The organism is Pseudomonas sp. NPDC087639 (genome assembly GCF_044743385.1).
GTDB lineage: Bacteria > Pseudomonadota > Gammaproteobacteria > Pseudomonadales > Pseudomonadaceae > Aquipseudomonas.
On the sequence record NZ_JBIUWI010000003.1, the window covers coordinates 1 to 57,671 of the forward strand.

Genomic DNA, 57,671 nt, shown 5'->3' on the forward strand with positions numbered 1-57,671 from the left:
GTGAAACGATGCATCGCCGATGGTAGTGTGGGGTTTCCCCATGTGAGAGTAGGTCATCGTCAAGATTAAATTCCGAAACCCCAATTGCGAAAGCAGTTGGGGTTTTGTTTTAGTAGAAGTACCGATTTTTGCTGGCTCGTTACCGTGTTGACGCGCCAGATACAGAATTTCTTGACGACCATAGAGCGTTGGAACCACCTGATCCCATCCCGAACTCAGCAGTGAAACGATGCATCGCCGATGGTAGTGTGGGGTTTCCCCATGTGAGAGTAGGTCATCGTCAAGATTGAATTCCGAGACCCCTGTCTGCTAGCGCAGACAGGGGTTTTCTCGTTTACAGGCTTGCTAAAAGTAGACGATCAAACAGCTTTGCGAGCCTTGCTGATACGGCACACCAGATGTAGACGCCAATCCCTGATAGTCCTCAATCAAAACATCCAAGTTTGCGAACATTACTTGTCCGCTGATACCAATGATCGAATACGAGCATGAAAATCTGCTCCCAGATATGACAAAGCCAGCCCCTGAACTTCAAGGGCTGGCTTTTTTATGCACAACGCATTCGCTTGGAACTGATAGCAGGCTGTTGCTGCGACTTTGCGCTTCGCGCATGTAGCAAAAATTCAGACTCGCGTAGGGCGCCACTCAGGACTCGATGGTCAGACTGCCCTTAAAGCTTACAGAATGTGCAACTGGCGCCCAGGCATCAGTCAAAAACACCACGCGGCGAACGCTCTAGCACGCCGTTCGGCGGGAATCTTCCGCAAATGCCATCCATTTTCCGCACAGCCCTAAGATTTCTCCGACTCGTGCCGACAGACTGGTGAGACATGCGTGCACCAAATCAGAGCAGCCAGAAGAATGCTGCCTGCGCTGTACATGGAATGTTGCATCCCGGAACGCATCCCCACTTTTGCATAAGAAGTCCCATGAAATGAATCTCAAGTTCAGCCATAAAATCCTGTTGGCCGCCTCGGGCGTCGTGGTCCTGGCTTTCGCTTTATTCACGCTCTACAACGACTATCTGCAGCGAAACACCATTCGCCAGAACCTCCAATCCTCCGTGCAGCAGGCCGGTGATCTGACCGCCAGCAGTGTGCAAAACTGGATGAGCGGGCGGATTCTGGTGTTGGAAAACCTTGCGCAGAACGTTGCCCATCAGGGCAAGGACGCCGATTTCCCGGGCCTGGTTGATCAACCGGCCTTCACCTCGAACTTCCAGTTCACCTACGTCGGCCAGGCCAACGGTGTATTCACCCAGCGCCCTGACGCGAAGATGCCGGACGGCTATGACCCACGTCAGCGTCCTTGGTACAAGCAGGCGGTAATCGCCGACAAAACCATGCTGACGCCGCCGTACATGGCGGCGGTCGGTGGCCTGGTGGTGACCATCGCCATGCCGGTGAAGAAGAACGGCGAACTGCTCGGTGTGGTCGGTGGTGACCTGAGCCTGGAAACCCTGGTAAAGATCATCAACTCGGTGGACTTCGGTGGCCTCGGCCATGCGTTCCTGGTTAGTGCCGATGGTCAGGTGATCGTCAGCCCGGACAAAGATCAGGTGATGAAGAACCTGAAGGACATCTATCCGAACTCCAGCGTACGCATCGAGAAGGGCAACCAGAACGTGCTGCTCAACGGCCAGGAACGCATCCTGTCGTTCACCCCGGTCAGCGATTTGCCGAATGCTCAGTGGTACATCGGTCTGTCGATCGATCGCGATAAAGCCTACGCCGCACTCAGCCAATTCCGTACTTCGGCGCTGATTGCCATGTTCGTTGCGGTGGGCGCAATTGCGCTGCTGTTGAGCCTGTTGATCAACGTGTTGATGCGTCCGCTGACCACCATGGGCCGCGCGATGCAGGACATCGCTCAGGGCGAGGGCGATCTGACTCGTCGTCTGGTCGTAGAAAGCAAAGACGAATTCGGCGAACTGGGCAGCTCGTTCAACCAATTCGTTGAACGGATTCACGCGTCGATTTCTGAAGTGTCTTCGGCAACCCGTCAGGTTCATGACCTGTCGCAACGGGTGATGGCGTCGTCCAACGCTTCCATCGTCGGTTCGGACGAACAGAGTGCGCGCACCAACAGCGTGGCCGCGGCGATCAACGAACTGGGCGCCGCCACTCAGGAAATCGCCCGCAACGCCGCCGATGCTTCGCAGCACGCCAGCGGCGCGAGCGAGCAGGCCGATGACGGTCGCCAAGTGGTTGAGCAAACCATACTGGCAATGACCGAGTTGTCGCAGAAGATCAGCCTGTCGTGCACGCAGATCGAAACCCTGAATGCCAGCACCGACAACATCGGACACATCCTCGATGTGATCAAAGGCATCTCGCAGCAGACCAACCTGTTGGCGCTCAACGCCGCCATCGAAGCGGCACGTGCCGGTGAAGCCGGGCGTGGCTTTGCGGTGGTGGCGGACGAGGTGCGTAACCTTGCCCATCGCACCCAGGAGTCGGCGGAAGAGATCCACAAGATGATCACTTCGTTGCAGGTCGGTTCGCGTGAAGCGGTGACCACCATGAACGCCAGTCAGGCGTCCAGCGAGCAGAGCGTTGAAGTGGCCAACCAGGCCGGTTTGCGCCTGGTCAGCGTGACCCAGCGCATCGGCGAAATCGACGGTATGAACCAGTCGGTAGCGGCCGCCACTGAAGAGCAGACCGCGGTGGTGGAAACCCTCAACGTCGACGTTAACCAGATCAACCTGTTGAACCAGCAGAGTGTGGCCAACCTCAACGAAACGTTGAAGGATTGTGATGCGTTGTCGCAGCAGGCCAACCGCCTGAAGCAGTTGGTCGACAGTTTCAAAATCTGACCTGAAGTCAGACCGCGTTATCGTTCATCGCGGGCAAGCCCGCTCCCACAGGATTCTTGGCGAACACGAAATGTGTGAACGACTTGGACTCTGTGGGAGCTGGCTTGCCAGCGATAGCGGTAGCGGTAGCTCAGTCACCGCCAAACCAAAGCCTTAAACAAACAGCTTCAAAACATTCCCCATCGCATCATCCGCAAACCCCTGCACAAAATCCTTGAACCCCGGCAGCGCCTCGGCCCCACCGCTGGCAGGCTCGGCAATGATCGTCCAGGTCGCCCGCGACTTCCCCGCACCCAACGACTCCACATTCATCGCCGCCCACAGATTGGCCACACCCAAGGTGTTGTAGATCGTTGTCCAGGTCATGCTCCGCGCCTGCTCATCGCGGGAGTTGAGTTGCTCGACCACCACGTTGCCGTCCTTGAAGCATTTCTTGCGCAGCGAGGACACGCCCTCGCCGGTCAATTCAATGTGCGACAGCGCCGGGATGAATTGATCGAAACCGCCGAAGTTGCCGACCACTGCCCAGACTTGCGCGGCGTCTGTCGGCACTTCTACCGAAGACACAACGTGGCAGCCGTGAGGGTTCTTGATCAGGGTGTCGGGTTGCAGAGTGCTCATGGTGTTGCTCCTTTTTGATGAACTAGATGAAATTGATTTCTTTCAGGTAATCGCAGCCACGACGCAGCAGCGCCGGGGATTTTTCCGGGTAGTGCGCGCCCATCTGCTGGACGCCGGCCTCGGCATTGGCGTGGCCGATCAGGGAGATGTCGCCGATGTCTTCCTCGAAGCCGTTGAGGTAGAAACCGAGCACGCCGAACAGCGCGTTGTCGGCATCGACTCGCCCCAGTTGCTGCTGCCAGTCGGCGACGCTGACCAGCGAGAACTCGCTGCCGGTATCGCGAAACGAGGCGACGTAGGCGTCCCAGCTCAACGGCTCGGGGTTGTGCAGGTTGAACACCGAGCGCTGCGCCGAATAACGGCTGGCGTGGAAGGCGATGAATCGCGCAAGGAAGTCCACCGGCATCAGGTCGAAGTTCAGCGCGAAGGCCGGCACCTGCCCGAGCTGGATCGAGCCTTTGAGCATCAGCATCAAGCGGTTTTTATGTGGCTGGCAGACGCCACTGAGGCTGTTGAAACTGATGTTGCCGGGGCGGTACAGATTGACTCGTACCCCAAGCGTTCGCGCCCGTTCAAGGATGCGTTCACCGACCCATTTCGACAGGTTGTAGCCGTTGCGAATGTAGATCGGCGGCGTAGGCGCGGCGGGCAGTTCCAGCACCCGGCCCGCGTCATCGACCGTGCTTGAAGCCGATAGCGTCGAGACGAAATTGAAGACCTTTTTGCTGCTCCCTTCGCAGAGGCGCAGCAGTTCGAAAATCGGCTCGACGTTGTCCGCCGCCAGTGACTCGTAATCGAGCACGTGATTGACGTTGGCAGCGTTGTGCACCAGTGCGCCGAACTGTTGATCCAGCCGCTGATAATCCACGTCGCTCAGGCCCAATTGCGGACGCGCAATATCCGCCGCGTAAACCCGCACCCGACTCAGGTCCAGATGCTCGAGGCGGTTCTCGCGCAATGCCTGAGCAAAGCGCTGCGCCGCTGTTTGTTCGGCACCGTCGCGCACCAGGCAGGCCACTTCGCTGGCGCCCCAACCGAGCAGCGCCTCGACGATATGCACACCGACAAAACTGTTGGCACCGGTGACGATCACCTTGTGCACATCGCCCATACGGCTTATCGGCAGCGGTTCGATATCCAGCGCCCGCTCAGCATCGGCCATGGCCTGGGCGCTGAGCACGGCGCTGTCATCGGTGCCGCGCACCAGCGTGGCGAGTTTGATGAGAGTCGGCAGTTCGATGAAGCGATTGATCGAGATGCTGCGGCCGAACTCTTCACGCAAGCGCAGCAACATCCGCGACAACAGAATCGAATGGCCACCGAGATTGAAGAAACTCTCGTCGGTGGAAATGTCGCTGGTCGGCAATTCCAGCAACTCGGCCCAGATCTCCAGCAGCAGTGCTTCGTCTTCATTGGCCGGCAGGCATTTCGGGCCGCTGTCCTGCACGTTCACCGGCAGTTCCAGCAGCGCTTTGCGGTCGACCTTGCCATTGCTGGCGAACGGCATGTTCGGCAGTTCGGTCCACGCCACCGGCTGCATGTAGTCCGGCAGAAATTGCTGCGCGTGGGCCTTCAGGGCATCGCGAGCGTCGTCTGATTGAGGCTGGGCGAGGAACGCCAGAATCCGCCGCTGACTGTCGATCACCACAGCGATTTGTCGGTACAACTGGCTCTCGCGCAGACAGCGCTCGATCTCTTCCGGCTCGACCCGGAAACCGCGGATCTTCACCTGATTGTCGCGCCGGCCGCACAGCTCGATGCCGTGCTCGCCCCACTTGGCCATGTCGCCGCTGCGGTAAGCGCGCAACTGCTGGCCGTCCGGTAGCTCCAAGGTCAGATAGCGCTCGGCGGTCTGCTGCGGATTGTTCAGGTAACCGAGGCAGACACCGGGGCCGACGATGAAAAGTTCGCCCACGGTCTGCTCGATCACCGGTTGCAGATCATCATCGAGAATCAGCACCTGGCTGTTGGCGATCGGCGCGCCGAGGGTGCGGTTGCTGTCGCCGGGTTTGAGTTGCCGGGCGGTGATCAGCACCGTGGCTTCGGTGGGACCGTAGAGGTTGTGCAGTTTGCCCTGACGCGTGAGTTGCTCGATGACGAATGGCTCGCAGACATCACCGCCGGTCATCACCTGTTGCACGCCTTGCAGTTGCTCCAGCGGCAGGATGCTCAACAGTGCTGGCGGCAGGAAGGCGTGGGTCAATTGTCGGCGGCGGATCAGTGCGACCAGTTGCAGCGGATCGCGCCGTTGCGTGTCATCGGGCACCACCAGTTCGGCGCCCATGAGCAGGGTCGGGAAGATGTCGATCAGCGACGAGTCGAAACTCAGCGAAGAGAACTGCAAAACCCGACTCTCGGCCTGCATTTGCGTGTAGTCGGCGTACCACGCAGTAAAGTGCGCGAGGTTCGCTTGACTGAGCAGCACACCCTTCGGGTGTCCGGTGGTGCCCGAGGTGTAGAGCGCCATGCACGGCGCATCGAGTTCGGGGCGCTGGCGCATCAACGGTTGCGAGAGGTCGGCGTGGAGGCTGTCGATACGGCTGACATTCAGCCCCGGCATCCTCTCGCTCAGCGGATGTTCACCGTCATGCAGCAACAGCAAGGCGCCGGCGTTCTCCAGGATGTATTGCTGGCGCTGCAAGGGATGGCTCGGCTCCAGTGGCAAGTACACCGCGCCGCTGCCGAGAATCGCCAGAATCGAGGCGAACAGCGCAGGGCTTTTCGGCAGGCAGATGCCGACCACCCACGGTTGTGGATGCTGGTCGAGCAGGGGCTGCAAACGCTGTTGAATCGCCCGGCTATGGGCGTGTAACTGGCGATAGCTGATCGTCTGTTCGGCGAGGTGCAGCGCTGGTCGCTCGGGGTGATTGATCAGGCTCTGTTGCAAGCGCTCGATCAGCGGGATTTGTGCCTGTTGCAGCAGCGCCGGATTCGCCGTGGCGTTGAGGCGATGGACGTAGGCCAGGCTGTCGAGGAACAGCAGGTTTTCCATCCGTTCGAAATCCGGCGCAGTCACCGTTGCGGCCTGTTGGAAGTAGTCCGTGTCGCGGGAGTAGCGGCTGACCAGCAATGAAACCTCGTCCACCAGCTGCGTCAGCACCCTTTGTCGCAGTGCCTGACCGTTGCCGGACGGCTCATCGCCAATGGGCACTCGGCTGATCAGCGACGAGCCGAGGAAACACAGCAGATCGAGTGTCGGCAAACCTGCAACGCTCTGCGCACCGATACCTAAACGCAGATGCAGGTGTGGGATTGCGCAGAAATCGCCGGCGGCAATGAAGCCATCGTCGATGATCAAATCCATCGTCGATTTCGCCGCGCCACTGCGCGTCAATGTATGCCCGTGTTGTTCAAGTTCCTGCGCCAGGTCGGTCATGGCCTGGCTGGCGCCCATCAGCAAAATGTCGAGACGTTTCATGTCGGCCTCCTCAAACCAGGTAGTCGCGCAGGGCGTGCTGCACGCATGGCGTGTCGAGCAGCGAGCTGTTGTGGAAGAACTTGACGATGTTGCCCACCAACGGGTGATGGCGATTGATCGGGAAGGCCAGGCCGGCGATTTCGTCCCGGAGCGAACGCCGTGTGGCCTCGTTGACCGGGAGGGCATCGATCAGTCGCAGGTCGAAGGCTTTCTGGATGTCGTTGGTCAGGTAATGGCCGATGAACACCGGCAGGATCTGCGCGATGGTGGCGCGATCTGCGTCGCTGGCGGTGTGCCAATAGATGCGCACCATCCGCGCCCAGAAACTGGAGTGGCGGCCCTCGTCGAGCAGGTGGTCGGCCATCAGGCCCTTGATCGATGGCTTGACCGTATCGTCCCGGGCGAACGCTGCGACGTCGCCGGTCACGGTGTTCTCGGCGATGGCCACGCAGATCAGCTCCACCGCGCTGCGCAGGTGTTGCGGCGCCAGTGCCACGGCGGCGGGGATCGCCCGGCTCAACTCGATTTCATCGGGCAATTCGATCGGCGCGATGCCGGTCATGGCCACCGTTTGCTGCATGAAATCCATCGCCACCAGGGCGTGGTAATCCTCATCGACCACGACGGTCATCGCGTCATAACGGCAAGCGAAAGGAAACGCGACGGCGAAGCGGTTCTTGGCGATGCTGCGCGCGGTTTTGTCGACGATTTCGGTCTCGAAAATCACCACATCGTTGATGAACTTGTACAGCGTCTGCACCAGAGCGAAATCACGTTGCTGCGGGCACTCGCGCAGAAAGGTTTCGCTGAGCACCAGCGGTTGTCGACTGAGCGGATAGATCAGGCGCTCGTCGTTTTCCAGCACGCGGCGCGGGCGAGTGCGAATAGTCGCGCGACTTTCCCAGGCATCGGCGAACGATTGATAGTCGGCGGCGTTCATTGGGCCACCTCCGTCAAGGGTTCGCGCATGCTCACGCGCAGGCCGTCCCACAGGGCGATGCGGCTTTCGACGGCGGCGATGGCGCTGGCGTAGACCTCGGCTTCGCGCTGCGGGTCGCCATCGACCAGTCGCTCAAGCAAATGCTCTGCCGCCGGGCCGTGATCCTCGGAGTCGACCTCGATGTGCCGCTCCAGGTAGTAGCGAAAGGTCGGCGCCTGTTCGATGCCGATGCCCCAGTCGTCCAGAATTCGCTGGAACATGGTCGGGATCACACTTTCGCGGCCATGCAGAAACGCAGCGGCCACGCTGTGCCCCGGTGCATGCAGGGCAATGCGCAGAGTGTCGCGGACAAACTGCGCGGCGGCGGGATCGACCTCGACGCTTTGCAGTGCCACGTCATAGCTCACGCCTTCCTGTTGCAGCGCGACGAAGCGTTCCACGGCCGAGGTGCTCGCACCGACTTCGCGCATCGCATCCAGGTACAGCTCGAAATGGCTGTAATGACCGTGGCTCAAACGGTTGTCGGATTCCTCACCGAGGACAATCTCGTTGATCAGGCGGGCGGCATGCGGATCACGCGGCGGCAACCAGGGCAGACGAGTACAGGTCAGTTCCTGTTGCAAGCGTTTGGTCAGCGACATGAAATCCCAGACGGCAAACACATGGGTTTCCATGAAACGGCGCAAAACCGCCAAGGAATCGATTTCAGCGAAGATCGGGTGAATGCTGAGTTCGGATTTTTTCAGGGCGAGTTGTTCTTTAGTTGGCATCTTGGTTGGCCTCACAGTTGTTGGAATAGTGGGAGTCGCTCATTCAATTGCGCAATAACGGATAACAACGGCGTGTATGTTTTTTGGTCGAGCTAAAGCCTCATTCGAGTCGATGAAAATTTTGCTATTAGTGCCGTGAAAGTGCTGTTGGCTTGATGCCTTGGCCGGTATGGCCTTGATCGAGTGTCTTTATGAACCAAGCGTGGTACGCCGGGTCGGAGAAAAGCTAATACATCGCAAAACAACTTAACAAGTATATTTTCAATTATTTTTAGTTGTGTGTTTTTCAAGTATGAGAATCACCGATAAAACTATTTGAATAAGTTTTATTGGGGCGAAGTTGCTCCTTTCAGTCAATAAAGACCAAAATCGAATAAACAGAGTGAATGCCTCACTCGAAGCAGCTTTTTAATAATGAGAATGAAGTTATTTGAGGGGATGAAAGTTGGCCCGGAACGACGCCGATTCTTTCCTTTTCCCGTGACAAGGCTCCTTCCGTAGGTTCCTGTTGCGGGGACTGCGCCGACGGTGCGGTGCGTCGCCCGTTCTTTATTGGTTTGGCCGTTCAAGAGTGAGGGTAAATGGCCGCCACGGCTATTACCGATTCATCACCGAGAAGGGTGCAAATATCGGGCTGATTGGCGCAGGGAGGTTAGAGCGAAGATGTGGATATGCCAGTGGATTCGTGGCCGGGGAACGGGGGATTTGTAAGTGGGTTATTCGCCGGGCGGACGCAGTGGTCTGATCCCGGCGTGGAAGTTTCAGCGCGCGGCTTTGCGGCTTTGGGCGGCAGGGCTGGCGAGATAGCGGGTGATGACCTCAACGCCGCGGTTGAGGTGTTGTTCGAGCAATGTGATCGAGTGTTCGACATCACGCTCGATGACCGCTTGCAGCATCGCGCGGTGGTCCTCTTGGGACAGCTTGCCCAGGCCCATGGCTTCGAGATTGAAGCGCAGGAAACGCTCCTCCTCGTTGAGACCCTCTTCGACCAGCCGCAGCAGACGCTGGTTGGGTGCCTTTTTGTACAGCGCCATGTGGAACAAGCGGTTTAGCCGGCCGATTTCCGTGTAATCGTGTTGGGCCTCGAGCTCTTCGATATAACTCGCTGCCTGTGCGTGATCGGCAGCGGTCAGTCGCGGAATGGACTGACGCATGGCTTCGGACTCTAGCAGGATCCGCAACTCGTAGGTTTCCGTGGCATCGCCCTGGATCAGCGGCGCAACCACGGCGCCTTTGTGCGTGGTGACGCTTAACAATTCCTGCGCTTCGAGCTGGCGCAAGGCTTCGCGCACGGGCATGCGACTGACCCCGAACAGATCGGCCAGATCCTGCTGGCGCAACGCTGTGCCGCATGGCAAACGCCCATCAAGGATGGCGGCGCGCAAGGTTTCTTCGATGACGGACCGAGCCAAGTGTGCGGGAATCGGCCCGTCGACTTTGATGCTGTGCAGCGGTTTGGGCTTCTGTGTCACGACTACGCACCCTGTATGTCGGCTTGATTTGGATCCAAAGGACACTAGTGATTGCTCTACAGGTTGTCAAACCGTGTAACGGTTCAGTGCCTTCATCAGTTTAGCGCGGTCGCGATGATCTCATGGTGCCATTGTTTTTTACCGGGCTAAGCTTCACCATCAAACGCTTTCCTTCCTTCCTGCCTCTGGAAACCTGCTGTGGCGGTATGTTTCGCGATCCCCCGGACTCTGCGCTGGCTAGGCTGCGCACTGTTGCTGGCCGGCGTCATGCTGGGCGGTCTGCATGCCGATTGGGATTTTTCCGCGATCAGTCGCAAAGCTACAGCACTTTATGGACCACTGGGCGCCGGGCAGCAGCGAATCGATGCGTGGCAAAATCTGCTGGCCACGCAGAAACAGGTCGGCGAGATGGAAAAGCTCAAAGTGGTTAACCTGTTTTTCAACAAGCAGGTGCGTTACGTCGAGGATATCGACCTGTGGCACGAGGTCGACTATTGGGAAACCCCTATCGAAGCCTTGTGGAAAGGTGCCGGCGACTGCGAAGACTATGCGATCGCCAAGTATTTCAGCCTGCGCCATCTCGGGGTATCCAGTGACAAGCTGCGCATCACCTACGTCAAGGCCCTGCGCCAGAACCGCGCGCACATGGTGCTGACGTACTATGCCACTCCCGATGCCATGCCATTGGTGCTCGACAGTCTGATCGATCCGATCCAGCCGGCGGCCCAGCGAACCGATTTGCTGCCGGTCTACTCTTTCAATGCAGAAGGTCTGTATCTGCCGGGTGCCAAAGGCAACAAAAAGGTCGGAGACACTAAACGCCTGTCGCGCTGGCAGGATGTGTTGAAAAAAATGCAGGCCGAAGGTTTTCCGGTCGAGTCGATTAACTAGGAGCACGCGCTCAGATGTCTTTGTTCAAACAGCTGTTGATCGCTATCTGTCTGTTCCTGGTGGTCGCCTTCACCGGCAGCTTCATGGTCAGTCTGGAGAGCTCTCGCACCCAGTACGTCAATCAGTTGCGCTCCCACGCCCAGGACGCCGCCACGGCGCTGGCGTTGTCGCTGACGCCGAATATCGACGACCCGGCGATGGTCGAGCTGCTGGTCAGTTCGATTTTTGACAGTGGTTATTACGCGAGCATCCGCGTGGTCGATCTGAAGACCGACCAGACCATCGTCGAGCGCAGTGGCATTCCGGCGGTCACTAATGTGCCGGACTGGTTCGTCAACCTGATCGGTCTGGAACCGGCTGGTGGCGATGCGCTGGTCAGCCGTGGCTGGGAACAGGCGGCGCGGGTCGAGGTGGTCAGCCATCCGATGTTTGCCGTGGCCAAATTGTGGCAGAGCGCTTTGGGCAGTCTTGGCTGGTTGCTGATCTGCGGCGCGCTGAGTGCCGTCCTCGGTGCGTTGCTGCTGCGCCGGCAGTTGAAGCCGCTGGATTACATGGTCAAGCAGTCCCACGCCATCGCCCGTCGCGAATTCCTCAGCCTGCCGGAGCTGCCGCGCACGCCGGAGTTGCGGCGTGTGGTGCTGGCCATGAATCAGATGGTCGAGAAGCTCAAGGCGCTGTTTCAGGAGCAGGCCGAGCGCAGTGAAAAACTGCGCGCCGAATCCTATCAGGACAACCTCACCGGTTTGGCCAACCGGCGCTATTTCGAAATGCAGCTGAACAATCGGGTGAGCAATCCGGAGCAGGCCAGTTCCGGTTACCTGCTGCTGTTGCGGGTCAAGGATCTGGCCGGGCTCAACCAGCGGCTTGGCGGTCAGCGCACCGACGAACTGCTGAAAGCGGTCGGCGAGCAACTGTCCCGCGAATGCGCCAAATACCCGGAAACCCAGAACCTCGTTACCCGTATTCGCGGCGGTGAATTCGCCGTGCTGGCGCCCGGGCTGGTGCGCGAGGAAGCGCTGCAACTGGCGCAGAACCTCGACAGTGCGCTGAGCAGTCTGCACGCCACGGGCGCGACAGATGTGCCGGCGGTGGCCTCTATCGGCCTGGCGCCATTCGTTCACGGCGACTCGCCGCAAGCGGTGCTGACGCTCGGCGATCAGGCGCTGGCGCAAGCTGAAGGGCAGGGCGAGCAGAATTGGGCGTGCATTGATCAAAGCCTCACGGCGGATGTCGGCGACGATCACCACGCCTGGCATCGCTTGCTCGATCAGGCGTTGAGTCAGCAGCGTTTTGAACTGTATTTCCAGCCGGTGGTGGCCGCTCAGGACACGCAACTGGTGCTGCATTACAAGGTGTTGTCGCGCTTGCTCGATGATCAGGGCCAGACCATTCCCGCCGGGCGTTTCCTGCCGTGGCTGGAACGCTTTGGCTGGACCGCGCGACTGGATCGCTTGATGCTCGAACGCGTGCTGGAGCAGATGAAAGAGCATGAAGATTCGCTGGCGCTGAACCTGTCCTCGGCAACCCTTGCCGATCCGCAGGCACTGAATAAAGTGTTCGAGATCCTGCGTGCGCATTCCAATCTCGGCGAACGCCTGACCCTGGAAATCGGCGAAGAGCAATTGCCGGAACAAGCGGTGCTGGAGCAGTTGACCCGGCGTCTGCGTGAACTTGGTTTCTCGCTGAGCCTGCAGCGCTTCGGCGGGCGCTTCAGCATGATCGGCAACCTGGCGCGGCTGGGGCTGGCGTACTTGAAGATCGATGGCAGCTACATCCGTGCGATTGATCAGGAGAGCGACAAGCGTCTGTTCATCGAAGCGATCCAGCGTGCGGCGCACAGCATTGATCTGCCGTTGATTGCCGAACGGGTCGAAACGGAAGGGGAGTTGTCGGTGATTCGCGAGATGGGCCTGTATGGGGTTCAGGGACAGTTGTTCGGTGAGCCCAAGCCCTGGAAGTAATCTTTTAGTGCGGTGGTGTCAGTGATGCCGCCTTCGCGAGCAGGCTCGCTCCCACATTTGAAATGCATTCCAATGTGGGAGCGAGCCTGCTCGCGAAAGGGTCAGTCCAGTCACCCAAGGTCCCGGGTCAGATCAAGCCGCCTTCATCTTCATCAATGAGCTGGCTCAACCCACCCAACGCTTCCCGCGCCTGGGTCCGATCCATCAATTTGGCCTGCGCCGCTGGTGGCAGGTCGGTGACGCGGATCACGCCTTTCTGGGTCAGCACCTGAATCAGGTCGTCGAGTACCCGAATCATTTCAAAGTCGCTCTGCTTGAGCTGTTTGAGGCTGTTTTCCACGGCTTCGTTGGCGTACCACGCCTGGATTTCATGGTGATCGGCCGGCAGCGTTTCCGTGGCCTCGGCGTACGCCGCGGCTTCCACGCGAATCAACTGGCCTTGCGCATCGCGTTGCACGTAAAACATTGAGCATCCCTCGGAAATGAACCAGCGTCATGCTGTCAGCAGCATAGCCAACTGCGCGCAAGTATGCGGTGCGGCGATGAAATCGTCACCGCTTCGCCGGGCGCAAACGTGACGGCCGCCCCATAAGGGCGGCCGTTGTTCACGGATCAGCTGTTGTTGTGGTCGACCTTGATGGTTGGGTCGCTGCCGGCAATCAGGTTGTGAATGTTGGCGCTCGACCAGTTGTTGCCTTCCAGTTTGATCGTCACGTCCGGTGTTGCAGCAGCGGCGTCGGCCGAGTTGAACTTGCCGCCCGAGCTGACTTGCAGCGACGACACGCCATCGACCGTGGTGATCTTCAGGAAGTTGTCGATGGTGCTGCCGGTTTCGCCCTGCAACAGATCACGCAGGTCGATACGGTCACCTTCGGCAGCCTTGAAGTCCTTGATCACATCAGTGCCGGTGTCGCCCGATTTCCAGACAAAGGTGTCACCACCCGAACCACCGATCAGGATGTCGTTGCCCTGGCCGCCGATCAATGTGTCGTTGCCGGTGCCGCCGAGCAGGATGTCATTGCCTTTGCCGCCGTCGAGCAGGTCGTTGCCGCCCGAGCCGAACAGGATGTCATTGCCCGCGCCGCCCAGCAGGGTGTCGTTGCCGTCATGCGCACCGGACACATCGAACGCCTGATAGTGCTCGGTGACGTACTGGTGCACGTTGCTGGTGGTGACTTTGCTGACGTCGACGCCGGTTTCCTTGGCCACGAACGCCTGCATCGCCTGATAACCCTCACCGGCAATGCCGTTGAAGCTCACCAGATCGCCAAACAGGATGTCGTTGCCGTCGCCACCGCTGACGGTGTCGTTGCCCGGCATCGTCGCTTCGGTGTGGCCGATGATCGAATTGGCCAGATCTTTCGGATCGATGTTGGTCTGCGGCGTCTTGTCCGAATCGTACGGTTTCAGGTCGTTGAGGCTGACGCCGCTGTTGAGGCCGATGGCTTCAACGTTCGACAGACCGCTGAGCAATGCGAAGCTGCTCGTCGAGTTGTCGGTGGTGGCCGTGGTGGTGCTGCTGCCGGTACCCGAGAGGTTGGAGAACTCATAGGTACCGTCGCCCTGAGCGTGCAGCGTGCCGAAGGTCTGGTACGACCAGTTGCTGCCCGACTTGCTCCAGACCGTCACGGAACCCGTCGCACTGATATCGATCTGGTGCGTGCTGTCTGGATACAGACTGACGGCTGTGCCCAACTTGTAGTTGCTGGTGGTGATCAGGCTGTCGAGGGTTTTGTTGCCGTACAGGTACGGGTTGGTCGACTCGCTGCTCTGGTAGTAGGTCGGCTGACCATCGGTAATGAAGTACGTGAGGTTCTTCGCACCGGTGTTGGCCACCGCTTCAGCGCTCTGGAAGAAGTTGGCCGTGGTCTTGAACACGTCCTCGTAGTTTGTGCCACCGCCGGACGTCATCGAGTCCAGCACTGCCTTGAGTTTGGTCAGGGCGTTGGGGTCGTTGAGGTTCACCGACACCGACTGTTTGACCTGGGTATCGAAGTCCACCAGGAAGATGTTCACCGTGCCCGAGTTGCTGCCGCCCAGGCTTTGCTTGAGGGTGTTGAACACCGAAGTCAGCGAGTCCTTCGCGGCGTTGAGCGACGAAGTGCTCATGCTGCCCGAGCTGTCGACCATGAACGCGATGTTGTAGTTGGTGCCCGGCACCACGGTCAGACCACCGATGTCAGCCACGACGATGTCGTTGCCGTCAGTCCCGGTGACGGTGTCGTCACCTGAAGTCGCGGTCACGGCGTTGTAGACCGCCGGCACCACGGTGACCGGAATGGTCGCTGTGCTGCTCGCCGAACCGCCCACCGCTTCGGTGGAAGTCGAGGTGACGGTCAGGTTGAACTGGCCGTTGTAGTAGGTCGGCGGGGTCACGGTCAGGCTGCCGAGGTTCCAGCCGGTGACGTTGGCCTCGCCATTGCTCGCGGTGACGGTGAAGCTGTGGCCTGCGCCGTCGCTCAGCACCGAACCGACCGGCGCGCCGCTGATCTTCACGCTCAGGGTTTCCGAGCCGTCGGTGTCGGTCAGCGCGGTGGAGACTGCCGACAGTTTCACCGTGGTGCCTTCGGCGCCAGTGTTGAGCTTGTAGCCGTCGTAATAGCCTTCGCCGTTAGTGCCGTGCAGATCGGAGACAGTCACACCGGCATTCACCAGATCCTTCACGCCGGTATAGATCGGCACGCCGGCGCTGCTCAGGTCGACTGCTGCGCCGCCGTTGATCGACAGGTTGACGTCGTAGCTGCCCGGGCCGCTCTGGTTGTGGTGGTAGATGTCCAGGGTGTAGTAGCCGCTGGTGGTCGGAGTGAACGAACCATTGAGGTTACCGCCCGCGCCCCACGTGATCGAGGCCACGTTCTTGCCGCCGATGGTGACCAGCAAGCTGTCATCGCCGACACCGCTGAAGGTGTAGGTCTTGCCGGCTTCCAGATAGATCAGGCCCGACGTTTTCGAGGCGGTACCGGCGGTCACGCTGCCGTCCGACTGCACGTTGTTCACGGTGCCGCTGGAGTTCGGTGTGCCGGCGCCGTCGATCACGTTTTTCAGCGTGGTCGAATCCGCGCCGTTGCCGTTGGTGCCCAGACCCGACAGACCGGTCCAGACTTCCTTGATCAGCCCGGTGGACTTCACGCTGTTGTCGGCCACGCTCACGGTCGGGGCATCCGCCACTGGCGTGATGTCGATCTTCACGGTGCCGGTGTTGCCCAGCAGTTGGCCGTCGGTTGGCTGGAACTTGATCTGCGCGTAGTCAGCCTGGTTGTTGCCCAGGCCGGTGCCGCCGTAACCGTTCACGCCTGACTCGTTGGCATCCGGCATGAAGCGCAGTTTGCCGGCGTCGATGTCAGCCTTGCTGAAGGTCTGGTTGTTGGCGACGTCTTTCCAGGTCGAACCGTCCAGGTACTGCAGTTTGCCTTCGCCCGGCAGCTGGGTGATTTTCACCCCGAGGCTGCTGGCCGGGCTGTCGACGTCGGTCACACCAAAGGTCGACCAGCCGAGGATCAGCGGGGTGTCTTCGGTGCCGGTGACGTTGACTGGCGCTGCGACTGGCGCGTCGTTGACTGCCACCACGTTGACCGTGGTGGTCGCGGTGTTGGAGTAGTTACCACCGTCAGTTACGGTCACGGTGATGATCCGCGGCACAGTGCTCGGGTCTTCACTGCTGTTGGTGAAGCTGATGTTCTTGATGGCCTGCATGTAGTCGGCCAGTGTCGCGTTGCCCGACAGGGTCAGGGTCACCGTGCCGTTGGTGCTGTTGGCATTGATGGTGATGCCATTGACGCTGTTGCCCAGGTTCAGCGCATCGCCGTCCTGACGATTGGTCAGCACCACAGTCGCGCCAGTCAGCATGGTGCTGTCCGGGTCGGTGATTCTGATATCGGTGTCGGCAATCGACACACCCGCGCCCGGAGTGTTTTCGGTGAAGGTCACCTTGTAGTCGGCACCGGTTGCACCGCTGGAGTTGTTGGCGTCCAGATCGATGACCGGTGGCGCATCGTTGTCGATGATCGAGGTGCTGACGCTGCCATTGGTGCCGCTGACTGCGAGGTTCTCGAAGTTGCCACCGGTGGCTGAGTCGATCTTGACCACGAAGTTCTCGGTACCTTCGGTGATCTTGTCATTGATGGTCGCGACGTTGAACTGCGCACTGCTGGCGCCTGCGGGGATCTTCACGGTGTACACGCCAGTGAAGTCCGAACCGTCGGCAGCGGTACCGCTGTAGACGATTTTCAGGGTCACTTCGGTTTGCGCCGGGTGGTTCAGGCTGACGGTGTAGCTGGCGGTCTGGCCTTCGGTCACCGAAGTGCTGCCGGTGATGCTGACCGTGGTGGTGTCGACGGTGTCGGTGACGCTGGTCACGGCTGGTGTGTTGCTGGTTACCAGGTTTTCAAAGCCGCCGCCGCTGGTGCCGGTGATGCTCGCCTGCACGGTGCCGGCGTCTTTGTAGACGTCGTCAGCCGGAGCCGGGACGGTCACGGTGCCCGTGGTTTTGCCCGCTTCGATGGTGATCACCGAGCCGTTCGACAGCGTCACGGTCACTGGCGAACCAGCAGCGTTGGTCAGGGTCGCGGTGTAGGTGATCTGTCCACCTTCGGCCACGGTGCCCGTGGAGCTCAGCGTCAGGTTGGTGGTGTCGACGGTATCGGTCACGGTGGTGCTGACCGGAGTTTTATCGGCGACGAGATTCTCGTAGTTACCGCCAGTCACGTTGGTGATCGAGTTGGTCAGCGGCGCGTGGCCGGTCAGCGCATCGTTCGGTGCGGTGGTGGTCACGGTGCCAGTGGTTTTGCCTACTTCGATAGTGATGTTCTGACCGTTGGCCAGGGTCACGGTGACTGGCGAGCCGGTGACTGGAGCGCCCACAGTGGCGGTGTAAGTGACAGTGCCACCCTCGGCCGTTGTACCGGTCGCGGTCAGTCTGACGGTGGTGGTGTCGATGGTATCGGTGACGCTGGTCACGGCTGGTGTCGTGCTCGGCACGAGGTTTTCGAAGTTGCCGCCGGTGGCGGTGCTGATCGTTGCCTGAACGGTGCCGGCGTCTTTGTAGACGTCATCCGTTGGAGCAGGGACGTTCACGGTGCCAGTGGTTTTACCGGCGTCGATGGTGATCACAGCGCCGTTCGACAGGGTGACGGTCACTGGCGAGCCAGCAGCGTTGGTCAGCGTCGCTGTATAAACAATCGAACCACCCTCGGCCACCGAGCCAGTCGCGCTCAGCGACAGATTGGTGGTGTCGACTGTGTCGGTGACGGTAGTCGAAACCGGAGTCTTGTCGGCAACAAGATTCTCGTAGTTGCCGCCGCTGACATTGGTGATCGAGTTGGTCAGTGGAGTGTGGCCAGTCAACGCATCGTTCGGTGCGGTGGTGGTCACGGTGCCAGTGGTCTTGCCGATGTCGATAGTGATCTGCTGACCATTGGCCAGGGTCACGACGACAGGCGAGCCAGTCACTGGCGCGCCCACGGTCGCGGTGTAGACGACGTTACCGCCTTCTGCCGCAGTGGCGGTTGCGCTCAGTTTCACTGACGTGGTGTCGATGGTGTCGGTGACGCTGGTCACCGCAGGCGTCGTGCTCGGGACCAGGTTTTCGAAGTTGCCACCGGTGGCGGTGCTGATCGTTGCCTGAACGGTGCCGGCGTCTTTGTAGACGTCATCCGTTGGAGCAGGGACGGTCACGGTGCCAGTGGTTTTACCGGCGTCGATGGTGATCACAGCGCCGTTCGACAGGGTGACGGTCACTGGCGAGCCAGCAGCATTGGTCAGCGTCGCTGTATAAACAATCGAACCACCCTCGGCCACCGAGCCAGTCGCGCTCAGCGACAGATTGGTGGTGTCGACGGTGTCAGTCACGGTGGTGCTGACCGGAGTCTTGTCGGCGACGAGATTCTCGTAATTGCCGCCGGTCACGTTGGTGATCGAGTTGGTCAGTGGCGTGTGACCGGTCAACGCATCGTTCGGTGCAGTCGTGGTGATTGTGCCAGTGGTTTTGCCCACTTCGATGGTGATGTTCTGACCATTGGCCAGAGTCACGACGACAGGCGAACCTGTTACTGGCGCACCGACGGTTGCGGTGTAGACGACGTTGCCGCCCTCTGCCGCAGTAGCCGTTGCCGTCAGTTTCACGGTGGTGGTGTCGATGGTATCGGTAACGCTGGTCACCGCAGGCGTCGTGCTCGGCACCAGGTTTTCGAAGTTGCCACCCGTGGCGGTGGTGATCGTGGCCTGAACGGTGCCAGCGTCTTTGTAGACGTCGTCGGTTGGCGCTGGAACGGTCACGGTGCCGGTGGTTTTACCCGCTTCGATAGTGATCACCGAGCCGTTGCTCAGGGTCACGGTCACTGGCGAGCCAGCGGCGTTGGTCAGAGTCGCGGTGTAGGTGATCTGGCCACCCTCTGCAACCGAGTTTGTAGCACTCAGAGACAGGTTGGTGGTGTCGACGGTGTCGGTGACGGTGGTCGAAACCGGCGTTTTGTCGGCCACGAGGTTTTCGTAGTTGCCGCCAGTCACGTTGGTGATCGCGTTGGTCAGTGGAGCATGACCGGTCAACGCATCGTTTGGTGCGGTGGTGGTCGCGGTGCCAGTGGTCTGGCCGACACCAATGGTGATGGTCTGACCGTTGGCCAGCGTTACCACAACTGGCGAGCCAGTCACTGGAGCACCGACCGTGGCGGTGTAGACGACGTTGCCGCCCTCTGCCGCAGTAGCCGTTGCCGTCAGTTTCACGGTGGTGGTGTCGATGGTATCGGTAACGCTGGTCACGGCTGGCGTCGTGCTCGGCACGAGGTTTTCGAAGTTGCCACCCGTGGCGGTGCTGATCGTTGCCTGTACGGTACCGGCGTCTTTGTAAACGTCGTCAGCTGGTGCCGGAACGGTCACGGTGCCAGTGGTTTTACCGGCGTCGATGGTGATCACAGCGCCGTTGGACAGGGTCACGGTGACTGGCGAGCCAGCGGCGTTGGTCAAGGTTGCGGTGTAAACAATCGAACCGCCCTCGACTACGGTACCGGTCGCGCTCAGCGAGAGATTGGTGGTGTCGACAGTGTCGGTGACATTGGTCGAAACCGGGGTCTTGTCGGCCACCAGGTTCTCGAAGTTGCCACCTGTTACGTCAGTGATCGAGTTGGTCAGCGGAGCGTGGCCAGTCAATGCGTCGTTTGGAGCCGTGGTGGTCGCAGTACCGGTGGTCTGGCCAACGCCAATGGTGATCGTCTGACCGTTGGCCAGGGTTACGACGACCGGCGAGCCAGTGACTGGCGCGCCGACAGTCGCGGTGTAGGTGACGTTGCCACCCTCAGCAGTCGACTCTGTCGCTGTCAGTTTGACGGTGGTGGTGTCGATGGTGTCGGTGACGTTGGTCACTGCCGGTACGGTACTCGGCACCAGGTTTTCGAAGTTGCCACCGGTCGCGGTCGAAATGGTTGCTTCGACTTTGCCGGCGTCTTTGTAAACGTCGTCGGCTGGCGCAGGAACAGTCACCGTGCCGGTGGTTTTACCGGCCTCAATGGTGATCACTGCGCCGTTGGACAGGGTCACGGTGACTGGCGAGCCGGCCGCGTTGGTCAGGGTTGCGGTGTAAACAATCGAACCACCCTCGGCTACGGTACCAGTTGCGCTGAGCGACAGGTTGGTGGTTTCGACGGTATCGGTGACCGTGGTCGAAATCGGGGTCTTGTCGGCCACCAGATTCTCGTAATTGCCGCCGGTTACACCGGTGATCGAGTTGGTCAGCGGCGCCTGACCGGTCAGTGCATCGTTCGGTGCAGTGGTGGTCACGGTGCCGGTGGTTTTACCCACTTCGATGGTGATGTTCTGGCCATTTGCCAAGGTCACAACAACCGGCGAACCGGTGACTGGCGCGCCAACCGTCGCGGTGTAAGTGACAGTACCGCCTTCAGCCACTGACGTATCGGCCGTCAGTTTGACCGTCGACGTATCGATGGTGTCGGAGACGTTGGTGACGGCTGGAACAGTGCTCGGCACCAGGTTCTCGAAGTTGCCGCCCGTGGCGTTGGTGATAGTTGCCTGTACGGTACCGGCGTCTTTGTAGACGTCATCGGCAGGCGCAGGAACGGTCACTGTGCCAGTGGTTTTACCCGCTTCGATGGTGATCACGGCGCCGTTCGACAGCGTCACGGTCACTGGCGAACCAGCGGCGTTGGTCAGGGTCGCGGTGTAAGTGATCTGGCCACCCTCGGCCACGGAGCCGGTCGCACTCAGCGACAGGTTAGTCGTGTCGACGGTGTCGGTGACAGTGGTCGAAACCGGTGTTTTGTCGGCAACGAGGTTTTCGTAGTTGCCGCCAGTCACGCCGGTAATCGAGTTGGTGATCGGCGCTTGGCCAGTCAGCGCGTCGTTCGGCGCGGTGAAGGTCACGGTGCCTGTGGTTTTACCCACTTCGATGGTGATGTTCTGACCATTGGCCAGGGTAACGACAACCGGAGAGCCCGTTACCGGCGCGCCAACAGTCGCGGTGTAGGTGACAGCGCCACCCTCAGCCGCCGACTCGGTCGCAGTCAGTTTGACGGTGGTGGTGTCGATGGTGTCGGTGACGTTGGTGACGGCTGGAACAGTGCTCGGCACCAAATTCTCGAAGTTGCCACCGGTTGCCGTGGAAATGGTCGCCTCGACCTTGCCGGCGTCTTTGTAGACGTCATCGGTTGGCGCAGGAACTGTCACGGTGCCAGTGGTTTTACCGGCCTCGATGGTGATCACGGCGCCATTGGAAAGCGTCACGGTTACCGGCGTGCCTGCCGGGTTGGTCAGCGTTGCGGTGTAAACGATCGAACCGCCTTCAGCCACCGAGTCGGTCGCGGTCAGGTTCAGGTTGGTGGTGTCGGTGGTGTCCGACACGGTGGTGTCGGCGGACTTGCCGTCGACCGCCAGTTTTTCGTAGTTGCCGCCAGTAGCGCCGTCGATGGTCACGCTCAGGGAGCTGCCGCCCGCCAATGGGCTGTTCGGCGCGACGAAGTTCACGGTGCCAGTGGTTTCGCCGACCGCGATGGTGATGGTCTGGCCGTTGGACAGCGTCACCACGACTGGCGAGCCGCTTACTGGCGCGGTCACGGTCGCGGTGTAGACCACGGTTTCGCCTTCGGCGACGTTCGTGGTGGCGGTCAGCGATACGGTGGAGGTGTCGATGGTGTCGTTGACGGTGGTCACCGCCGGCACAGTGCTCGGCACCAGATTCTCGAAGTTGCCGCCGGTAGCAGTGGAAATAGTCGCTTCGACTTTACCGGCATCTTTGTAGACGTCATCGGCTGGCGCCGGAACGGTCACGGTGCCGGTAGTTTTACCGGCCTCGATGGTGATCACGGCGCCGTTGCTCAGCGTCACGGTCACTGGCGTGCCGGCAGCGTTGGTGAGGGTCGCGGTATAGGTGATCTGGCCGCCTTCATTCACCGAACCGGTAGCGCTGAGCGACAGGTTGGTGGTGTCGGTGGTGTCGGTCACGGTGGTGCTGACCGGGGTTTTGTCGGCCACGAGGTTTTCGTAGTTACCGCCAGACACGCCGGTGATCGCGTTGGTCAGCGGCGCATTGCCGGTCAATGCATCGTTCGGCGCCGTGAAGGTCACGGTGCCGGTGGTTTTGCCGACTTCGATGGTGATGTTCTGACCGTTGGCCAGGGTCACGACAACCGGCGAACCGGTAACTGGCGCGCCGACAGTCGCGGTGTAAGTGACGGTGCCACCTTCCGCCGCAGACTCGGTAGCGGTCAGTTTGACGGTCGAGGTGTCGATGGTGTCAGTGACGTTGGTCACGGCTGGCGTGGTGCTTGGAACCAGATTCTCGAAATTGCCGCCAGTAGCTTCTTTGATGGTGACTTCGACTTTGCCGGCGTCTTTATAGACGTCATCGGCAGGCGCAGGAACAGTCACGGTGCCAGTGGTTTTACCCGCCTCGATGGTGATCACCGAGCCGTTCGAAAGCGTCACGGTTACCGGCGTGCCGGCCGGGTTGGTCAGTGTCGCGGTGTAAACAATCGAACCGCCCTCGGCCACGGAGCCGGTCGCACTCAGCGACAGGTTAGTGGTGTCGACGGTGTCGGTCACAGAGGTCACGGCCGGCGTCTTGTCGGCAACCAGATTCTCGTAATTGCCGCCGCTGGCGTTGTCGATCTTCACGCTCAGCGTGTTGCCGCCGGCCAATGCATCGTTCGGCGCAGTGAAGTTGACGCTGCCGCTGCTGGCGCCGACCGGGATGGTGATGGTCTGGCCGTTGGACAGGGTCACGACAACCGGCGAACCGGTCACCGGAGCAGTCACGGATGCGGTGTAAACCACCACGCCACCTTCAACGGTGCCGGCGGTGGCGGTCAGCGAGACGGTGCTGTTGTCGATGGTGTCGGTGACGTTGGTCACCGCTGGTGTCTTGTCGACGACCAGGTTTTCGAAGTTGCCACCGGTAGTCTTGGTGATGCTGGCGTCGACTTTGCCGGCGTCCTTGTACACGTCATCGGCCGGGGCCGCGACGGTGGCGGTGCCGGTAGTCGCGCCTTTGGCGATGTTGATCACCGCGCCGTTGCTCAGGGTCACGGTCATGGCCGTGCCGGCTGCATTGGTCAGGGTCGCGGTGTAGATAATCGAACCGCCCTCGGCGACCGAACCGGTGGCGCTCAGGCTGATATTGGTGGTGTCGACCGTGTCGGTGACGGTGGTAACCACCGCCGAGCGGTTGGCATCGACCTGCTCGAAGTTGCCGCCGCTGTGGCTGGCAATCGCGGTCTGCACCTTGCCGCCGTCGATGTACGGGGTGTTCGCCGGCGCTGCGAAGTTCACCGAGCCGCTAGTGGCGCCGGCAGCGATGTTGATCACCGCGCCGTTGGCCAGGGTCACGGTCATGGCGGTGCCGGCCGGATTGCTCAGGGTCGCGGTGTAGGTAATCTGGCCACCTTCGCTGACGGTGTCGCTGGCGCTCAGGGTCAATGTGGTCTTGTCGACGGTGTCATTGACGGTGGTGCTGACCGGGGTCTTGCTGACGTCGAGCTTCTCGAAGTTGCCGCCAGTGGCATCGGTCATGGTCACGGTGAGCTTGCTGACGTCTTTGTAGACGTCATCGCTCGGCGCCGCGATGGTCACCGAACCGCTGGTTTTACCAGCCTCGATGGTGATGGTCTGGCCATTGCTCAGGTTGACGGTCACCGGGGTTTGCGCGGCGTTGGTCAGGGTCGCGGTGTAGGTGATCGACGTGCCTTCGAGCACATAGCTTTCAGCGCTGAGGGTGAGGTGCGTGGTGTTGACGGTGTCGGCGACGTTGGTCACCGCTGGCGTCGGATTGGCCACCAGGTTTTCGAAATTGCCGCCCGTGGTCTCTTTGATCGTCACTTCGACTTTGCCGGCATCTTTGTAGACGTCATCGGCTGGCGCCGGAACGGTTACGGTGCCGGTAGTCTTGCCAGCTTCGATGGTGATGGTCGAGCCGTTGCTCAGGGTCACGGTCACCGGGGTGCCGGCCGGGTTGGTCAGCGTAGCGGTGTAGACGATCTGCCCGCCTTCGTTGACGTTGCCGGTGGCGGTCAGCGAAACGGTGGTGGTGTCGACGGTGTCGGTGACGGTGGTGCTGACCGGGGTTTTGTCGGCCACGAGGTTTTCGTAGTTGCCGCCGCTGACGTTGGTGATCGAGTTGGTCAGCGGTGCATGACCGGCCAATACGTCGTTCGGTGCAGTGGTGGTGACGGTGCCAGTGGTTTTACCCACTTCGATGGTGATGTTCTGGCCGTTGGCCAGGGTCACCACGACGGGCGAACCGGTCACCGGAGCGCCAACAGTCGCGGTGTAGGTGACGGTGCCACCTTCAGCGGCAGTTTCGGTAGCGCTCAGTTTTACCGTCGAGGTGTCGATGGTGTCTGTGACGTCGGTGACGGCCGGAACGGTGCTTGGCACCAGATTCTCGAAGTTGCCGCCCGTGGCGTCCTTGATGGTCACTTCGACTTTGCCGGCGTCTTTGTAGACGTCATCGGCAGGCGCCGGAACGGTCAAGGTGCCAGTGGTTTTGCCCGCTTCGATGGTGATGACCGAGCCGTTGCTCAAGGTCACGGTCACCGGCGAGCCGGCGGCGTTGGTCAGCGTCGCGGTGTAGACGATCGAGCCACCCTCGGCCACGGAGCCGGTCGCGCTGAGCGACAGGTTAGTCGTGTCGACAGTGTCGGTGACGGTGGTCGAAACCGGCGTCTTGTCGGCCACGAGGTTTTCGTAGTTGCCGCCGCTGACGTTGGTGATCGAGTTGGTCAGTGGGGCTTGGCCAGTCAGCGCATCGTTCGGTGCGGTAGTGGTGACGGTGCCTGTGGTTTTGCCGACTTCGATGGTGATGTTCTGACCGTTGGCCAGGGTGACAGTCACTGGCGAACCGGTCACTGGCGCGCCCACAGTGGCGGTATAGGTGACGGTGCCACCTTCAGCGGCCGACTCGGTGGCGGTCAGTTTTACGCTGGTGGTGTCAACGGTGTCGGTGACTTCGGTAACGGCTGGAACGGTGCTTGGCACCAGATTCTCGAAGTTGCCGCCCGTGGCGTCCTTGATGGTGACTTCGACTTTGCCGGCGTCTTTATAGACGTCATCGGCAGGTGCCGGAACGGTCACGGTGCCGGTGGTTTTGCCCGCCTCGATGGTAATGACTGAGCCGTTGCTCAGGGTCACGGTGACTGGCGAACCAGCGGCGTTGGTCAAAGTCGCGGTGTAAGTAATCTGGCCACCTTCAGCCACGGAGCCGGTAGCGCTCAGCGACAGATTGGTGGTGTCGGTGGTGTCAGTCACCGTGGTGCTGACTGGCGTCTTGTCGGCAACGAGATTCTCGTAATTGCCGCCCGTCACGTTGGTGATTGCATTGGTCACCGGGGCCTGGCCAACCAGCGCATCATTCGGCGCAGTCAAGGTCACGGTGCCGGTGGTTTTACCCACTTCGATGATGATGTTCTGGCCGTTGGCCAAGGTCACCACAACCGGTGAACCGGTAACCGGCGCGCCAACGGTGGCGGTGTAGGTGACGGTGCCGCCTTCAGCAACCGAGGTGTCTGCAGTCAGTTTGACGGTCGAAGTGTCGATGGTATCGGTCACTTCGGTCACGGCAGGCGTGGTGCTCGGAACCAGGTTCTCGAAGTTGCCGCCGGTGGCCTTGTCGATGGTCACTTCTACTTTGCCGGCGTCTTTATAGACGTCATCGGCAGGCGCCGGAACGGTCACGGTGCCCGTGGTTTTGCCCGCTTCGATGGTGATCACCGAGCCGTTGCTCAGCGTCACGGTAACCGGCGAACCGGCAGCGTTGGTCAACGTCGCGGTGTAAACGATCGAACCGCCTTCAGCCACGGAACCAGTCGCGCTCAGGGACAGATTGGTGGTGTCGACGGTATCGGTGACGGTGGTCGAAACCGGGGTCTTGTCGGCCACGAGATCTTCGTAGTTGCCGCCAGACACGCCAGTGATCGAGTTGCTCAGCGGTGCATTATCGGTCAACGCATCGTTTGGCGCGGTGAAGGTCACGGTGCCGGTGGTTTTACCGACTTCGATGGTGATGCTTTGACCATTGGCCAGGGTCACCACGACCGGCGAACCGGTCACTGGCGCGCCAACGGTGGCGGTGTAAGTGACGGTGCCGCCTTCAGCCACCGACGTATCGGCGCTCAGTTTGACGGTCGAAGTATCGATGGTGTCGGTCACTTCGGTTACGGCTGGGGTGGTGCTCGGAACGAGGTTCTCGAAGTTGCCGCCGGTGGCGTCCTTGATCGTCACTTCAACTTTGCCGGCGTCTTTATAGACGTCATCGGCCGGCGCCGGAACGGTCACGGTGCCAGTGGTTTTGCCCGCTTCGATGGTGATCACCGAGCCATTGCTCAGGGTCACGGTCACCGGGGTTTGCGCGGCGTTGGTCAGGGTCGCGGTGTAAACGATCGAACCACCTTCAGCCACAGTACCGGTCGCGCTCAGCGACAGATTAGTGGTGTCGACCGAGTCGGTAATGGTGGTGGTCGCTGGCGTCGGGTTCGGCACCAGATTTTCAAAGTTGCCACCGGTAGCGCCGGTGATGGTGGTGCTGACGGTGCTGCCATTGTTGTAGACGTCGTTGGCCGCAGTCGGCACGTTGACGCTGCCGCTGGTTTTGCCAGCTTCAATGGTGATGGTCGAGCCGTTCGACAGGGTAATGGTGACCGGCGTTTGCGCAGCGTTGGTCAGGGTTGCGGTGTAGGTGATCTGGCCACCTTCGACGACGGTGCCGGTCGCGGTGAGGCTGACGCTGGTGGTGTCGATCGAATCGGTAACGGTGGTGGTCGCTGGCGTGGTGTTCGGCACCAGGTTTTCGAAGTTGCCACCTGTGGCGCCGGTAATCGTCGTGCTGACGGTGCCGCCATTGTTGTAGACGTCGTTTGGCGCGGTCGGCACGTTGACGGTGCCGGTAGTCTGGCCCGCGCCAATGGTGATGGTCGAACCGTTCGACAGGGTGACGGTGACCGGGGTTTGCGCCGGGTTGGTCAGGGTCGCGGTGTAGGTGATCTGGCCGCCTTCGACGACGCTGCCGGTGGCGGTCAGGGTCAGGCCGGTGTTATCGATCGAGTCGGTGATGGTGGTCACCGCCGGTGTCGGGTTCGGCACCAGGTTCTCGAAGTTACCGCCCGTGGCACCTGTAATGGTGGTGGTGACGGTGCTGCCGTTGTTATAGACGTCGTTGGCCGGGGTCGGCACGTTGACGGTGCCGGTGGTCTGGCCGGCGCCGATGGTAATGGTCGAGCCGTTCGACAGGGTGACGGTCACCGGGGTTTGCGCCGGGTTGGTCAGGGTTGCTGTGTAGGTGATCTGCCCGCCTTCGGTAACGCTCGGGCCGGCCGTCAGGGTGACGGTGGTGGTGTCGAGGGTGTCGGTGACCTGAGTCGTGGCCGGGGTGGTTGGCGGGGTCACAGTGATGCCGTTGCCGCCAGTGGTGCCGGTGACGGTCACGTCGATCTGGGTCGGGTCGTTATAAACGGTGTCGTTCGGCGCCAATGGCACGTTGACGGTGCCGGTGGTGGAACCGGCCGGGATCACGATCACCGCGCCGTTCGACAGGGTGATGGTCAGGTCGGTCAGCGGCGCTTGGGTCAGGGTCGCGGTGTAGACCAGCACGCCGCCGGCTTCGGTGATGGTCGGCGTGGCGCTGAGGCTCAGGGTCGACTCACGCAGGGCGTTGGTGGTGGTGTCGGTGGTCTGGCCGCCAGTGATGTCTTGCGCAATTTGGCCCGCAGCGTTGATGCCCGCCGTAGGGAAACCAATGGTCGGATCAACGCGGCCCGCCGTGGCATCGAGCATCACGAAGCTGTGACCGCCACCCGCCGCGCCGCCCCTACCTGCGGCGGTTGCGCCGGCAGCGGTGGCTTCAAGTGCGGTAGTCGGGTCGACGCCCGCAGCGATGGCTTGCTGCAGTTCTTCTACCGACGGCGCCGCCTGCGCGGTGGCTTCGGCCAGGTCAGTGCTGGAGTCGGGCGCGTTGGCGCTCCACTGGGTTTCACGGCCCAGATCCAGGGTGCGGCCATCAGCCAGTTCCAGCGACACGGCGCCCGACAGACCGGTGTCGATCTGATCGCCGACAAACAGTCGGTCGCCTTCAACGAGTACGCGACGTACGCCCTCTGGGGACACCACGAATACCTGACCGACAATGCTTTTGACGATGGCAACAACACTGCTCATTGAAGACTCTCCGGGGTGTCACGTTCAGTTGACTTCCATGGACCTGATGGCATGGATGCCGATTCAGTCTGGACGTACTTTAAAAATTTGCTAAACAAGTTTTGACGCATGCGATCGTCAATAATTTGGCTATATTCTTTCGCGATTAACTTTATGCCAAACTATTGACCTTATGGGTGCCATCCTAAACAATCGCCCCACTAATGTCACATTGATATTTCCGCGGCGACCTGTCCTTTTGCGTGTGATCCAGTTCCTGTTTCGAACTTTCCGACATACGGTCAATCCGGTTGCCAATCATCCGACGCAGCAGCACGTTTAGCTGTGATTCAAGACAAGTAGTTCTGGGAAATCGTTACCATGCGTTCGCATTTGTTCAAGGCTCTACCCTTCGCTCTCGCCGCGTCTTTCGCACAAGCACAATCCTTACCAGAAGCCATGCAACAGGCATTGGATGTCCATCCGGAAATCCAGGCAGGGGTCAACAGTCGTTTAGCTGCGGATTATCAATTAAAGGCAGCAAAGGGGGGATACCTGCCCAAGGTCGATCTGCTGGGCGGTTATGGCCGTGAAGGCACCGACAGCGTAACCACCCGCGCCAACGGTGGCGGCAATCATTGGGAAACCCTGAACCGCAGCGAGTCAAGTTTACGTCTTTCGCAAATGGTCTTTGACGGTTTTGCGACCTCCAGTGAAGTCGGGCGTCAACAAGCCAACGTTAACTCCCGCGCTTACTCGCTGCTGGGCACCTCGGAGCGCACAGCGTTAACCGTGGCCCAGGTTTATCTGGATGTGCTGACCCGCCGCGAATTCGTGCGACTGGCTGAAGAAAACCTCAAGAGCCACCAGCGCATTTATGACCAGATTCAGCTGCGTACCCAGCGTGGCGTGGGCAGTGGCGCCGACCTCGATCAGGCCGAAGCGCGTATGGCTCAGGCCCGCAACAACCTGATCACCGAGCAGACCAACCTCGCCGACTCCGAGACCAACTTCCTCAGCGCCGTCGGCCAGATGCCTGATCAACTGGAGCGTCCGGCGCCGTTCATGGCGATGATGCCGGCCAACCTCAACGAAGCGCGCGCGCAAATGCTGGAAAACAGCCCGATCCTGCGCTCGGCCGAGTCCGACATCGCTGCTGCAGAGAAGCAATACCAAACCGCCAAGTCGACGTTCTACCCACGCTTCGACGCCGAGCTGGGCCGCACCGCCGACAACGATCTCGACGGCCAGAACGGCCACAGCAACGAATGGCAGGCCATGTTGCGCATGCGCTTCAACCTGTATTCGGGCGGTAGCAACAAAGCGGATCTGGAATCCAAATCGTACCTGTCAAACCAGGCGCTGGACATCCGCAACAACGCCCTGCGTCAGTTGAATGAAGAGCTGGGCCTGGCCTGGAACGCCCTGAACAACGCTAACGCCCAGGTGCCAATCGCTCAGCAATACGTCGATCACAGCACCTCGGTGCGTACCGCCTACCAGCGTCAGTTCAGCCTCGGCGAACGTACCTTGCTCGACTTGCTCGACAGCGAAAACGAGTTGTTCACCGCTTCGCGGCGTCTGGCTGAAATCAAAAACATTCAGTTATTTACTCAATACCGAATCAAGGCGACCATGGGCGAGTTGCTCAGAAGCCAGGGAGTGGTCGCACCGTTGGCATCCGTTGTGCAGAACGACGTGAAGCCCAAGGTCCAGTTGCCTGGGATGAATTGAGTTATCCCTTTTCAATTGCCAAAGAGTGTCGAGCGTGGAATCAGAAGTCAGTCGAGTTCATCTCAGTCATGATCCACGCGCGTTGCACGACGATCCGTTACTGGACGGTCTGCTAGCCCTTTGCATGCTGCACCAGAAACCCGCCAGCGCCGCGATGCTGACCACCGGCCTGCCGCTGCCCAAACAACGCTTGAGTGTCGAGTTGCTGCCCCGCGCGGCGGCTCGCGCCGGCCTGCAAGGTCGGGTGCTGCAACGCAAGCTGGAAGAGATTCCGGCGATCGCCATGCCGGCGTTGTTGCTGCTCAAGGACGGCCGCAGTGCCGTACTGCTTGGCTGGCAGGATGAAAACCAGGCCCGGGTGCTGCTCAGCGAAAGCGATGGCGGCGAATCGGTGGTCAGCCGCGAACTGCTTGCCGATGACTACACCGGCAAAGTCTTCTTCGCCCAGCCGCAACACAAATTCGACGTCAACCACGGCACGCTGATTCCACGCGCCCGCTCGTGGTTCCGCGACACCCTCAAGCGTTCGCGCTGGCTGTACGCCGACGCCATCGCCGCCAGTTTCCTGATCAACATCATTGCCATGGCCGCGCCGCTGTTCGTGATGAACGTCTACGACCGCGTAGTGCCGAACCAGGCCGAGGCGACCCTATGGGTGCTCGCACTGGGCATCACCGGCGCCTACATCTTCGACCTGATCCTCAAAAGCCTGCGCAGCCTGTGCCTGGATCTGGCCGGCAAGAAAACCGACCTGATCATCTCGGCGACGCTGTTCGAACGCATCGTCGGCATGGCCATGAAATACCGCCCGGCGCGGGTCGGCAGCTTCGCCCAGAACATCCACGAGTTTCAGAGCCTGCGTGACTTCCTCGCTTCGCTGACCCTGACCAGCCTGATCGATTTGCCGTTCACCATCCTGATCTTCATCGTCATCGCCATTCTTGGCGGGCATCTGGTGTGGATTCCGGTGCTGGCGTTCCCGATCGCTCTGCTGATCGGTTATGCGTTGCAAAAGCCGCTGGTGGCAACCATGGAACGGACCATGGCCCTCGGCGCCGAGCGTCAATCGAGCCTGATCGAAACCCTCGCCGGCCTCGACGCGGTGAAGGTCAACAACGCCGAAAGCGAACGCCAATACCAGTGGGAACAAACCATCGGCACCCTCAGCCGCTTGGAGCTGCGGGTGAAAATGCTGTCCGGTCTGGCGATGAACATCACCCTGCTGATCCAGCAACTGGCCGGGGTGATCATGATTGTCTTCGGCGTCTACCAGATCATCGACGGTCATCTGAGCATGGGCGGCCTGATTGCCTGCTACATGCTCAGCGGCCGCGCACTGAGCCCGCTGGCCTCGCTATCCGGTCTGCTGACCCGATATCAACAAGCTCGGGTGACCATGACCTCGGTCGACCAGATGATGGAGCTGCCGCAGGAACGCAATTTCGAAGAGCGCCCACTGAGCCGCAAGGTTCTGCAAGGCGCCATCGAATGCCGTCAACTCAACTTCACCTACCCGGAACAACAGAACCCGGCGTTGAAGAACATCAATCTGGTGATTCGTCCCGGCGAGAAGATCGGCATCATCGGCCGCAGCGGTTCGGGCAAGAGCTCGCTGGCGAAACTGCTGGTGGGCCTGTATCAGCCGGACGACGGCGCGTTGCTGGTCGACGGCGTGGATATTCGCCAGATCGACGTCAGCGAACTGCGCTACAACATCGGCTACGTGCCGCAGGACATCCAGTTGCTCGCCGGCACCCTGCGCGACAACCTTGTCTCCGGCGCGCGCTATGTAGAAGACGAGCTGGTACTGCAAGCCGCTGAACTGGCCGGCGTTCACGAATTCGCCCGTCTGCATCCGCAAGGGTATGAACTGCAAGTCGGCGAGCGCGGGCAGAACCTGTCGGGCGGTCAACGCCAGAACGTCGCCCTGGCCCGGGCATTGTTGCTCAATCCGCCGATTCTGTTGATGGACGAGCCGACCAGCGCCATGGACAACACCGGTGAAGAACGCCTCAAGCAACGCCTCGCGGCGGTGATTGAAAACAAGACCGTGGTGCTGGTGACACACCGGGCATCACTGCTGTCGCTGGTGGATCGCCTGCTGGTGATCGACCGTGGACAGATTCTCGCCGATGGCCCGAAAGCCGCCGTGATGGAAGCGTTGAAGAAGGGGCAGATCAGTGTTGCTTAAGTCGGGTGTCAAGGATTCGATCCGTCGTTACTTCAAAGGCTCCGCTTCGTTGCAGGGCCAGCCGCTGCCGGAGGTCAACAAGGCGCTGATCGAAGACGCCCCGCGCGTCGTTCGCCTGACCATCTGGGCGATCATCGGCTTCTTCGTCTTTCTGATGCTCTGGGCCAATTTCGCCGTGATCGACGAAGTGACCAAGGGCGACGGCAAGGCCATTCCTTCGTCCAAGATCCAGAAAATCCAGAACCTTGAGGGCGGGATCGTCGCCGAACTGTTCGTGAAGGAAGGCCAGATCGTCGAGGCCGGCGCGCCGCTGATTCGTCTGGACGACACACGATTTGCCTCCAACGTCGGCGAAACCGAAGCGGATCGGCAGTCGATGTTGCTGCGCGTGGAGCGCCTTAGCGCCGAAGTCGATGACCGTCCGTTGAATTTCCCGGAAGACGTGGTCAAAGCGGTGCCGGGTCAGGCCAAGAGCGAAGAATCCCTGTACATCAGCCGCCGCCAGCAATTGCACGACGAGATCGGCGGGTTGCAGGAGCAGTTGATCCAGCGCCAGCAAGAGCTGCGCGAATTCAGCTCCAAGCAGGCGCAATATCGCCAGCAACTTGGCCTGCAACGGCAGGAAATCAACATGTCCGAGCCACTGGTGGCGCAGGGCGCGGTATCCCCAGTAGAAGTGCTGCGTCTCAAGCGTGCCGAAGTGGAAACCCGTGGTCAGCTCGACGCCACGACTCTGGCTATTCCCCGCGCTGAATCGGCGATCAAGGAAGTACAGCGCAAGATCGACGAGACTCGCGGCAAATTCCGCAGCGAAGCGCTGACCCAGCTCAACGAAGCCCGCACCGACCTGAACAAGGCCCAGGCCACCGGCAAAGCGCTGGAAGACCGGGTCAGCCGTACGCTGGTCACCTCGCCGGTACGCGGCATCGTCAACAAGTTGCTGGTCAATACCATCGGCGGCGTGATCCAGCCGGGCAGCGACATGGTAGAAATCGTGCCGCTGGACGACACCTTGCTGGTCGAAGCCAAGATCCGCCCGCAGGACATCGCGTTCCTGCATCCGGGGCAGGAAGCGATCGTGAAATTCACCGCGTATGACTACACCATCTACGGCGGGCTGAAAGCCCAGTTGGAGCAGATCGGCGCCGACACCATCACCGACGAAGACAAGAAAACCACCTACTACATCATCAAAGTGCGCACCGAACGCAGCCACTTGGGCACCGATGAGAAGCCGTTGCTGATCATTCCAGGGATGGTGGCGTCGGTGGATATCATCACCGGCAAGAAGTCGGTGTTGAGTTATCTGCTCAAGCCGATCATTCGGGCGCGGGCCGAGGCGTTGCACGAGCGATAGATCTTCATTTGCCTAACTGGCCTCATCGCTGGCAAGCCAGCTCCCACAGGTCCCGATGTTGAACACATAATCGTGTTCCAACCGAGAACCCTGTGGGAGCTGGCTTGCCAGCGATGGCGGCAGTCCTAACTCCACATCCCTGTCAGTAAGTGACACAAATCGTCACTCACCATCCCGTCCATTCCTCACCATTCGCCATATCGTTATTCGCTAACGGTATTTAATTTCCAATTCTTATAGCTATAAAGTCACTCCCCTGCGTACCTGCCGACCAATCGGCGCGCCGCACGACCTGAACCAACACGCAATCCAGCGTGAGTTTCTGATCGACGCGCGCGCCCATGAGCGCGCCGTGCGTGGGAGATTGAAAGATGTCCGCAGCTACTGCCACCCCAAGCGCCGCGACCGCCGCGCCGCAAACCTTCGAAATTCGCCCGTTCAGCGGTGCCGTCGGCGCCGAGATCATCGGCCTCGACCTGACCCGTCCGGTCAACGACCAGGACTTCTCGCGCATTCACCGCGCGCACCTCGATCACCACGTCGTGGTGTTCCGCGAGCAGCGCATCACCCCACAACAGCAGATCGACTTCAGCCGCCGCTTCGGCGTGTTGCAGATCCACGTGCTCAAGCAGTTCCTGCTGGCCAACCACCCGGAAATCCTCATCGTTTCCAACATCGTCGAGAACGGCCAGAACATCGGTCTGGGCGATGCCGGCAAGTTCTGGCACTCCGACCTTTCCTATAAAGAGCTGCCGAGCCTCGGCTCGATGTTGCACGCGCAGGAGTTGCCGTCGGAGGGTGGCGACACTTTGTTTGCCGACATGCACAAAGCCTGGGACAGCCTGCCCGAGGCGCTGCGCAAAGCGGTGGAGGGCCGCTCGGCTGCGCACTCCTACACCGCGCGTTACAGCGAAACCAAATTCGAAGGCAACTGGCGCCCGACTCTGACCCCGGAGCAACTGGCTCAGGTCGCGGAAGTGGTCCATCCGATCGTCCGCACCCATCCGGAAAACGGCCGCAAGGCGTTGTTCGTCAGTGAAGGCTTCACCACACGCATCGTTGGCCTGCCGCACGACGAGAGCAAACAACTGCTCGCCGAGCTCTACGCCCACAGCGTGCTGCCGCAAAACATCTACCGCCACCAATGGCAGCCCCACGACATGGTGTTCTGGGACAACCGTTCCCTGATCCATCTCGCCGCCGGTTGCCCTGCGCACCTGCGCCGCAAGCTGTATCGCACGACCATTCAGGGCGACGCGCCTTTCTGATTTGCCGGAGATTCGATCATGTCCAAACGTCTTCCATTTGCGCCGCTGGCCGCGGCCATCGGCCTCGGTTTCAGTCTGATTGCCGGCAGCCTGGTGGCGCCGACCGTGGCTCACGCCGAAGGTGAAATCCGCATCGCCGAGCAGTTCGGCATCGTCTATTTATTGCTCAACGTGGTGCGCGATCAGGGCCTGATCGAGAAGTACGGCAAGCAGGAAGGCCTCGACATCAAGGTCGACTGGACGCAGTTGTCCGGTGGCGCGGCGGTCAACGACGCGCTGCTCTCCGGCTCCATCGACATTGCCGGCGCTGGCGTCGGCCCGCTGCTGACCATCTGGGATCGCACCCACGGCAAGCAGAACGTCAAAGCCGTGGCCTCGCTGGGCAACTTTCCGTACTACTTGGTGAGCAACAATCCCAAGGTCAAGACCATTGCTGATTTCACCGAGAAGGATCGCATTGCGGTACCGGCGGTGGGCGTCTCCGTGCAGTCGCGCTTCCTGCAATACGCGGCAGCCAAGCAGTGGGGCGACAAAGAATTCAATCGTCTCGACAAATACACCATCGCCGTTCCGCACCCGGACGCCACCGCTGCACTGATTGCCGGCGGCACCGAGCTGACCGGGCATTTCTCCAACCCGCCGTTCCAGGATCAGGCGCTGGAAAACCCCAACGTGCATGTCGTGCTCAATTCCTACGACGTGCTCGGCCCGAACTCGCCTACGGTGCTGTTCGCCACCGAGAAATTCCGCAACGAGAACCCGAAGACTTACAAAGCCTTCGTCGAAGCGCTGACCGAAGCTGCGCAATTCGCCCAGAACGATAAAGGCGCGGCGGCCGACACTTACATCCGCGTGACCAAAGCCAAGATCGACCGCGCCGCCTTGCTGAAAATCATCGACAACCCGCAGTTCGAATTCAGCGTCACGCCGAAAAATACCTACCCACTGGCCGAATTCCTCTACCGCGTCGGCGCGATCAAGAACAAGCCTGAATCGTGGAAGGACTACTTCTTCCAGGACGCCAAACCGCTGCAAGGGAGCTGACCAGGATGAATGCCCCTTTGCAAGGCCACGCGGCCAGCAACCCGGTCGCCACGGCGCAAGCGCTGTTGGCGGTCGACCAGGTCAGCCTGGAATACCGCACGCCGCAACGCGTCGTCCGAGCGACTCACCAGATCAGTTTTGAAGTCGATCAACAGGATCGCTTCGTGCTGCTCGGCCCGTCCGGCTGCGGTAAATCCACCTTGCTCAAAGCCGTCGCCGGGTTCATCCAGCCTTGCGAGGGCGAGATCCGCCTGCAAGGCCAGCGCGTTGATGCGCCGGGGCCTGACCGGATCGTGGTGTTTCAGGAATTCGATCAACTGCCGCCGTGGAAAACCGTCAAACAGAATGTGATGTTTCCACTGCTCGCTTCGCGCACGCTGAAGAAAAAACAAGCCGAAGAACGTGCACTGCACTATCTGGAAAAGGTCGGTCTGGTGGCGTTCGCCGACGCCTATCCGCACACGCTTTCCGGCGGCATGAAGGCGCGGGTGGCGATTGCCCGGGCGCTGGCGATGCAGCCAAAAATCCTGCTGATGGACGAGCCGTTTGCCGCACTCGATGCGCTGACCCGACGCAAGATGCAGGAAGAATTGCTGCTGCTCTGGGAGGAAGTGCGCTTCACCCTGTTGTTCGTTACGCACTCGATTGAAGAGGCGCTGGTGGTCGGCAATCGCATCCTGTTGCTGTCGCCGCATCCGGGGCGGGTGAGGGCGGAAGTCCATAGCCATCAATACAACCTGCAAAGCCTTGGCGGTGTGGCGTTTCAGGAGTCGGCACGGCGCATTCATCGGCTGTTGTTCGATGAAGGCCAGTCGCCGGAAACCGAGCTCGACCACGACTTCAACGACATTCGCATCGCGTATTGAGCGGCCTGGAGGATTGCCCGATGAGCCAATCATCATCTGTAAGACATGAATTCGAAACCGTGCTGCAGCCGCTGACCAGCGTACCGGTCGAGCGCGAATTACCTATCGGCCAACGCTTGTGGCAACAGGGCTGGCTGCGTAAAAGCCTGATCCTGATTTTGCTCGCGGTGCTGTGGGAAATCGTCGCCCGGGTGCAGGACAACGATCTGCTGCTGCCCAGTTTTGTGCAGACCAGCCATGCGCTTTACGACGGCCTGCTCAGCGGCGAATTGCTGGGCAAGGTGTGGATATCGCTGGTGGTGCTGCTCAAGGGGTATCTGATTGGCATTGTCCTGGCGTTTGCCCTGACCACGTTGGCGGTGTCGACGCAGTTTGGTCGCGATCTGTTGAGCACGTTGACCTCGATGTTCAATCCGCTGCCGGCGATTGCCCTTCTGCCGCTGGCCTTGCTGTGGTTTGGGCTGGGGCAGAACAGCCTTATTTTTGTGCTGGTGCATTCGGTGTTGTGGGCGCTGGCGCTGAACACTTACGCGGGTTTTCTCGGTGTTTCGGAAACCCTGCGCATGGCCGGGCGCAACTATGGGCTCAAGGGCATGCGTTTTGTGCTGTTTATCCTGATTCCCGCAGCGCTGCCGTCGATTCTCGCCGGGCTGAAGATTGGCTGGGCGTTTGCCTGGCGTACGTTGATCGCCGCTGAGTTGGTGTTCGGTGCGACCAGTGGCAAGGGCGGGTTGGGCTGGTACATCTTTCAGAATCGCAATGAGCTGTATACCGACAAAGTGTTTGCCGGGTTGGCGGTGGTGATCCTGATCGGGTTGCTGGTGGAGAATCTGGTGTTCGACACGCTGGAGCGGGTGACCGTCAAACGGTGGGGGATGCAGCGCTGATTTGTCGCGCTCCGACCGGCCCCTTCGCGAGCAGGCTCGCTCCCACATTTGAAATGCATTCCCATGTGGGAGCGAGGCTGCTCGCGAAAGCGTCGGTCCGGCCACCGCCTCATTAGCTGAATGTTTGCTAGCATTGCGCGCAGATCAATCAAGATCAGCCATGAGTGCTCAGCATGCAACTCCCGGACATGAACCTTCTGGTCGCCCTCGACGCCTTGCTCGACGAGGGCAGCGTGGTGGGCGCCGCGCGGCGAATGAACCTCAGCCCGGCAGCCATGAGCCGAACCCTGACGCGCATTCGCGAAGCCATCGGCGATCCGATTCTGGTGCGCGCCGGCCGGGGCCTGGTGCCGACACCCAAAGCATTGGAGTTGCGTGAACAGGTGCGTGATGTGGTCGAGCAGGCCGCGCTGTTGTTCCGTTCGGCGGACACTGTGGAACTGGGCAGTTTGCGTCGGCGCTTCAGCATTCGCGCCAATGACTTTTTCATCGGCGTGTACGGCGGCAAACTGTTCGACACCCTCGACCAGCAGGCGCCGCACTGTGAACTGCGCTTCGTCCCGGAAGGTGATGGCGACGATGAAGCGCTGCGAGAAGGCCGGATCGACCTGAGCGTCAGCAACACCCGCCCGGTGACCCCGGAAGTAAAAGTGCAGAACCTGTTTTCCACGCATTTCGTCGGCTTGGTGCGCGAGGATCATCCGCTGCTCGACGGCGAAATCACTGCCGAGCGTTACGCCGGTTTCTCCCACATCAGCATGTCGCGGCGTGGCATTGCGCGTGGGCCGATCGATACGGCTCTGAATGCGCTTGGGCTGGAGCGGCGAGTGGCAGTGATTGCGCCGAGTTTTCATGCGGCGATGTTTGCTCTGCCGGATTCCGACCTGATCCTGCCGGTGCCCAAGGAAGCGTTGTTGAGCGTGCGGCGGTTGGGCTTGAAGCTGCGCTCCTTCAACCTGCCGATTCCGTTGCCGACCCTGATGCTGACTCAGGCCTGGCACCCGCGCTTCGACAAGGACCCGGCGCACCGTTGGTTGCGTGAAACCCTCAAGACTTGCTGCGATGAGACCTGGCTCGCCGCGCAACCCTAATCCCACAATCGACACAAACCCCTGTAGGAGTGAGCCTGCTCGCGATAGCGGTGTATCAGTCAACGTAGATATCGACTGAAACGATGCCATCGCGAGCAGGCTCACTCTTACAGGGTTAATCGTTGTGTTTGACACACTTATATCCTGCCAATAAGTCAATTTTCGTCAGCACTAAGCCCGACTAAGATGCTCCGGTATTTTTCCCTCCGGAGTTTGCATTCATGACATCCCTGACGGTCCCGGCGCCAATGGCCGCGACCAGCCCGGCGACGGCGGCCGCGCCACCGGCATTCGGGGCGCGGATCATCATCGGCCTGGTCGGCGTGCTGGTCGCGGTGCTGGTGTCGGGCCTCAACGAGATGGTGACCAAGGTCGCCCTGGCCGACATTCGCGGCGCGCTGAACATTGGTTACGACGAAGGCACCTGGCTCGTCGCCAGTTACACCGCCACCTCGGTCGCTGCCATGGCGTTCGCGCCGTGGTGCTCGGTGACGTTCTCGCTGCGCCGCTTCACCCTCTGCGCGATCAGCCTGTTCACCCTGCTCGGCGTGCTGTGCCCCTTTGCCCCGAACTACGAAAGCCTGCTGCTGATGCGCACCCTGCAAGGTCTGGCTGGCGGCGCGTTGCCGCCGATGCTGATGACCGTTGCCCTGCGCTTCCTGCCGCCGAACTTCAAACTTTATGGCCTGGCCGGTTACGCGCTGACGGCCACCTTCGGCCCCGGCCTTGGCACGCCGCTGGCGGGGTTGTGGACCGAATACGTCGGCTGGCAATGGACGTTCTGGCAAATCATCGTGCCGTGCCTGATCGCCATGGTCATGGTCGGTTACGGTATCCCGCAGGACCCGCTGCGGCTGGAGCGCCTCAAGACGTTCAACTGGAAAGGCCTGCTGCTGGGTTTTCCGGCGATCTGCATGCTGGTGATCGGCCTGTTGCAGGGCAATCGGCTGGACTGGTTCGAGTCGGATCTGATCTGTGCACTGCTCGGCTCGGGGTCGCTGCTGCTGGTGGCGTTCCTGATCAACGAGTGGTCGCAGCCGATTCCGTTTTTCAAGTTGCAGATGCTCGGCATCCGTAACCTGGCGTTCGCGCTGATGACCCTGGCCGGCGTGTTGGTGGTGCTGCAAGCGGTGGTGTTGATTCCGTCGAGCTACCTGGCGCAAGTGCAGGGTTATCGCCCGGTGCAGACCGCGCCGATCATGCTGATCGCGGCGTTGCCGCAGTTGATCGCGCTGCCGCTGGTGGCGGCGCTGTGCAACCTGCGCTGGGTCGATTGCCGCTGGGTGCTTGGCATCGGTTTAAGCATGCTGACGGCATCCTGTTTGGGCGGCTCGCTGCTGACCTCGGAATGGATTCGCGACAACTTCTACGTCCTGCAATGGCTGCAGATCTTCGGTCAACCGATGTCGGTACTGCCGCTGTTGATGCTCTCCACCGGCAGCATCCAGCCAACGGACGGGCCGTTTGCCTCGGCCTGGTTCAACACCGTGAAAGGTCTGGCGGCGGTGGTCGCCACTGGGGTGCTCGAGGCGCTGACCACGGCGCGTCTGCATTTTCACTCGACCATGCTGGTCGACAGCCTCGGCAACTCACCGTTGGCCGACCGCAGCGATCCGGGCCTTGCCCATCGTCTGCACGAACAGGCCGTGGTGCTGACTTCTTCTGATCTCTATGTGTGCATGGCCGGCGTTGCAGTGGCGCTGATCCTGCTGATTTTCTGGCTGCCGACGCGGATCTTCCCGCCACGCGCGCCCACCTGATTGCTGTACTGAAAATGAAGGTTTTTATGACGACTCAAGCAAAGCAAAAACTCGCGGTGGCCGTCGCCGCTGCGCTGGCAGTGGGCGTGCTGTTGTATCTGGCGGTGCCCGGCCTTTTTGGCAAACGTACCCAGCAAAATACCAACGACGCTTTCGTCTCCGCTGATTTCACTTTAGTGGTGCCGCGCGTGGCCGGTTTCATCAAGGAAGTGTTGGTAGAAGACAACCAACGGGTACAGGCCGGGCAGTTGCTGGCGTTGATCGATGATCGTGATTTACGTGCCGCCGCTGAGGCCGCGGATGCGCAAACCCTGGTCGCGCGCGCGCAGTTGCAGAACGCCAAAGCCACGCTCGAACGCCAGACCTCGGTGATCGCTCAGGCGCAGGCCTCGGTGGTCTCGGCCAAGGCTGAAATGGCGTTTGCCCAGCAGGAACTGAATCGCTACAACCACCTCGCCGGCGTGGGTGCCGGTACAGTACAGAACGCGCAGCAGGCCCGTACGCGTATCGATCAGGCCTCCGCGCGGCTGGACACGGCGAGCGCGAAACTGGCGGCCGAGCGCAAGCAGGTGGAAATCCTCACCGCCCAGCGTAATGCCGCTGAAGGTACGTTGAAGCATGCACAGGCGGCGCTGGAAATCGCCAGTTTCGAACTCTCCTACACGCGCATCACCGCGCCGCAGGACGGCATGGTCGGCGAGCGTGCCGTGCGCGTTGGCGCCTATGTGACGCCGGGCAGCAAGCTGCTGGCGGTGGTGCCGTTGCAGCAGGCCTATGTGGTTGCCAACTTTCAGGAGACGCAATTGACGGACGTGCAACCGGGCCAGCAAGTGCAGGTGCGCGTCGATAGCCTCGGCGGCGAGGCACTGAGCGGCCGCGTCGAGAGTATTGCGCCAGCGACCGGCGTGACCTTCGCGGCGGTGAAACCGGATAACGCCACCGGCAACTTCACCAAAGTGGTGCAGCGGATTCCGGTGAAGATTGTGCTGGAGCCTGGGCAGCCACTGGCCGAGCGGTTGCGGGTGGGGATGTCGGTCGAGGCGAGTATTGATACCCGCACTTCGGCGACGTCGGCGCGTGAGGTGACTCAGCGATGAGCTTCTTTGAACGAACTGACGCCTTCGCGAGCAGGCTCGCTCCCACAGGAGAAACGCATTCCAAAATGTGGGAGCGAGCCTGCTCGCGAAGAGGCCGCTGGCAGCAACTCGCTTTGGGTGCCCTGCTCGCGGTAAGTCTCAGCGCCTGCACCGTCGGCCCTGACTTCCAAAAGCCTGAAGCCACGCAAATCGCCGACTGGGCAAAACCCGCCAAATCCGCCCCCAGCCGAGCCGTCAGCGAACCGCTGAACGAACGCTGGTGGGAAGTCTTCAACGACCCACAACTCTCGGCCCTTACTCAACGTGCCGTGCGCAGCAACCTCGACCTGCAACTGGCCAGCAGCCGCCTGCAACAAAGCCGCGCCGCGCGTCAGGTAATCACCGCTGATCGTTACCCGAGCACCGCTGCTACCGGCAGTTACGCACGCAAACGCAACAGTGGCGAGGGCTTGAACGATCCGTCCGGGCACAACGGCGATTCCGCGTTCAATCTGTGGGACGCCGGTTTCTCGGCCTCGTGGGAGCTGGATGTCTGGGGCCGCGTGCGCCGCGAAACCGAAGCTGCCGATGCCAACCTCGAAGTCGCCGAAAACGACCGTCGCGGTGTGGTGCTCGCCGTCCTCGCCGACACTGCGCAGAACTACATTCAGTTGCGCGGCGTGCAGAACACCCGCGCCGTCACCGAGCAAAACCTCGACGTTGCCCGTCACAGTCTGAAGCTCTCACAACTGCGTCTGAATGATGGCGTGGCGACGGATCTAGACGTCGCCGAAGCCGCCGCGCAAGTTGCGGCCATCGAATCGCGCCTGCCGGCGCTGGAACAGCGTCAATCGCAACTGATCAACGCCATCAGCTTATTGATGGGCGAGCCGCCGCAAGCCCTGGCCAAGGCGTTATCCACAGACGCGGCGGTGCCGCAGTCGCCGCTCACGGTCGCCATCGGCTTGCCGTCGCAACTGGCCGAGCGCCGTCCGGACATCCGTCAGGCCGAAGCGAGGCTGCATGCGGCCACCGCCAACATCGGCGTGGCCAAGGGCGATTTCTATCCGCGCATCACCCTGTCCGGCAACCTCGGCTCGCAAGCGATGCAGTTGAGTGACTTCGGTTCGTGGGGCTCGCGCGCGTTCGGCATCGGCCCGCAATTCAGCCTGCCGCTGTTCGACGGCGGCCGCCTGCGCGGCATGTTGCACCTGCGCGAAGCCCAGCAACAGGAAGCGGCCATCGGCTACCAGCAAACCGTACTGCGCGCCTGGCACGAGATCGACGATCAACTGACCGCCTACAACGCCAGCCAGCGTCGCCGCGACAGCCTCGCCGAAGCCGTGCGCCAGAACCAGATCGCCCTGCGCACCGCGCAACAGCAATACGTCGAAGGCGTGGTCGATTTCGTCAACGTGCTCACCGTGCAGAGCGCGTTGCTCGCGACTCAGGAGCAGTGGGTGGAAAGCTCTACCGGGGTTTCGCTGGCGATGGTCGGGTTGTACCGGGCGTTGGGTGGGGGATGGGAGTCGGTGTATCCGGCAGCAGAAATGGCCGCAACGTTACCGGATGTCGTGAAGTAATCGCCGCGTGGTTGAGGTCGTCAGGATTTACCCGACAAATCCGTCATTCCTTTGAGTAACTCGATCGGCCTGAAATTTGAGTAATGTGCGCAGGTGTCCAGTGGGCGGATTTCCCTGCGCCAGCGGTGTGCCGAACTAGACTCAAAGACACGGCAACAGCGTTCAGCGCAACACCGAGGTGCATCATGCGTATGGCCAAAAAGGTGCAAAGCAGCCTGACCCGGGCGCATTGCGAATATGACATCGTCGCCCACCGGCACTCGTCCAGCAGCCTCGAAACCGCAAGGGTTTCCGGGGTGCCCGCCGAGCGCGTGGCGAAATCGGTGATCCTCGACGACCACCACGGGCATTACCTGATGGCCGTGCTGCCGGCCAGCAGTCATCTTGATTTGACCAAGGTGCGCAGTGGCGGCGAATGGCAGATCACCCGCGAGAGCAACCTGGCGCACATCTTCGACGACTGCGAACGCGGCGCGGTGCCGCCGCTGGGGGATTCCTACGGGTTGGACATGGTCATCGACCCGCTGCTGACGAGGCAGAAGGATATTTATCTGGAAGCCGGCAACCACGCCTATCTGCTGCACATGAGCATGCCGGAGTTTCTGAAAATGGTGCCGCATGCTGAGGTGCGGGAGTTGAGTCATTAGTTTCGCTGCCGCCTTCGCGAGCAGGCTCGCTCCCACAGGGGGATTGCGTTCAATCTGTGGGAGAGAGCCTGCTCGCGAATCATTTTCCAGGCCCCACGTGTCTGAAGGAGTTCATCCATGGAAAACCCAACCCACAGCCTCCCATCGCTATTCAAACAACTCGGCCTGGACAACGACCCCACCGGCATCGAGCAATTCATCGCCACACACTCCCCACTCAAACCCGAACTGCACCTGGCGGATGCGTTTTTCTGGAGCAAGAGTCAGGCAGGTTTTTTGCGCGACGAGATTCTGGATGATGCCGATTGGGCGGAGGTGGTGGATCAGTTGGATGTGTTGTTGCGTAAGGGGCGGTAGGACTAACTGAATGGCGAGCACTTTTAGCCTGATCGTTTTGCGGTTGTCTATGATCAAAAAATGGACCAATATCACGACCTCAATTGAGGTCTTTTATTATGCAAAATGTTCTGGCCGATATGGCTGTCAGTGTTTCCGAGTTGAAGAAAAACCCATCTGCTGTTTTAAGCGGCGCACAGGGTGGGGCTGTGGCCGTTCTGAACCACAACCGCGTCATGGGCTACATGGTGCCAGCCGATGTTTACGAGGCAATGATGGAGCGGCTTGATGATTTGGAGCTGGCTGAAATCGTGCGTTCGCGCAGCCATGAAACGCCCATTTCGGTAAGCCTGGATGACCTATAAGCTCGAATTTCTGCCATCTGCTCATAAAGAGTGGAACAAGCTGGGTCACACGCTCCGGGATCAATTCAAGAAAAAGCTCGCGGAAAGATTGGCGCTACCGAGAGTGTCAGCGGATGCACTCCATGGCATGCCGGACTGTTACAAAATCAAACTCAAGGCCTCTGGCTACAGATTGGTCTATCAAGTAATCGATGTGCGAGTCGTCGTTTCTGTAGTCGCGGTAGGAAAACGCGAGCGCAGCAGCGTGTACGCGAATGCAAAAAAGCGCTGAGTACACCCTGGCGTGTCCCTTCCTTTCGGCGAACAGCCAATTTGTTTCAAAACTTGACTGAATTTCCCCTCCAATGCGATATTGATAGTTAGCAAACTAACAGTGTGCATTTTCTCGTGCCCGATACCCTCGACGCTCTCCAGATGAACATCAGCAGTGCCATGGTGGTGGCCGCCAGGCATTGGCGGAAGATCTGCCAGACCACGCTGGTCAATTACGGAATCTCCGAAGCCTGCGCCGTGCCGTTGTTGATGATCGGCCGGTTGGGTGAGGGCGTGCGTCAGGTGCAGGTGGCGCAGGCGGCCGGGATGGAGAGTCCGTCGCTGGTGCGTTTGCTCGATCAGTTGTGCCATGCCGGGTATGTCTGCCGCACTGAAGATGCGCAGGATCGGCGCGCCAAATGTCTGAGCCTGACCGATACCGGCCGTGAACTGGTGCAGGCGGTGGAAATCGAACTGGTGCGCTTGCGTCACGAAGTGCTCGAAGGGATCGATCAGAGCGATCTGGAGGCTACGCTTCGGGTACTCAGAGCTTTTGAGGCGGCCAATCCGCCGTTGGTGGTTAATTCTTGAACGGTTTTTTCACTGGCATTCCGCCGGCCCGGGACTGGTTTTACGGGATCCGCACTTTTGCAGCGTCGATGCTTGCGCTGTACATCGCCATGCTTATGCAAATGCCGCGTCCGTATTGGGCGATGGCCACGGTGTACATCGTCTCCAGCCCGTTTCTCGGGCCGACCAGCTCCAAAGCGTTGTACCGCGCCGTCGGCACTTTTCTCGGTGCTGCAGCGGCGGTTTTTTTCGTGCCGATGTTTGTGCAGAGCCCTTATGTGTTGGTGGTGGTGATCGCGTTGTGGACGGGGATTCTGCTGTTCCTGTCCCTGCATCTGCGCACTGCCAACAGTTACGCGTTGATGCTCGCCGGATATACCTTGCCGCTGATCGCCTTACCGGTGGTGGATAACCCGCTGGCGGTGTGGGACGTCGCAGAAGCGCGCACCGAAGAGATTTTCCTCGGCATCGCCGTCGCCGCCGTGGTCGGTGCGATGTTCTGGCCGCGTCGCCTGGCGCCGGTGTTCAACGATGCCGTGAGCAAGTGGTTCGCCGACGCTTCGACTTACAGCCTGAAGTTTCTCAGCCGTGATGTGCAGCCCGAAGAAGTCACCGCGCTGCGCATGGCCATGGTCGCCAGTTTCAACAGCCTCGAATTGATGATCGGCCAATTGCCCCACGAAGGCTCTCGGCCGCAAACCGTGCGTAACACCAAGGAGTTGCGCGGACGGATGATTCATCTGCTGCCAGTGATCGATGCGCTGGAAGATTCGCTCTACGCCCTCGAACGGCGCACGCCGGAACTGGTGGCAAAATTCGCGCCGCTGCTGGCCGCGACCCGTGAATGGCTCAGCCATCAGGATGCCGATCTCGACCGCTGGCAAGCGCTGAAAGACCAACTCGAAGCCCTGCAACCGAGTGCGCAAGCGCTGGAGGATCGCAAGCAATTGTTGTTCTCCAACGCCTTGTACCGTCTCGGCGAATTCATCGATCTGTGGCAAGACTGCCGCAGTTTGCAGGACGCGATTCTCTGCGAGCGGCAGGACAGCTGGCGCGCGGTGTATCGCCACTGGCGTCTTGGTCGGCTGACGCCGTTTCTCGACCGTGGGTTGATGATGTACTCGGTGGCCTCGACCATTCTGGCGATCATCGTCGCCTCGGTGCTGTGGATTCTGCTCGGCTGGCCGGACGGCGGCAGTGCGGTGATTCTGGCGGCGGTCGCGTGCAGCTTCTTCGCCTCGATGGATGACCCGGCGCCGCAGATTTACCGGTTCTTTTTCTGGACGGGCATGTCGGTGCTGTTCGCCAGTCTCTATCTGTTTCTGATTCTGCCGAACCTGCATGACTTCCCGATGCTGGTATTGGCGTTTGCCATCCCGTTCATCTGCGTCGGCACCCTGACGGTGCAGCCGCGTTTCTACCTCGGCATGCTCCTGACGCTGGTCAACACCTCGTCGTTCATCAGTATTCAGGGCGCGTATGACGCGGACTTCTTCGCCTTCGTGAACTCCAACCTGGCTGGGCCGATCGGCCTGTTGTTCGCGTTTATCTGGACGCTGGTGGCGCGTCCGTTCGGCGCCGAGCTGGCGGCCAAGCGCCTGACCCGGTTCAGTTGGAAAGACATCGTCGACATGACCGAACCGGCGAATCTGGCCGAACACCGGCAATTGGGCGTGCAACTGCTCGATCGCCTGATGCAGCATCTTCCGCGTCTGGCCCTGACCGGCCAGGACACCGGCATCGCCATGCGCGAAGTGCGCGTGGGCCTGAACCTGCTTGATTTGCTCGCCTATACCCCTCGCGTGAACGGCGTGCCGAAGACGCTGTTGCAGCAAGTGGTCGCCGAAGTCGGCGAGTATTTTCGCGCCTGCCTCAAGGCCGGTGAACGCCTGCCGGCGCCGAGCGGTTTGCTGATGACTCTGGATCGCACCCGCCGCGCGCTCAATGGCCATGGCGACGAAGAAACCCGACTACATCTGTTGCACGCCTTGAGCGGTTTGCGTCTGGCGTTGCTGCCCGGCGTCGAATTCGTTTCCAGCGCCGAGCCCGAAGAACCGCTGCCCGATGGAGCGCCCCTATGATCGGTGATCTGGACATCAGCGGCATTTTCCTGCCGACCCTGCTGGTGTTGATGGGCATCACTTATGTGCTGTTTTTGTTGGTGCATGCCGTGCTTACGCGCGTGCACTTTTACCGTCTGGTCTGGCACCGGGCATTGTTCAACGTGGCGCTCTACGCCGTGCTGCTGTACGGCGTGGACTCACTCAGTCGATACCTGATGACATGAAAAAACCGTTTTTGACTATCGGTCGCGTGGTACTCACCCTGCTGATCGTGACTTTTGCCGTTGTCCTCGTCTGGCGCATGGTGATGTATTACATGTTCGCCCCGTGGACCCGTGACGGCCACATCCGTGCCGACATCATCCAGATCGCGCCGGACGTGTCCGGGCTGATCCAGCAGGTCGAGGTGAAGGACAACCAGTTGATCAAGCGTGGCCAGGTGCTGTTCAGCATCGACCAGGACCGGTTCAAACTGGCCCTGCGTCAGGCCAAAGCCGCCGTTGCCGATCGCGAAGAAACCCTGGCGCAGGCCCAGCGTGAAGCCAAGCGTAACCGTGGCCTGGGCAATCTGGTGCCGGCCGAACAGTTGGAAGAAAGCCAATCGAAAGTGGCTCGCGCACAATCGGCATTGGCCGAAGCCATGGTCACGGTGGACAGCGCCCAACTCAACCTTGATCGCTCGGTGATCCGCAGCCCGGTGGACGGTTACGTCAACGACCGCGCGCCGCGTACGCAGGAATTTGTCACCGCCGGGCGCCCGGTGTTGTCGGTGGTCGACAGCAATTCCTTCCACATCGACGGCTATTTTGAAGAAACCAAACTCGACGGCATTCATGTCGGCCAGTCGGTGGATATCCGCGTGGTCGGCGATCGCGCCAAGCTGCGCGGGCATGTCGAAAGCATCGTCGCCGGCATCGAGGACCGCGACCGCACCAGCGGCAGCAACCTGTTGCCCAACGTCAACCCGGCGTTCAGTTGGGTGCGGCTGGCGCAGCGGATTCCGGTGCGCATTGCCTTTGATGATGTGCCGGCGGACTTCCGCATGATTGCCGGGCGTACCGCCACCGTCTCGATCATCGACGATCAAAAGCAGGAGCCCGCGCAATGAACAAGGCCCTGATGATCGCCGGGTTGGGTGTGATGCTCTCGGCCTGTCAGATGGTCGGGCCGGACTATCAGGTGCCCGATGACGCGGCGATTCAGCGCAAGGACTTTCAGGGCGAACTGGCCGTTGCGGGCAAACCGGTGGTGTCGGCGCCGGTTCCGGCGGACTGGTGGCGGTTGTACAAGGATCCGCGACTGGATCAACTGGTGCAGCAGGCCATGGCCTCCAACACTGATCTGCGCGTGGCGGCAGCGAACCTTGCGCGGGCTCGCGCGCAAGTCGATGAGGCCGAGGCGGCCGGTGGCTGGAGCGCCGGCGTGAAGATGGGTGCCCAGCGTTTGCAGGAATCCGGTCAGGCGTTTTTGCTGCCGGAAAAAGTCCCGGTCGACAACGTCGGCGATATTGGCATCAGCGCTTCTTATCAGTTCGATCTGTGGGGCACTCTGCAACGCGGTATCGAAGGCGCGAAGGCTAACGCCGATGCGACTCAAGCGGCGGCTGACACTGCACGCATCACCTTGGTGGCCGACGTAGTTCGCGCCTACACCCAGGTTTGCGCGGCTAATGAAGAACGGGAAATTGCCCAACATTCCCTCGACCTGCAATCGCAAAGCACCACGCTGACTCAGCGCTTGCGTGACGCCGGGCGTGGTGATGAAACCCAGGTCACTCGCTCGCAAACCCAATTCAAATCCCTGCGCGCCGAGCTGCCGCGCTATGAAGCGGCGCGTCAGGCCGGGCTGTTTCGCCTGTCGATGCTGCTGGCCAAACCGGTCGATCAGTTGCCTGCCGGCACGGCGACCTGCGCCGAGTTGCCGAAAATCGCCCAACTGGTGCCGGTCGGTGACGGCGCCGCGTTGCTCAAGCGTCGCCCGGATATTCGCCAGGCCGAACGTCGACTGGCCGCTTCGACTGCGGGCATCGGCGTCGCCACCGGCGAGCTGTATCCAGACATCAGCATCGGCGCGACCATCGGCACCGTCGGTCTTATTGACGACTTGGGTGATCCATCGACCAACCGCTGGGGTTTCGGCCCCTCGCTGAGCTGGAAAGTCCCGACCAACGGCGCCCGCGCGCGAATCCGCGAAGCTGAAGCGTCGACCCAAGGCGCACTGGCGCATTTCGACGGCGTGGTGCTCAACGCCATTCGCGAAACACAGACCGGTCTGGCCCAGTACAGCGCGTTACTGCAACGCCGCGATGCCCTGGCCGACGCCGAGCAGTCGGCGAAACTCGCCGCAGACCAGACGCACCGCTTCTTCCAGGCCGGGCGCGAGTCGTTCCTCGCCGACCTGCAAGCAACCCGCACCTACACCGATGTCACGGCGCAACTGGCCGCCGCCAACACGCAAGTCGCCATGAGCCAGATCGATTTGTTCCTCGCTTTGGGCGGCGGCTGGGAAAGCGGACGAACGCAAGCTTCAAGCCCGAGCAAACCCTGAGGCCATAGCTATGCTTTGAAGTGTTGAAGGGGCGCCCCGTGCAAAGCGCCCCTTCAGCGCACATTGCTAGCGCTGGTCTAGGGGAAACCAATAATGAAAAACCCTTACGCTCTCGGCTTCTGGTGCGCCCTCGTAGCGTTGGTGCTGCTCTCGGCCACCTATTTTTACGGCATCATGCTGGCCCACCAGATCGACAAGGCCATGGTTTTCCTCGACAGCGCCGTCGCGCTGATTGCGGTCATGGCAATCGTGGTGGTGGCTTGGGCATCGCTCCAGGTTCAGCGGGTGAAGAAGCGACAACTTGAACAGGGCAAGACCCTGGTGCTGATCTGGGACACCAAAGTTGCCCTGCGCAAGGTCGAAACCGTGTTCGACCGATATTTCTGGGGCAGCTACTGGCAGCCCGGCCGGACTTTCGCCGAAGTCATGGGCGAACTCACCGGCACGCCGCTGGAAAAAAGCCTCGAGGCACTGAAGAAACAGTGTCTGGAACTCGACAAGCAGATCGACAGCGAAGGTTGGCACTGGCTGAACAATGCCCGGGAATTGTCCGACGTCGCCACGGCCATGGCCCGCGAACGCTATCAACTGGATTTCTGCGACCCGCGCGCCGATGGGCCGGGCGGGGCGGTGATCGATCGGGATTTTGAAGTGCTGGTGTATACCTGGACGGCGCGGCTGAAGAGCTTTGATCATCAACTCGATGAGATCGAGGTTCAGTACTCCTGATTTCCGCTGAATCGACTGGTCTCATCGCGAGCAGGCTCACTCCCACAGGTACAGTATTGTCCTTGTGGGAGCGAGCCTGCTCGCGAAGGCGGACTGAAAAACACTGAAACTCTCCCGGCCTGTCGACTGTCCACACTCCCCATAGACACTCTTTCACCTTTAAACATTGAGCCGTCTCCCGCGCCCAGTGCTAATCTCCACCGTTAATTTAAGCGGAGTCGAGCCGCAACCCGGTCACGGGTTCAGGGAAGACGACCACACTTTCAGCCACGGAAATCGATCAGGTCATTCATGAATAAATCAGCAGGCGTGCTACTCGGAATTGTTGTTGCCATCGGCGCGATCAGCGCAGGCGGGGCCTGGTACACCGGGACCAAGATCGAAGGCGTATTGAACAACGCCGTCTCTAACGCCAACAAAGAACTGCAAACCGCCATGGCCGGTTCCAACGGCACCGCGTCGCTGGAGCTGGTGTCGCTGGAGCGCCACACCTTCACCAGCACCGCGCACTATCGCCTCAAGGGTGAAGGCGAGATGTTTGGCGATGCGCCGGTCGAGCTGCTGTTCGTCGACCACATCGAGCACGGCCCGCTGCCGTTCTCGCGTCTGGTGTCGCTGAAATGGCTGCCGGTCATGGCCACCAGCAACTACCAGCTGGAAAAGAATCCGGCCACCGAAAAATGGTTCGCCGCCACCAAGGGCGCTGCCCCGCTCAAAGGCGTAACCAACATCGGCTACGACGAGTCCACCACCAGCACCGTCGACCTGCTGCCACTGGAAACCGCGCTGGATGAGCAGTCGAGCCTGAAGTTTTCCGGCCTGACCCTGAACATCTCCGCCAGCGCCCAGGCACAGAAGGTCAAGGCTGACGGCTACATGGACAGCCTGAAACTGGTGACTGTGGCTGAAGATCAGGCGCCGGTGCAGATCGAACTCAACGGTCTGACCCTGGCGAGCAACCTCACCAAGAGCAGCTACGGCTACTACACCGGCAACAACACCCTGGAGCTGTCCAACAGCAAAACCACCTTCGGCACCAAGCAATCGGTGCTCGGCGTGAAGAACTTCGAAATGAAGAACCTCACCGAAGAAAACGGCAGCAATGCGTCCGGCCGTGCTGACTACACGGTGGGTGAAGTAACGCTCAACGACAAGAAAATCGGCTCGGCCAGCATGGCCATGAGCCTGAAAAACCTCGACATCCCGTCGACGATGTCGCTGATGCAGATCTACCAGACCAAACTGCAGCCATACGAAAAAGCCGCCGCCGAAGCCACGGCAGCCGGCCTGCCGGCACCGGAGCTGAACCTGACCGAAGCCGAGTCGGCGCAGGTCAAAGCCGATCTGCAAAAACTGCTGGCCGCTGGCCCGCAAGTGGCGCTGGAGAATCTGTCGCTGAAAACCGCCAACGGTGAGAGCCGCGCGAATCTGGTGATCGACCTGACCAAGCCGCAATCGATGGATCTGCCGCCGGATCAACTGGGCAAACAGCTGATCGCGTTGCTTGATCTCAATATCACCGTGTCCAAGCCGATGCTGATTGATCTGCTCAGCGTGCAGGCGCAACTCGATGGTCAGACTGATGCCAAAGCCATCGTCGATGGGGCTACCGGCGCGGCCGACATGTTCTCCGGGATGGCCGTCGGCTCGCAGTTGGCGATCGTAGAGGGCACCAACGTCGTGACCAAGCTGCATTACGCCGCCAATCAGGTGGAATTCAACGGCCAGAAGATGACCGTCGAGCAGTTCGTCGGCTTCCTGATGAGCAAGTTCGCGGGCGTCACGCAAGTGCAGTAATACTGCGCTCTTAATAGAAACGCCCGGCCTCTGTACCCACAGGCGCCGGGCGTTTTGCTGTCTGGCGTTCGGCTTTTCGGTGTCGCGGCCGAGCCGCCGGCCGATTCTGAACAATTATTGTGTTCTGAATTTCGGTCCTCGCTTGCATGCAAACTGCCTGACTAAGCTTGGCTGAGCGTTCCTGGCTCGGCCCCGTTACGAATGGGCAAGGAGGGCATTACGACCCGGCTGGCCATGTAAGGATGCTGACGAATGCCGCGTATTGATGGTCCTGTATTACATCGTGGTTTACGCCCTTTGTTTCGAGTCGCGCTGTGCAGCCAATTGCTCTGGCCGGCCTTGGCGTTTGCCGACACGCCCTACGATCAGATGGTGCGGGATGCCCGTGCCGGGCAAACCACGCCTGCGCTGAATGTGCTGCGCCAGGTGCCGCCGGGTCAGGCGACCACCGGGCAGATCAGCGATCACCTGCAAATCGCCAGTTGGGCCGGACTCGACGCCGAAGTGGTCAAGGTTTATGAAACCCAGGGCCGTGACCGTGTGCTGCCGGTTCAGGCGCTGACCACCACCGCTCGTGCCTATCGCAACCTCAAACGTTGGGATCAGGCGACTCAGGTTTACAACAAGGCGCTGGCGCTGGAGCCGGATAACGCAGACCTGCAACTGGGACTGGCTCTGACGCAGGCTGACGCTGGCAAACCCGACGAAGCGGTCACCCGCGCCAAAGCGCTGGTGGCGGCCAAACCCGACGATCCTTCCCGTCGTTTGGCGCTCGGCTACGCGCTGAGCCGTGCCGGCAAGCAGTACGACGCCCTGTTCGAATACGATCAGGCCTTTATCCGCGCCGGCAGCAAACCTGAAGTCGCCCGCGAATACGTGGTTGCGCTGCAAAAGGCGCGTCTGCCGGAGCCAGCCCTGCGTCTGGCCAATCAGCGTCCGGGCCTGATCGATCCGGTCACCCTGCGCCGCCTCGAAGGCGATCTGGCTGCCGAGCGCGTGCGCCTCGCCGAACTGGCTACCCGCAGCGAACAAGAACGCTATGTGATCGCCGACCGCGCATTGGCCGACTACGACAAATTGCTCGCCACCTGGACCCCGGACACCACCGCTCACGATGACGTGATCCGCTGGCGCATCGACCGCATGGGCGCACTCAAGGCCCGGGCGCGCACCGGCGATGTCATCACTGAATATCAGAAGCTGCAAGCCGAAGGCGTGAAGATCCCGACTTACGCCCTGCGTTGGGTGGCGGCGTCTTATCTCGATCAACGTCAGCCGGAACTCGCCACCGACCTCTACCGTCAGGTGCTGGCAGCTCCGGACGCCGATGCCAGCGATCGTCTGGAAGACACAACAGCGCTGTATTACTCGCTGCTTGAAAGCGACCGCGCCGACGAAGCGCGCAAAGTCGCCGAGGATGCAGCCAAGTCCCAGCGCCCGCGCACCGAACTCAAAGGCCTCCCCATCGGCAATCCCAACGATGAGTGGATGGACGCCCAACAACTCGCGGCACAGGCCGGCACCTACGGTTCCGACCTGCCACACGGGGAGGAGCGTTTACAGACGCTGGTCGAACAGGCGCCGGGCAACACCGGCCTGCGTCTGGCACAGGCCGATCTGTACCTGGCTCGCAACTGGCCGCGCCGCGCCGAGAATCAGCTCAAGGAAACCGAGAGCATGGTGCCGCGCGACATGGGCCTGGAAGTCGCTCAAGCGCGCACAGCCATGACGTTGCAGGAATGGCGGCAGATGGATGCACTCACCGACGACGTGGTGGCGCGATATCCGGACAACCGTCAGGTTCAGCGCGCGGCGCGCGAGCGTGAAGTCCACGACATGTCCGAACTGCGCGTCGAAGCCTACGGCGGCAAGGCCAACGGCGGTGGCAGTGGCGACGCCGGAGCGGTCAGCGGGAGTCGCGATTTCGGTATTCAGACCACCCTGTACAGTCCGCCCATCGATGAAGACTGGCGCGTGTTCGCCGGCGCCGGTTATGCCACTGGCGACTTCGCCGAAGGCACCGGCCACCACCGTTTCCAGCGCGTCGGTCTGGAACGTCGCACCCGCGACATGACTCTCGAAGCCGAAGTCTCCAACCATTCCTACGGCTTCGGCGACAAACAGGGCGCACGTCTGGCGATCGCCCGCGACATCAATGACCACTGGCAGTACGGCGGCAGTCTCGAATACCTGTCGGCCGAGACGCCGTTGCGCGCGCTCAACAGCGACATCAAGGCCAATGGCGGCAGCGGTTTCATTCGCTGGCGCGCCAACGAAAGCCGCGAGTGGCGGCTGTCGGTGAGCCCGTCGCACTTCAGCGACGGCAACAACCGTGTCGAAGCCTTGCTCACCGGACGCGAGGGCGTCTACAGCGCGCCGAACGTGCAGGTCGATGCGGGACTGGAAGTCGGCACCAGCCACAACTCCAAATCCGATGACGTGCCGTACTTCAATCCGAAGTCGGACTTCAGCGTCATGCCACTGGTCAACGTCAATCACGTGCTCTATCACCGCTACGAAACCTCTTGGAGCCAGCAGTTCCAGGCCGGCGCGGGGACGTACAGCCAGCGTGATCACGGCACTGGCGGCATGGCGCTGATCGGTTACGGCCAACGTTATGCCTGGAACGACGTGTTCGAGGTGGGCGGTTTGTTCAGTGTGATCAACCGGCCCTACGACGGTGATCGGGAGACCGATCTGCGTCTGCTCGTCGACCTCACTTTCCGCTTCTAGAAGAGTTTGAAGATGCCTTTGATTTCGCGTTTCATCCTTTTGCTGGGGGTGCTGCTGGCCAGCGCTTGCGCCCAACAAGCCCCTGCATTCACCCCGCCATCCGAGCGTCCGGTGGCGGCCAGTGAAAAACCGTGGCCGAAAAATCATGTGTTGGGCATCGCCTATCACGATGTCGAAGATCGCGACCCCGATCAGGCTGTGGTGGCGGTGCGTACCGAGCGCCTGATCGAGCAGCTCGCGTGGCTGCGGGAAAACGGCTACAAACCGGTGACGGTCGATCAGATTATGGCCGCACGCAAGGGCGGGCCGGAACTGCCAGCGAAGGCGATCCTGCTCAGTTTTGACGACGGTTACTCAAGCTTCTACACCCGCGTGTTGCCGGTGCTGCGTGCCTACAACTGGCACGCGCTGCTGGCGCCAGTCGGCAGCTGGATCGACACGCCGCTGAACCAGCCAGTGGATTTCGCCGGTGCTCCGCGCCCGCGTTCCGACTTTCTGACCTGGGATCAAATTCGCGAAATCTCACGCTCCGGGCTGGTGGAAATCGCTGCCCACACCGACGCCAACCACAAAGGTATTTTGGCCAACCCGCAGGGCAACCTGCAGCCTGCGGCGGCCACCCGGCGTTATGACCCAGTGACCAAACGCTATGAATCCGAGGCCGATTTCCAGGCGCGGATCCGCACTGACGTGAACAACATTTCGGAAAAAATTCGCAAAGTCACCGGTAAGAAACCGCGCGTGTGGGTCTGGCCATACGGCGCGGCGGATGGTACTTCGCTGACCGTGGTGGGCGAGGAAGGCTACGAAATGGCCCTGACCCTCGAAGACGGTCTCGACGCCCTCGACAACCTGATGAGCAGCCCGCGCTTTCTCGTCGCCTCGGATCCTGACGGCGCGCGTTTCGCCAACAGTATCGTCGACGTGCAGTCGGATTTCGTCATGCGCGTGGTGCATGTCGATCTGGACAACGTCTACGACCCGGATCCGGCGCAGCAGGACATCAACCTCGGCAAACTGGTGCAGCGCATCGCTGACTTGGGCGCCAACACGGTGTTCCTGCAAGCCTTCGCCGATCCCAAGGGCGATGGCCTGGTGCATTCGCTGTACTTTCCCAACCGCCACTTGCCGGTGCGTGCGGATATTTTTAACCGTGTCGCCTGGCAACTACGTACCCGCGCTAACGTGAAGGTCTTCGCGTGGATGCCGGTGCTGAGTTTTGGTCTCGACTCTAAACTGCCGCGCGTGACCCGTTGGGACCCGAAAACCGGCATCACCTCGGTGGACCCGGATCAGTACCAACGCTTGTCGCCGTTCGATCCTGAAGTGCGACGGATCATCGGTGAAATCTACGAAGACGTGGCGCGCCTGACCTCGGTCAACGGCATTCTCTACCACGACGACGCGTTGCTCTCGGACTTCGAAGATGCCAGCCCGGCGGCGCTCAAAGCCTATGCGGCCAGCGGCTTGCCGGACTCGATCGCGGCGTTGCGCGATGACCCGGCTGCCATGCAGCGTTGGACCCGATTCAAGAGCCGCTACCTGATCGACTTCACCAACGAGCTGACGGCCAAGGTTCGCGCCATTCGCGGCCCGCAGGTGCTGACCGCGCGCAACATCTTCGCCGAGCCGATGCTCAATCCACACAGCGAAGAATGGTACGCACAGAACCTCGACGACTTCCTCGCGACCTACGACTGGACGGCGCCGATGGCGATGCCGCTGATGGAAAAACAGACCCAGGCAGAGTCCGGCCCGTGGCTGGAGTCGTTGGTGGAAACCGTCAGAAAGCGTCCCGGAGCGCTGAATCGCACCGTGTTCGAATTGCAGGCGCGCGACTGGACCAAAAAAGAACAGGCCGACATCGATGGCAAACAACTGGCCGACTGGATGGGCCGTCTCAAGCGCCAGGGTGCGACCAGTTTCGGTTACTACCCGGACAACTTCCTCGACAATCTGCCGGACCTGAAAACCGTCCGGCCTGCGCTCTCCAATAAATGGAACCCATAACATGCTGGATAGACTGTTAGCCCTGCTTGTTCTGGCGCTCGTCCTCGGCGTGCCGCTGGGACTGATTTTCCTCGTCACGGGCCAGTTCCTGATGGACTTCGTGTTCTTCTACCCGTTGTTCATGTCGGGGTTGTGGATTGCCGGTGGCCTGTATTTCTGGCTGCACTGGGAACGCCACTGGCCGTGGAAGGACGATACCCTGCCGCCGCCGCTGGCGGGCGAACCGCTGATCTCGATCCTGATTCCTTGC

35 protein-coding genes and 1 rRNA gene (1 of these 36 running past the window's edge) are annotated in these 57,671 nt (G+C 60.7%); 29 read left to right on the plus strand and 7 right to left on the minus strand.

All coding sequences use genetic code 11. The features are described from left to right. The first annotated feature begins 170 nt into the window (after positions 1-170). Positions 171-286 (plus strand): 5S ribosomal RNA (gene rrf, locus ACIOVB_RS02850). A 648-nt stretch (positions 287-934) separates the two neighbouring features. Beyond that, positions 935-2,815, plus strand: a complete 1,881-nt coding sequence (locus ACIOVB_RS02855; protein ID WP_401264635.1) for a methyl-accepting chemotaxis protein — start codon at positions 935-937, stop codon at positions 2,813-2,815. A 153-nt stretch (positions 2,816-2,968) separates the two neighbouring features. Here the strand turns inward: ACIOVB_RS02855 and ACIOVB_RS02860 are convergent, their stop codons facing one another. From ACIOVB_RS02860 to ACIOVB_RS02880, 5 genes are all read right to left on the minus strand, one after another. Next, the gene (locus ACIOVB_RS02860; RefSeq protein ID WP_401264638.1) at positions 2,969-3,436 is read right to left on the minus strand and encodes an SRPBCC family protein; all 468 of its coding nucleotides are present in this window, start codon (positions 3,434-3,436) and stop codon (positions 2,969-2,971) included. Positions 3,437-3,458: 22 nt separating this feature from the next. Further along, the gene (locus ACIOVB_RS02865; protein ID WP_401264641.1) at positions 3,459-6,854 is read right to left on the minus strand and encodes a non-ribosomal peptide synthetase; all 3,396 of its coding nucleotides are present in this window, start codon (positions 6,852-6,854) and stop codon (positions 3,459-3,461) included. Positions 6,855-6,864: 10 nt separating this feature from the next. After that, complete coding sequence (locus ACIOVB_RS02870) at positions 6,865-7,794, minus strand: diiron oxygenase (protein ID WP_401264644.1); 930 nt, start codon at positions 7,792-7,794, stop codon at positions 6,865-6,867. Continuing rightward, positions 7,791-8,564, minus strand: a complete 774-nt coding sequence (locus ACIOVB_RS02875) for a DUF3050 domain-containing protein (protein ID WP_401264646.1) — start codon at positions 8,562-8,564, stop codon at positions 7,791-7,793. The genes ACIOVB_RS02870 and ACIOVB_RS02875 overlap by 4 nt, the downstream gene beginning before the upstream one ends. Before the next feature lie 761 nt (positions 8,565-9,325). Continuing rightward, positions 9,326-10,036, minus strand: a complete 711-nt coding sequence (locus tag ACIOVB_RS02880) for a GntR family transcriptional regulator (protein WP_401264649.1) — start codon at positions 10,034-10,036, stop codon at positions 9,326-9,328. 198 nt (positions 10,037-10,234) lie between these two features. Here ACIOVB_RS02880 and lapG point away from each other — a divergent pair, with 198 nt between their 5' ends. Both lapG and lapD read left to right on the plus strand, forming a co-directional pair. After that, a complete protein-coding gene (gene lapG, locus ACIOVB_RS02885; RefSeq protein WP_187680324.1) occupies positions 10,235-10,927 on the plus strand; it encodes a cysteine protease LapG in 693 nt (230 codons plus the stop codon). Positions 10,928-10,941: 14 nt separating this feature from the next. Then, on the plus strand, positions 10,942-12,888 hold the full coding sequence (gene lapD, locus ACIOVB_RS02890) for a cyclic di-GMP receptor LapD (protein WP_401264651.1): 1,947 nt from the start codon (positions 10,942-10,944) through the stop codon (positions 12,886-12,888). Positions 12,889-13,015: 127 nt separating this feature from the next. Here the strand turns inward: lapD and ACIOVB_RS02895 are convergent, their stop codons facing one another. Together ACIOVB_RS02895 and ACIOVB_RS02900 are read right to left on the minus strand one after the other, a co-directional pair. Next, positions 13,016-13,354 carry a hypothetical protein gene (locus tag ACIOVB_RS02895; RefSeq protein WP_038369138.1) on the minus strand — a complete coding sequence of 113 codons (339 nt, stop codon included), beginning with the start codon at positions 13,352-13,354 and terminating at the stop codon, positions 13,016-13,018. Positions 13,355-13,500: 146 nt separating this feature from the next. Then, a complete protein-coding gene (locus tag ACIOVB_RS02900) occupies positions 13,501-28,536 on the minus strand; it encodes a LapA family giant adhesin (protein WP_401264654.1) in 15,036 nt (5,011 codons plus the stop codon). Between the two features lie 360 nt (positions 28,537-28,896). Here ACIOVB_RS02900 and ACIOVB_RS02905 point away from each other — a divergent pair, with 360 nt between their 5' ends. The 25 genes from ACIOVB_RS02905 to pgaC all read left to right on the plus strand — a co-directional run. Then, entirely contained in the window at positions 28,897-30,249 is a 1,353-nt protein-coding gene (locus ACIOVB_RS02905; RefSeq protein WP_187680321.1) for a TolC family outer membrane protein, read from the plus strand. Positions 30,250-30,283: 34 nt separating this feature from the next. After that, positions 30,284-32,440, plus strand: coding sequence for a type I secretion system permease/ATPase (locus ACIOVB_RS02910; protein ID WP_187680320.1), 2,157 nt, complete (start codon positions 30,284-30,286; stop codon positions 32,438-32,440). Then, positions 32,430-33,797 (plus strand): HlyD family type I secretion periplasmic adaptor subunit, encoded by a 1,368-nt coding sequence (locus ACIOVB_RS02915; RefSeq protein ID WP_187680319.1) that lies wholly within the window; start codon positions 32,430-32,432, stop codon positions 33,795-33,797. Before ACIOVB_RS02910 ends, ACIOVB_RS02915 begins: the two co-directional genes overlap by 11 nt. Positions 33,798-34,168: 371 nt before the next feature. After that, positions 34,169-35,065 carry a TauD/TfdA dioxygenase family protein gene (locus ACIOVB_RS02920; protein ID WP_401264657.1) on the plus strand — a complete coding sequence of 299 codons (897 nt, stop codon included), beginning with the start codon at positions 34,169-34,171 and terminating at the stop codon, positions 35,063-35,065. 18 nt (positions 35,066-35,083) lie between these two features. Beyond that, complete coding sequence (locus ACIOVB_RS02925; RefSeq protein ID WP_007957722.1) at positions 35,084-36,109, plus strand: ABC transporter substrate-binding protein; 1,026 nt, start codon at positions 35,084-35,086, stop codon at positions 36,107-36,109. 5 nt (positions 36,110-36,114) lie between these two features. Beyond that, on the plus strand, positions 36,115-36,975 hold the full coding sequence (locus ACIOVB_RS02930) for an ABC transporter ATP-binding protein (RefSeq protein ID WP_401264660.1): 861 nt from the start codon (positions 36,115-36,117) through the stop codon (positions 36,973-36,975). Positions 36,976-36,995: 20 nt separating this feature from the next. Next, positions 36,996-37,862 carry an ABC transporter permease gene (locus ACIOVB_RS02935; protein WP_401264663.1) on the plus strand — a complete coding sequence of 289 codons (867 nt, stop codon included), beginning with the start codon at positions 36,996-36,998 and terminating at the stop codon, positions 37,860-37,862. Positions 37,863-38,035: 173 nt separating this feature from the next. Continuing rightward, positions 38,036-38,953: a LysR family transcriptional regulator gene (locus ACIOVB_RS02940; RefSeq protein ID WP_187680314.1), complete on the plus strand. Its 918-nt coding sequence runs from the start codon at positions 38,036-38,038 to the stop codon at positions 38,951-38,953. A 221-nt stretch (positions 38,954-39,174) separates the two neighbouring features. Then, positions 39,175-40,713 carry an MFS transporter gene (locus ACIOVB_RS02945; RefSeq protein WP_401264665.1) on the plus strand — a complete coding sequence of 513 codons (1,539 nt, stop codon included), beginning with the start codon at positions 39,175-39,177 and terminating at the stop codon, positions 40,711-40,713. A 26-nt stretch (positions 40,714-40,739) separates the two neighbouring features. Continuing rightward, complete coding sequence (locus ACIOVB_RS02950; RefSeq protein ID WP_401264668.1) at positions 40,740-41,810, plus strand: HlyD family secretion protein; 1,071 nt, start codon at positions 40,740-40,742, stop codon at positions 41,808-41,810. Then, entirely contained in the window at positions 41,807-43,372 is a 1,566-nt protein-coding gene (locus tag ACIOVB_RS02955; protein ID WP_401264670.1) for an efflux transporter outer membrane subunit, read from the plus strand. Before ACIOVB_RS02950 ends, ACIOVB_RS02955 begins: the two co-directional genes overlap by 4 nt. Positions 43,373-43,557: 185 nt before the next feature. After that, on the plus strand, positions 43,558-44,019 hold the full coding sequence (locus ACIOVB_RS02960) for an aminoacyl-tRNA deacylase (RefSeq protein ID WP_401264672.1): 462 nt from the start codon (positions 43,558-43,560) through the stop codon (positions 44,017-44,019). A gap of 117 nt (positions 44,020-44,136) precedes the next feature. After that, positions 44,137-44,376 carry a DUF2789 domain-containing protein gene (locus tag ACIOVB_RS02965; protein WP_401264674.1) on the plus strand — a complete coding sequence of 80 codons (240 nt, stop codon included), beginning with the start codon at positions 44,137-44,139 and terminating at the stop codon, positions 44,374-44,376. Between the two features lie 98 nt (positions 44,377-44,474). After that, entirely contained in the window at positions 44,475-44,720 is a 246-nt protein-coding gene (locus ACIOVB_RS02970; RefSeq protein WP_187680309.1) for a type II toxin-antitoxin system Phd/YefM family antitoxin, read from the plus strand. Then, entirely contained in the window at positions 44,710-44,991 is a 282-nt protein-coding gene (locus ACIOVB_RS02975) for a type II toxin-antitoxin system RelE/ParE family toxin (RefSeq protein ID WP_095190381.1), read from the plus strand. Before ACIOVB_RS02970 ends, ACIOVB_RS02975 begins: the two co-directional genes overlap by 11 nt. 143 nt (positions 44,992-45,134) lie before the next feature. Beyond that, positions 45,135-45,563 carry a MarR family winged helix-turn-helix transcriptional regulator gene (locus tag ACIOVB_RS02980; protein WP_187680307.1) on the plus strand — a complete coding sequence of 143 codons (429 nt, stop codon included), beginning with the start codon at positions 45,135-45,137 and terminating at the stop codon, positions 45,561-45,563. After that, positions 45,560-47,623, plus strand: a complete 2,064-nt coding sequence (locus tag ACIOVB_RS02985) for an FUSC family protein (RefSeq protein ID WP_401264679.1) — start codon at positions 45,560-45,562, stop codon at positions 47,621-47,623. Before ACIOVB_RS02980 ends, ACIOVB_RS02985 begins: the two co-directional genes overlap by 4 nt. Continuing rightward, positions 47,620-47,829: a DUF1656 domain-containing protein gene (locus tag ACIOVB_RS02990; RefSeq protein WP_007917703.1), complete on the plus strand. Its 210-nt coding sequence runs from the start codon at positions 47,620-47,622 to the stop codon at positions 47,827-47,829. Before ACIOVB_RS02985 ends, ACIOVB_RS02990 begins: the two co-directional genes overlap by 4 nt. Continuing rightward, positions 47,826-48,713, plus strand: coding sequence for an efflux RND transporter periplasmic adaptor subunit (locus ACIOVB_RS02995; protein ID WP_401264682.1), 888 nt, complete (start codon positions 47,826-47,828; stop codon positions 48,711-48,713). The genes ACIOVB_RS02990 and ACIOVB_RS02995 overlap by 4 nt, the downstream gene beginning before the upstream one ends. Then, the gene (locus ACIOVB_RS03000) at positions 48,710-50,152 is read left to right on the plus strand and encodes an efflux transporter outer membrane subunit (RefSeq protein ID WP_401264684.1); all 1,443 of its coding nucleotides are present in this window, start codon (positions 48,710-48,712) and stop codon (positions 50,150-50,152) included. The genes ACIOVB_RS02995 and ACIOVB_RS03000 overlap by 4 nt, the downstream gene beginning before the upstream one ends. Positions 50,153-50,245: 93 nt before the next feature. Beyond that, positions 50,246-50,881: an NADH:ubiquinone oxidoreductase subunit N gene (locus ACIOVB_RS03005; RefSeq protein WP_187680302.1), complete on the plus strand. Its 636-nt coding sequence runs from the start codon at positions 50,246-50,248 to the stop codon at positions 50,879-50,881. 291 nt (positions 50,882-51,172) lie between these two features. Continuing rightward, positions 51,173-52,678 carry a YdgA family protein gene (locus ACIOVB_RS03010; protein ID WP_187680301.1) on the plus strand — a complete coding sequence of 502 codons (1,506 nt, stop codon included), beginning with the start codon at positions 51,173-51,175 and terminating at the stop codon, positions 52,676-52,678. Positions 52,679-52,930: 252 nt separating this feature from the next. Then, a complete protein-coding gene (gene pgaA, locus ACIOVB_RS03015) occupies positions 52,931-55,411 on the plus strand; it encodes a poly-beta-1,6 N-acetyl-D-glucosamine export porin PgaA (RefSeq protein WP_401264687.1) in 2,481 nt (826 codons plus the stop codon). 12 nt (positions 55,412-55,423) lie between these two features. Then, a complete protein-coding gene (gene pgaB / locus ACIOVB_RS03020) occupies positions 55,424-57,421 on the plus strand; it encodes a poly-beta-1,6-N-acetyl-D-glucosamine N-deacetylase PgaB (RefSeq protein ID WP_401264690.1) in 1,998 nt (665 codons plus the stop codon). A gap of 1 nt (position 57,422) precedes the next feature. After that, a protein-coding gene (gene pgaC, locus ACIOVB_RS03025) for a poly-beta-1,6-N-acetyl-D-glucosamine synthase (RefSeq protein ID WP_187680298.1) crosses the window boundary here: on the plus strand, positions 57,423-57,671 show its beginning. The gene runs 1,107 nt beyond the window's last position; 249 of the gene's 1,356 nt are visible here — the first part of the coding sequence; it begins with the start codon at positions 57,423-57,425; its stop codon lies off the right edge, out of view.

Bases quoted from the DNA above. Each gene is read 5' to 3' on its own strand.
- ACIOVB_RS02940 (WP_187680314.1), top strand. From the start codon at position 38,036: ATGCAACTCCCGGACATGAACCTTCTGGTCGCCCTCGACGCCTTGCTC.
- ACIOVB_RS02960 (WP_401264672.1), top strand. From the start codon at position 43,558: ATGCGTATGGCCAAAAAGGTGCAAAGCAGCCTGACCCGGGCGCATTGC.
- ACIOVB_RS02935 (WP_401264663.1), top strand. From the start codon at position 36,996: ATGAGCCAATCATCATCTGTAAGACATGAATTCGAAACCGTGCTGCAG.
- ACIOVB_RS02920 (WP_401264657.1), top strand. From the start codon at position 34,169: ATGTCCGCAGCTACTGCCACCCCAAGCGCCGCGACCGCCGCGCCGCAA.
- ACIOVB_RS02925 (WP_007957722.1), top strand. From the start codon at position 35,084: ATGTCCAAACGTCTTCCATTTGCGCCGCTGGCCGCGGCCATCGGCCTC.
- ACIOVB_RS03010 (WP_187680301.1), top strand. From the start codon at position 51,173: ATGAATAAATCAGCAGGCGTGCTACTCGGAATTGTTGTTGCCATCGGC.
- ACIOVB_RS02995 (WP_401264682.1), top strand. From the start codon at position 47,826: ATGAAAAAACCGTTTTTGACTATCGGTCGCGTGGTACTCACCCTGCTG.
- ACIOVB_RS02955 (WP_401264670.1), top strand. From the start codon at position 41,807: ATGAGCTTCTTTGAACGAACTGACGCCTTCGCGAGCAGGCTCGCTCCC.
- ACIOVB_RS02900 (WP_401264654.1), bottom strand. From the start codon at position 28,536: ATGAGCAGTGTTGTTGCCATCGTCAAAAGCATTGTCGGTCAGGTATTC.
- ACIOVB_RS02975 (WP_095190381.1), top strand. From the start codon at position 44,710: ATGACCTATAAGCTCGAATTTCTGCCATCTGCTCATAAAGAGTGGAAC.
- ACIOVB_RS03000 (WP_401264684.1), top strand. From the start codon at position 48,710: ATGAACAAGGCCCTGATGATCGCCGGGTTGGGTGTGATGCTCTCGGCC.
- ACIOVB_RS02990 (WP_007917703.1), top strand. From the start codon at position 47,620: ATGATCGGTGATCTGGACATCAGCGGCATTTTCCTGCCGACCCTGCTG.
- ACIOVB_RS02970 (WP_187680309.1), top strand. From the start codon at position 44,475: ATGCAAAATGTTCTGGCCGATATGGCTGTCAGTGTTTCCGAGTTGAAG.
- ACIOVB_RS02895 (WP_038369138.1), bottom strand. From the start codon at position 13,354: ATGTTTTACGTGCAACGCGATGCGCAAGGCCAGTTGATTCGCGTGGAA.
- ACIOVB_RS02905 (WP_187680321.1), top strand. From the start codon at position 28,897: ATGCGTTCGCATTTGTTCAAGGCTCTACCCTTCGCTCTCGCCGCGTCT.
- ACIOVB_RS02855 (WP_401264635.1), top strand. From the start codon at position 935: ATGAATCTCAAGTTCAGCCATAAAATCCTGTTGGCCGCCTCGGGCGTC.
- lapD (WP_401264651.1), top strand. From the start codon at position 10,942: ATGTCTTTGTTCAAACAGCTGTTGATCGCTATCTGTCTGTTCCTGGTG.
- ACIOVB_RS02865 (WP_401264641.1), bottom strand. From the start codon at position 6,854: ATGAAACGTCTCGACATTTTGCTGATGGGCGCCAGCCAGGCCATGACC.
- ACIOVB_RS02875 (WP_401264646.1), bottom strand. From the start codon at position 8,564: ATGCCAACTAAAGAACAACTCGCCCTGAAAAAATCCGAACTCAGCATT.
- ACIOVB_RS02980 (WP_187680307.1), top strand. From the start codon at position 45,135: ATGAACATCAGCAGTGCCATGGTGGTGGCCGCCAGGCATTGGCGGAAG.
- ACIOVB_RS02860 (WP_401264638.1), bottom strand. From the start codon at position 3,436: ATGAGCACTCTGCAACCCGACACCCTGATCAAGAACCCTCACGGCTGC.
- ACIOVB_RS02870 (WP_401264644.1), bottom strand. From the start codon at position 7,794: ATGAACGCCGCCGACTATCAATCGTTCGCCGATGCCTGGGAAAGTCGC.
- pgaB (WP_401264690.1), top strand. From the start codon at position 55,424: ATGCCTTTGATTTCGCGTTTCATCCTTTTGCTGGGGGTGCTGCTGGCC.
- ACIOVB_RS02950 (WP_401264668.1), top strand. From the start codon at position 40,740: ATGACGACTCAAGCAAAGCAAAAACTCGCGGTGGCCGTCGCCGCTGCG.
- ACIOVB_RS02945 (WP_401264665.1), top strand. From the start codon at position 39,175: ATGACATCCCTGACGGTCCCGGCGCCAATGGCCGCGACCAGCCCGGCG.
- ACIOVB_RS02930 (WP_401264660.1), top strand. From the start codon at position 36,115: ATGAATGCCCCTTTGCAAGGCCACGCGGCCAGCAACCCGGTCGCCACG.
- ACIOVB_RS03005 (WP_187680302.1), top strand. From the start codon at position 50,246: ATGAAAAACCCTTACGCTCTCGGCTTCTGGTGCGCCCTCGTAGCGTTG.
- ACIOVB_RS02965 (WP_401264674.1), top strand. From the start codon at position 44,137: ATGGAAAACCCAACCCACAGCCTCCCATCGCTATTCAAACAACTCGGC.
- pgaA (WP_401264687.1), top strand. From the start codon at position 52,931: ATGCCGCGTATTGATGGTCCTGTATTACATCGTGGTTTACGCCCTTTG.